The following is a 57,671-nucleotide window of genomic DNA, read 5'->3' as shown; positions in this document are numbered from 1 at the left end:
GACGGGCGATCGACTGAAAATATTCGACGTCGCTTCGCAAGTCGGGTACAAGGACGGAGAATACTTCGCCAAAATATTCCGCAAGTTTACCGGATTGACGCCTTCCGCATATAGGGAGCGATTCCGTCTATGATCCAATCCGTCGCTCGTTTTTTTAACAAATGGCTGTATAACATCAAACTCCGGGACAAGATCCTTTTTACATACTTGGTACTGATTATTTTCCCGTTAGGCATCTATCAATTCGCGGCTTCGGACAAAATCTCGACGATCATCATCAATCAAATGAAATATTCGGCGGAACAGGGATTCGATCAGACTTTTTCCTATCTCAGCTACCGAATTCAACGCATTGCCAAGACGACGGACATTCTCGTTGCCAATCCTACCGTTATCGAGGTTATGAAACCGCACAACACGGACGATATCAACCGACAACTCGAAGACTACGCCCAACTCAAGAAGCTATTGCAGTCCATGCAGGATAGTCTCGATATTTCCAAAATGATCCTATACGTCCCGGAATCCTTTATTTTCGCGAACGAGTTGGAGAACTTCCTCCCCCTTGGCCTAACCGTCGGAAGCCCTTGTTATGACCGCTTGTTCAAGGAACAGGATTCTTATGCTTGGTGCACCCCGAATACTTTGGAGAGGGAGCCCCTGCCCAATAACGACTTTATTTCCGTCGTTAGAAGCATTCTGAATCCCAACGATTATCGCAACCCGATAGGTCAGCTTAGGGTGGACGTTCGGAAAGATGTTCTGCAAGGGATATTAACGAAAGCCAACGTCGTGAAGAACAGCGTTTCCTATCTATCCGGACCGGATAACGAAGTCATCGTATCGTCCGGCTCTATTGAATTTCCGTTGATCGATCAGATGCCCGAAAGGCAAATCATCCCGGCGACGCAAACGAAAATACAGAACAACGTCTATTACTTGTATAGTGCCGTTCCCTCTTCCCAATGGAGCATGGTTACGGCGATCCCGCTTGACGAGGTCATGAAGCAAAGCAATCAATTGCGCAATCAACTGCTGCTGTTACTGATCGGAATCGCCGTTGCCGCCTATATCGTCGCTTACGTTCTTGCCATATCGGTCACTCGGCGAATTACGAAGCTGACGACCCAGATTCGGGAAGTACAGAGCGGGGACCTCCTTGTTCTGACGCCGATTCAAGGAAAGGACGAGATCGGGGAATTGATTCGGACTTACAACTATATGATCAAAAAAATAACGGCCATGAACGAGCAGCAGTATCAGTTGGGAAAAGATATTAAAGGCGCGGAGCTGAAAGCGCTGCAGTCGCAAATCAATCCCCATTTTCTATACAACACGTTGGACTTGATTAATTGGATGGCGAGCAGGCGGATGAACGAGGAAATCCGGAACGTCGTCAAGACGTTGGCCCGCTTCTATAAGGTCAGCTTGAGCAGGGGACAGGATATCATTACGATCGCGGAAGAGTTAAAACACGTTTCGTTTTATGTCCAAATCCAGAACATCCGTTACGACAACAAAATCGCTTTCGTAATTGACGTCGCCGACGATATTCAAGCTTACGCCATTCCGAAGATCACGTTGCAGCCTATCGTCGAGAATGCCATCCATCACGGGATATTGGGGCGAGAGAGCAGAGAAGGAACCATTGCCATCACGGCCGACCGAACCGCGGACGGCATAACGATCGTCGTTGAAGATAATGGAATCGGAATGAACGAGGATAGTCTTAGAAAAGCGATTTCCGGCATACGGGGTAATCCGGCCGAAGATAATCTCTCCTATGGAACGAAAAACGTGGACATGCGGATTCGGCATTATTTCGGAGACGGCTACGGCTTAACCTTGCATAGCGTTCTTGGAGCCGGCACACGAGTCGAAATCCATATTCCCGCAACGGAGGAGCAACAGTAGGGATGGGATTAAAGCGAGCTTAACGATAAGAAAACACTTCGTAATGATAACGTAACATTACCTTCATCTTCCTTTCATGTTCAAAGGTTAAGATACATACATGACCCCCTTTGAAATATAAAACTTGAGGCTTGCGGCCCGTTGCCGCAAGCCTCCTTTTTTTGTGTTGCACCGCTTGGTGTGGAGATAGAGGGACTTAGTGCGGCCGAGTTCGGCAGGTGTTGCCTCGCCTAGCTCCTCGCCGGGCGGGCTGCACGTGGCCTAGTTAGGCGGGTTTTCCGCCTAGCTCACTATCGGGCGGGCTGCATGTGGCCTAGTTAGGCGGGTTTTCCGCCTATCTTACAGCCGTGCGGGCTACCCGCGACTTAGTTAGGCTGATTTTCCGCCTATCTCTCCGCCGGGCGGGCTATCCGCTGCCGACTTAGGCGGCTTTTCCGCCTATCTCCCCGCCGGGCGGGCTATCCGCGACCGACTTAGGCGGCTTTTCCGCCTATCTCACCTCCGGGTGGGCTACGCGAGACCAGTTAGGCGGATTTTCCGCCTATCTCACCTCCGGGTGGGCTACGCGAGACCAAGTTAGGCGGTTTTTCCGCCTATCTCAACACCGAGCGGGCTACAGGCGACCGAGTTAGGCGGCTTTTCCGCCTATCTCACCACCGTGCGGGCTATCCGCGACCGACTTAGGCGGATTTTCCGCCTATCTCACCTCCGGGTGGGCTACGCGAGACCAAGTTAGGCGGTTTTTCCGCCTATCTCAACACCGAGCGGGCTACATGCTACCGAGTTAGGCGGTTTTTCCGCCTATCTTACCACCGTGCGGGCTACAGGCGACCCAGTTAGGCGGTTTTTCCGCCTATCTTCTCGCCATAGTCGGAATTTCCGATTATGAGAGGGTGGTTGGGTTGGTTTGCCTCGCCATAGTCGGAATTTCCGACTATGAGAGGGTGATTGGGTTGGTTTGCCTCACCATAGTCGGAATTTCCGACTATGAGAGGGTGATTGGGTTGGTTAGCCTCACCATAGTCGGAATTTTCGACTATGAGAGGTTGGTTGCGTTGGTTTGCCTCGCCATAGTCGGAATTTCCGACTATGAGAGGGTGGTTGGGTTGGTTAGCCTCGCCATAGTCGGAATTTCCGACTATGAGAGGGTAATTGGGTTGGTTAGCCTCACCATAGTCGGAATTTTCGACTATGAGAGGTTGGTTGGGTTGGTCCAATCCGTCACCGAGCTAGGTGGTTTTTCCGCCTATCTCCTCGCCCTCCCCTTCAACTTAAACTCGGCCAAGGACGCCGCGGCAGCGCCGCAGCCCCAGTCGAAAATCGTGAACTCGCCGAGACCGTCGACCGGAGTGCCGTCGTGATGATTGAAATTTTCCATATGGAATCCGTAGTCCGTCTCGTCGAAATGCGGATGCACGCGTTCGTAGATTTCCTTCACGCCCTCGTTCTCCGGACAGTACATCATGTAGAACGACGCCTTCATCGCCCAGATCGCCCGGGCGCGATAGCTTTCATTGCCCGTCAGGCTGTAATAGTCCCAGTAGGTAAGCGCGAACAGACTTTGCCGTGCATCGTTCCATTCGTCGTCGCTGTTCATGACGCCGAACCCGCCGATCGTCGGAACGGGGAAGAACGACGGCTGCCAGATTTGCTGATACAGCGAAGCCTCGGCTAGCACTTGTTCTCCGAGATCAAGCCATTCCCTATCCTCGGTAACCGCATATAAATCTTTATACGCTTCCGCCGTCCAATAGATGCCGAAGTTGCATTGGTTGTATAATCCGCTGCGAGCGTCCTTCTCTCCAAACTGTTTGCCGTCCCATTGCCGGGAACAGGACCAATACGTCTCGAAATCCTCCCAGCGTCCTTCCGGCACGATCCGTTCCGCCACGAAACTAGCCGCTCTAATCGCAGCCGTCACATATCTCGCGTCCGGCACTATCCGGTGCAGCAGACATAGCAGCATGACATGCATCGCCGATTCGGGGCTCTGCGTCAGGAACGGGGAAATCCCCGATCCGTCCAGCCGAATCCAAGCCGGGAACGCCCCGTCTTCCCGCTGAAGCGTTAGCAGCCTCTCCGCGTATCGCTTGACAAATGGGACGATTCTCTCGTCCTGCTTGACGTCCCGATACCATTTCAACAACCACCAGCAAGTCCACGAGGAATCCAGCAGATGAACGTGGGCTTCATGTCCCGCCGGACGGCGAGGTCCGGACATGAACCACTTGCCCGTCTCCCATGCATTCCCCTCTCCCGCTTGGTAATAACCCGGAAACAAGCCGTCGGTCTGAGGTGCCGCCAAAGCGAAATTAAGCGCCAGCTCCGCTTTCTCTATCCAATCCGTCCGTCCTTGCTCGCGTCCCCACCAGCCGTACCCGTATGCGGTTCTTAATCCGCAGAACCACGCTTGGTTCCATAGGCTTTTCGGCTCGCGCCATTCTTCCTCGCGTCCGAATCCCGGCTTCTGCCAAGCGCATACGATGAAGACGACTCCGCCGACTTCCGTACCGTCTTCCAGCTTGAATTGCTGCCACGTCACGTCTTTCCATCGATTCAATGCCCATTCATAAGCGTGATTGGCATACGGCTCTAGCCCAGCGAGAATGTCCGCAACTCCTTCATTTCCTGCATCTCCAGCATCTCCAGCATCTCTTGCATCTCTCGCATTTCCCGTTTCTCCCCCATTACCCGCACTACCCGCATCCGGTACCGGCATTCTTCGCGCCGCGAATCGTTCCCACAGAAACTTTTCCACGAGCCGATAATCCTTGCTCCTCTGACCGCTCTCCTTCTCCCACTCGACCAAATAAAACCGGAAGCTCAGTTGCCCGCTAAACACGATCGCGGACGGTTTGAGTTCATGATACACGTGCCCAGTCTCGGCGTAATCGCATAACCCATACATCAATTTACGATCATAAACGGTGTAATCCATCATGTGAGGAAGTGCGCGATCCCTTTGAATCGAATCCAGATCCGGAATCAATGCCGTCATCTTCGTCTCACCTTCGAATACGATTGCCGGGGAACGGAACATTTTATCTCCGACGACCATCCCCTCCAGAGGGGCCAGATGAGGTTTCCACACGCATTCCAGCTCGGAATCGTTGGTAAACATAACCTGCAACCCGGACAACTTCGCCGTCCCCGTCGAACCGGGACTTACGGACACCTCGACGGAAGCAACCTTCCGCGAATCCCTACCGGCCTCATCCTCGCTCTTCTCCCAATCGAGTTTGACTTCGATATGAACTTCGCCTACGTTAGCCGTCCATACCGCTCCGTTCGAGCCGTATAAGGCTCCGTTTAACCCGATTTCATTCCATTGTCCGTTCTCATTCCGTTGCCCGATTTCATTCCATTGTCCGTTCTCATTCCGTTGCCCGATTTCATTCCATTGTCCATACTCATGCCAGAGCAGGCCCAGTTTTTCGTTTAACCATGTAGGAAGCATTGCATTCACCCTTTCACCCCGGACATCGTAATACCTTGAACGTAATAACGCTGCAGGAACAGAAACACGATCAAGATCGGCACGGAGCTGATCGACGTCGCGGCAAGGATTTTACCCCATGAAATATTCCGCAACGACTGATAGGACGAGATCGCTACCTGAATGACCTGTTTCTTCTCTTCATTAATGACGACCAACGGCCAGAGGAAGGAATCCCATTGGTTCAGGAACGTCATGATCCCTAGCGTAATGATGGCCGGAACCGCCGTAGGAAGCACGATCTTGCCGAAGATGCGCAGCCATCCGGCGCCATCCATTCTTGCCGCGTCCAGAATGTCCCGCGGGACATCCGAGAAAAACTGCACGAGCATGAAAATTCCGAACACCCATACGACCTGCGGAACGATCAACGCCATATAGGAGTTAATCCAATCGAAGTCGCGCATGAGCAAATATTGGGGAATCATGATGACCTCGTACGGAATGACCAGAGACGACATAAACACGGTAAGCAACAACTTCTTGAACGGAAATCTCATCTTCGCGAAAGCGAACGCGGCCATGGCGTTAACGATCAACCCGAGAGCCGTAACGATCGTCGCGACGAACAACGTATTCAACATAAATCTGCCGAAAGGCTTGCTCGGGTCAAGGAAAATATCCCTATAGTTTTGTAAAGTCCAATCCACCGGCAAGAACAATTCGGGGCTTAGCGTCGTATATTTGAAAATTTCCTCGTGGGTTCGGAACGAGCTCATAACCATCCAATAGATCGGGAATAACGCGACTCCCGCCATTACGATCATGACCGCCAAACGCACAATGACGATTACAGTCCGATTCATAAGTGCTCCTCCTTGCTTCTAGGCACTTCCGTGCATTATTTTCATTTCAACTCGATTAATACTCGACATCGGTACGGAAAACCCTCAACTGCACGATGGAGATGATCAGCACGAGGAAGAAGAACAGAAACGCGGCAGCCGCGGCATACCCCATATTCATCTGCTTAAACGCCGTTTCGTATATGAAATGAACGACGGTACTCGTAGAACCCGCCGGTCCCCCGCTTGTCGTAATGTAAATCGGAATAAATATTTTCAGCGCATCCATCGTCGTAATGATGACTACGAACGCCATCGTGCGTTTGAGAAGCGGCAGCGTGATCAGAAAGAACCTTTGCATCGGATTCGCCCCATCGACGTGGGCCGCCTCGTATAACGATTCGGGGATATTATTCAGTCCCGCCAGGAAAATAACCATCACGAATCCCATCGCCCGCCAGATGCATAACGCGATTATGCCCAGCATCGAGATATCCGGATTGGAGAGGAAGTCGAGCACCGGCAAGCCGATCCCCTTGAGCACGACGTTAAGCATTCCGTAGTCTTTGTTGTAGATCAGCCTGAACACCGTCGAAGCGATCGCGAAGGACACGACGACCGGAATAAAATAAACGGTTCGGAAAAACCCGACACCCCGAAACTTCTTCTGCACGAGCAAAGCCAGCCCCAGCGAGACAGCCGTCTGCACGGGCAGAACGACGAGGGTGAAATAGAACGAATGCCAGAGGCTTGCGCCGAAATCCTCATCGGAGAACAGCTTGACGTAATTGTCGAAGCCCGCGAAGGAAGAACGGGCCGAGATCAAGTTAAAGTTCTCGAAGCTGATCAACAGCGCGCGGAACATCGGATAGAAAATGAACACGGCCAACAAGATGAACGCGGGGACGATAAACAAGTAAGCGGCCCTGGACTCTTGCTTGTCATAGGCGGCGAATCGTAACTTTTTCAACTGAATTCCCTCCTTTAACCCTTTCGAATACCGGTTTATGAAATCGCAAAGGGGAGTAAGGATAATTGGCATTCCCTACTCCCCCTGCCATTGCCTTGCTTCTTTTATTTCTTCTGTAACGCCAAACCGTCTTCGATTTTCTTGACGGCTTTGGCTAACGATTCATCCACGTCGGCGTTGCCCAGGCCGACGTCCTCGAACAATAGGCGAATCGCTTCGCTGATGGCGGGATATGCCGGCGTCACCGGACGGGGATGACCGTATTTGGAAAGCTGTTCGGCGTAAATGTTCATTGGATATTCCTTCAGTTCCGCGAAAGAATCGAAGGTCGATTGGCGCGCCGGAAGGTTTTTCGTTTCCGCGTACCATACTTTGGATCCCTCGACGCCCGTTACCCAATTCACGAACGCCCAAGCTTCGTCCGGGTGCTCGGACTTGGACGTGATCGCCATTCCCCAGCTTCCCGTCGTCCCGATCATGTTCTTGTCCTTCCAGAGCGGAGCCACGTCGTAATCTACGCCCAGCTTGAAGTTCGGGAAGCTTTGCGCCTGATAGGAGAAGGCGAACGGACCGTCTACGTGAATCGCCACTTTGCCGTTCCAGAACGCATCCTGCGGCAGTTCCTTCGGAGATACTTTCTCCGTATTGAAGAGCGACTTCCAGAACGTCATCGCTTTTTTCGCTTCGGGGGAATCCAGATACCCTTTGGCCGTCGTGCCGTCAGGACTTAAGATCTCGGCACCGGCTTGCCACAAGAACGCCATCTCGGAATAAGGAGCTCCTTCATGACCCGCGAAGCCCCATGGAGTCGGGTTCCAGCCATAGATTCCTTTGGCGGGATCGTTCAATTTTTTGGCCGCGTCCAGCACTTGATCCCATGTCCAAGCTTCGTCCACGTTCTTGGAAGGAAGCGGGATTCCTTTCTCCTCGAACATCTTCTTGTTATAGAACATTACGATCGTGCCTTCGTTATTCGGAGCCGCATACATCTTGCCGTTGAAGGTCAAGCCTTCGATAACCGGTTTAAGCAGATCTTCTTTGTTGCCGTCCTTGGCGAAATAATCGTCGAGCGGAATGATCGCTCCCGAATTCGCGTAAGAGGCTAAGGTCGGAGCATCCAGCGCCATGATGTCGGGAGGATTGCCGCCCGCCAAAGCGGTACGGATCTTCGTTTCGTACTGGTCGTTCGGAATCATCTGGAAATCGACTTTGATGTTAGGGTGCTTCTCTTCGAAAGAAGCGATCAACTTCTTGAACGCTTCGGCTTCCGGGGCGTAGTCATGTCTCCAGAAAGTCAGCGTAACGGGTTCGGCCTCCGATTCGGAAGATGCTGCGACGGATTCCGACGGCTCGCTCGATGCGCCCGAAGAGCTAGCTTTCGGACTTGACCCCGAATCGGAATTCGAATTGTTGGAACAAGCGGCCAAACTAACGGCCAATGCCGTGATGAGCAGAAGCGACAAACTCTTTTTCATAAGACCCTCACCCTTCGGTTAATGTGTTTGCTTCTATAGGCTAGCACCCGGGGGAACGCCTTTGAATTCGCTCGCTTTGGATGTTGGCATATAAAATTCTCAGGAGGGAGCTACGGGATGATTGCGGTAATCGTTCGGGCTCACGCCGTAATGCTTCTTGAATACGCTGCTTAAATAGCTCGCGTTCGCGAACCCGACGAGCTCCGCGATATCGGACAGCCGCATCTGCGGATCCCGAAGCAATTCCGCGGCCTTGCCGATCCGAACCTGCGTCAGATAATCGCTGAACGTAGTCCCGGTCTGCTTCTTGAACAATTCCGATAAGTAAGTCGCGTTCAGATGGAACCGGTCCGCAAGCAGCGTCAAACTCAACTCGTTCATATAAGACTGCTCGATATAACGCCGAATCGCTTCGACCGCGGATACGCCTCCCGATACTCTCGTGCTCCTGATCCCCTCGATAACCTGCGAGGCGATTCCCGTTAAGTAGGGAAGCGCGGACGCTCCGTTCCGATGCTGATGCCATGCCGTATCCGGGAACATCCATTCCTGAGTTTCGGGGATAACCAGTCGATGGCGGCGCGCGGCTTGATCCAAGAGCAGAATGACGCGGAGCACGAAGGACGCGACGCCTTGAAGCGGATATCGGCCCGCCAGAACGACAGCCTCGACCGTGCCCGAGAACGATTCGAGATCGGCGTTCTCCAGGGCAAGCGAGAGCCTTTTCTCCACATCGGGGAATATTTCCGCGAACGTTTCCGGGGACGGCTCGGACGATACGATCTGGGAGACGACCCCGGATTGGCTCTGGCTCCACGCGAGCATCGCCGACAGGAAACCTTGACGGATGGAAGAAGCTCCTAGGAAAGGTTCGCCTATCCCGACTACGGCTTCGACTCGGAGATAACGATGGATATGCGATTGAATTTGTTTACCGAGCGCTTCCTTCCTCAGCTCTCCTTCCCCGAGATCGGGGGCGGACACGAGAAAATGCATCATCTGAGGATAACCGCGATAGTAGAAAGCAAACACCGAATCCTTCCATTCGAATTGCTGCGCCGTCTCTCTGCACAACAATTGAAAAGCGAGCCGGAACAAGCCGCCCCCTTCGGGATGTTGTTCGAATCTCCCTTCCGGTACGCGATATTCCACGTTAATGAACTGCATATTCAAGTCGTCTTCCATCCACGGATCCATCGCTAGCCTACCCGCTTCTCTCTTAAGCTCCGGTACTCGCTCCTCTTCGTCGTTGCCGATCCATTCCATCAAGAGCTGTTCCCTTAGAATCGTCCGACTCTCGGATAATTGATGTTGAACCGTATCGTGCCGGGATTCCGCTTCTCTCTCCGAATCCAGTTCCTCCCTTAGCTTAGCGAGAATACTCGTCAATTCGCTTCGAACGACCGGCTTCAATAAATAATCCCGCGCTCCGCATTGCAATGCGGCTTTCACGAAATGAAAATCGTCGTAACCGGATAGAACGATGACCTTCACGCGAGGATAATTTTCCGCGCATTGCTTCAAGAGCTCCAAGCCGCTCATGATCGGCATTCGAATATCCGTCAGGACAAGATCGTAACGATGTTGCTCCAGCAGCGCCAACGCTTCCCTGCCGTCTTGCGCTTCTCCGCTTACTTCGAAGCGATGCCCGGCCCAATCGATCTTCAGCTTGAGACCGCTGCGAATTTCTATCTCGTCATCCACCAATAACACGCGATACATCGGTTAGACCTCCTTCAGGGGCAATCGAAAAATGATATGGGTGCCCGCGTTCGGCGCGGAATCTATGCGGAAACTAAAGCTAGGTCCGTAATGCAGACAGCATCTGGCGAGAACGTTCCTTAAGCCGATCCTTCGGCCATGCGCGCTTAGAACGTCCGTTATTTGATCCCGGGACATCTCTTCCCGCAGCTCTTCTATTAACTCCGTCGACATCCCCGTGCCGTTGTCGGACACTCGGATTTCGAGAGTATCGTTCACCCGACGGGTCGATAGCTCCACATGGGCGCCCGACGGATTCTCTTGGCTGAATTTAATCGCGTTCTCGACGAGCGGCTGCAAAATAAACTTCACAATCGGCACGTCTCCCAATTCGGGACTATCCTGTATATCGATGCTGAACCGGTCTCCGAAACGAATCTTCATGATGGACACGTAATAACGGATATATTGCATCTCTTCCCTTAATTTCACGAGATCGCTATCCACGCGCAAGGAATACCTCAGCATCTGACCGAGCCATTCGGTGACGTCGATCACTTCTTCGCTTCGTTGCTGCACGGATAAGCTGCCGATCGCCTCGAGCGTGTTATATAGAAAATGGGGATTAATCTGCATAAGCAGCGCCTTATATTCCGCGTCCTTGCGTCTCATGTTGGCTTGGAACTCGGTTTCGATCAGAAATCGCAGCCTCGTGACCATATTGCGGAATACTTTAACGACGTAACCGACCTCGTTCCGGGGGAGCGGCATCCGCGCGAGCGACTCGTCTTCTTCGCGGCTGAAATCCCCTCGTTCCACGAGTCGCATCGAACTCGCCAGCCGCGTAAGGGGTCTCGCGATTCCGGACGAGAACCAGAACGCAGCCGCTATCGTGAGTAACAACAGCAGCGCCCCAACGACCATCATCGTCTGCTGAACCCGCTTCATTTTCTCGAACAGCTCGTATTCCTTGACTTCTCCTACGAGCATCCAGTTCGCGCTCTTGATTTTCCGATACAGAACCCGATGATTTTCTCCTTCGTGCGCGATCGTTAGCTTCCCTCCGGAGTGTTTGTCCGTTCTGATTTGCGGCATCTCGGCGCGGAAACCCGCCATTCCGTTCTCGATCTGTTGCTGCAGCACCGGGTTTCCGTCCATATCCACCAAGTAAACGCGGCCCGTTTCGCCGAATTTGATCTTGTCCAAGGAGGTTTGGATTTGCGACGTTCTCACGTTCAGCTTCAATACGCCGATCTTGCGAAAGGAGCTTAATTGCACGAGATTGTAGATGAGGCTGTTCATGCTTTCCTTCTTCAGATAGTTTGGCTGGTATAGGTCGATATGCGCGGGAACCCAGCGGACTTCCTCTCGTTCGAAGGTTTTGTACCAATCGCTATTTAGAAAAGAAGGATCGTTAAACACTTGATCGCGGATGCCGACGGCGGTCCCGTTCTCGTTAAACAAAGTAATGGAGGATATCGAAGAGTGGTTTAGCGCGATAGAGGACAAAAACTTGCGAATCTCGTTGTCCGCCGCGATCCTTTTTTCCTGGGGAAGACTCTTGTCCAGTTGCATGCCGATCCACTGCTGGGTCACTTCGTTGCTTAGCACCTGATTCGCGACGTCTTCGACAGAGGTCGTTAGCGTGTTAACGAACGCGGCGTACTGATCCATCGTCTGCGAGGTGGATTCTTCGATGGACGTCCCGATCACCGAGTTGGACACTTGCGTAAAGACGGCGACCATCGTAATAAAAGGAACGATAAAAACGACGATAAAAGTGGCGGACAATCGGGTTCTAAGCGAGTAGATCATAAGGAGCCCCTTCCCAAGATTCGATGTCGAACCCGCTTCTTGCTTCACTTCGTGATCAAAAAATGACTTTTTGAACAACCTCTATAAGGAAGAAAAGCCTCTTGCGGACGAAGTCCGAAGGAGGCGAATCTCTGGAATCGGCGCGAACGCTTTCGAAGGCAGGCGCACCTCCACTTTATCAGCAAACGAGGAAGGAGGGAATTCATTTTTTTCGGGGCGGAACATGCGATATTTTCTGGTCGGCGAATCGCGCTGTCCCGCCTTTATTTATTGCTTCGCGCGGATTTCCTCCACGATACGGTCGGCGATCTCCCGAACGCTTATTTGACCGAGATCTCCTTCCCCCGCTTACGGACGGATGCCGTATTCGCGTTTTTCTCGTTCTCGCCGATCACGAGCATATAAGGAATCTTCTCCAGTTGCGCCACGCGAATCTTATAGCCGAGCTTCTCGTTGCGAATATCGACTTCCGCCCGGATTCCCGCCTCGGCCAGAATTCGCTTCGCTTCCAGCGCATAGGACAAATAGTTGTCCGAGACGGGGAGCAGCTTCGCCTGAACCGGCGCCAGCCAGAGCGGGAAGGCGCCGCTGTAATGTTCGGTCAAAATTCCCATGAAACGATCGATCGAACCGAATATCGCGCGATGAATGACGACCGGACGGTGCTTCTGGTTGTCCTCGCCGATATAGACAAGATCGAATTTTTCCGGCATCTGGAAATCCAACTGAACCGTTCCGCACTGCCAACTGCGCTTAAGCGCGTCGAGAATATGGAAATCGATCTTCGGACCGTAGAACGCCCCGTCGCCCGGATTGATCCGATACTCGATTCCCATCGTATCCAACACGTTCTGCAATGCCTTCTCCGCCCGGTCCCATAACTCCTCGGAGCCCATGAAATCATCCGGTCGCGTAGACAATTCGATCCGGTATTCGAAACCGAACACCTGGTACATGCGATCGATCAGGGCGATGGCGCGTCCGACTTCCTCTTCGATCTGATCCGGTCTGGCGAAAATATGCGCGTCGTCCTGGCAGAACGTCCGAACCCGCATCATGCCGCTCAACGCTCCGGAGTATTCGTGACGGTGCACCTGGCCGAACTCCGACAAGCGGATAGGCAGCTCCCGATAGGAGCGTAAGCTGTTTTTATATATAATCATGTGACCCGGACAGTTCATCGGCTTTAGCGCGAACGTCGTGTCGTCCACTTTCGTAAAATACATATTTTCTTTGTAATGATCCCAATGCCCGGACTGTTCCCAGATCCGGTTGTTCATCATGAGCGGCGTGCGAACCTCGTCATAGCCGTGGTAACCTTGCATCTCGCGCGAGAAGTTCTCCAACTCCGTGCGAATGGTCATCCCCTTCGGAAGATAGAACGGCATGCCGGGCGCTTCTTCGGAGAACATGAACAGCTCCAATTCCTTGCCGAGCTTGCGATGATCGCGTTTCTTCGCTTCCTCGAGGAGGTGCAGATGCTCTTCCAATTGGGCCTGCTTAGGAAAAGCCGTACCGTAAATCCGTTGCAGCATCTTGTTGTCCGAGTCCCCGCGCCAATAGGCACCGGCTACGCTAAGCAGCTTAAATGCCTTGATCCGGCCCGTGGAAGGAAGATGCGGTCCCCGGCACAGATCGAAAAACTCCCCTTGATCGTAGATCGTGATGGCCGCTTCTTCCGGCAAATCCCGAATCAACTCTAACTTATACGGATCTTCGAGCTCTCCGAAAATCGCCAGAGCTTCCGCCCGGCTTACGACGCGACGAACGATCGGCAAATCTTCTTTCGCGATTTTCCCCATCTCGTTCTCGATGGCCGCCAGATCGTCGATCGACAGAGGTTTCTCGATATCGATGTCATAATAGAATCCATCCTCGATGACCGGACCTATCCCGAGCTTAACCGCTTGATTGCCGTAAATCCGCTTGATCGCCTGAGCCATTAAGTGAGCGGCGCTATGCCGGTATACCTCTAGTCCGTCTTTGCCGTCCAACGTAATGATCTCGACTTGGCCATCCTCTTCGATCGGTCTGTTCAAGTCCGCGGCGATCCCGTTAATTCTACCCGCGACCGCGTTTTTCCGCAGTCCCGGACTTATAGCCTCCGCCACTTGCGCGATCGTCGTCCCTTGACGAAACTCCCTTACTTTGCCGTCCGCTAACTTCACCTGGATATCCACGATGCAAATCCTCCCTTGATTTTTCTGAACGCAAAAAAACGCCTCTCCCCACAAAGGGACGAGTGCGTTCAGCTCGTGGTTCCACCCTCATTCGATTTGCCGTCCGGCCCACATGCGCCGTCTCGACAAATCCTTATTCGGTATCCGGTAACGGGGATAAAACGGCGACGATTACCGCCGGGAGAGATCGCATTCCCGGGTTCAACGTCGCGGCTGCAAAGGGGTAACCGCCTTCCGGTCGCTGTAGAGGCTCTCAGCTTGCGCCCCTTTCTCTGTACAGCCCTAGAAGGCAATCGTGTCTTTGGTCACGGCCTGAAGGATTAAATTGTTTTTTATTATATGCCCCGAATAGCGAGGGGTCAAGTGTTCCCTCACCGCGCGCTAGGAACTATCGCAGCTGGAAACCGACTCCGAGAGCGAAATAGCGGTGTTCAGCACCGTTACTGGGCCGAAAGCCGACTCCCCGAGCGGAATAGCGGTGCTCAGCACCGTTATTGAGTCGAAAATCGACTCCACGAGCGAAATAGCGGCGTTCAGCACCGTTATTGAGTCGAAAATCGACACACCAAGCGAAATAACGGTGCTCAGCACCGCTATTGGGCCGATAACCGACTCACCAAGCGAAATAACGGTGCTCAGCACCGTTACTGGGCCGAAAGCCGACTCCCCGAGCGGAATAGCGGTGCTCAGCACCGTTATTGAGTCGAAAATCGACTCCCCGAGCGAAATAGCGGCGTTCAGCACCGTTACTGGGCCGAATTAGCTGTCTGCAATTGTCCTAATCGCGCCGCTATTTCGCGTTGCTTGCCTCACCGGGCGAAGCCGGAAGGCGGTAACCGAGATGCGCGGAAATTCTGAGCGCGATGCGTCTTACTTTATCCCCGATGACCGGAATTTCCTGAACGGGCAATTCGCTTCTAAGCGCGGTAATGCTGATGGCGGCCTTCTGCTTGCCGTCATGGCCGAAGACCGACGAACCGATGCAACGGATGCCGACTTCCCCTTCTTCGTCTTCGATCGCGTAACCTTGCTTGCGAGCGGCGCTTAACACCGCCTTGAATTCCTTCAAAGACGTCACGGTATTATCCGTCTTCGCCGACAAGCCGACCCGTTCGACGATCTGCTCCAGCTCTTCGTCGGTCAATTGACTGGCAAGGGCTTTGCCTACGCCGGAAACATGAAGCGGCCACCGTTGGCCGATATAGGTGGAAAACTTGACGAATGCCTGGTTCTCCACCTTCTCGATATAGACGGCTTCTCCTTGATCCAATATCGCCAAATGAACGGTAAAACCCGTCTCGCGGCATAATTCTTCCATGAACGGCTTGGCGTGCTGGCGAATATCGATGCGGTTCAGGATGCTCTGTCCCAAGTTAACGAAACGATTGCCTAGCAAATACTTGCCGTCCTCGCTCTTGGTAATGTATTGATTCTGCTCCAACGTGTTCAAAATAAAGAAGGCGCTGGTCTTAGGGACGTTTACTTTCTTGCACAATTCCGACACGCCCATCGGCACTTCTTGATCGGCGAGCGTCTCGATAATGGCAAGAGCCTTCTCTAGTGCAGGTACGGTATATTTTTTGGATGTATCCAAAAGGTAATCCCCCATTGTTAAACGACGTTTATAAAAAGTACACAAAGAAATGAACAGTCAATTGTTAGATAATTTCATTATAAAGGAATCCACTATAGGAGGCAATACACGATATAGATGACAGAAAACCTAACTCAATAGTCGCAGAATAATCTATTGCAAGCGTTTTACTCGAAATTGAAAACGAATACACTCATTTTCATACGTTAGGTTATCTAGTTTTTTCTTGACATCGTAAATCGATCACTTTACACTCGAGTTTAACAGGGTAAACACTGTTTAATAAATGGCAGTAACCGAATTCTTATAACGCAACGCTATGCGAATTCGGTCGCAATAAAGGATATGAAAATAAAGGGGTGAACGGGCGGTCAACGCGCCACATAAGCAAACCTAGCTAAAAGAGCAGAACAAACCGAGGACCGACTAGGGAGGATCTACTATGAAAACTAAGAAATGGTCAGTGCTTATTATCGTAATGGCGATGTTAACGGCAATGTTGTCCGCCTGCGGAGGCGACAAGAACAAGGAAAATAACGCTTCCCAGACCCCTGCCCCATCCAGTTCGAACGCCAAGCCTTCGGGAGAGAAGGTCGAACTGAACATGCTGATCGCGGAATCGATTCTCGGCGGCATCCAAGACCAGTTGATCGAGCAATTCGAATCCAGTCATCCTAATATTAAAGTAAAAGTCGAAAGCATTCCCGACGGCAGCATCTTCGATACGTTGCGCATTCGCATCTCGTCCGGCGAAGTTCCGGATCTGTATCAAGTCAACATCGGTCACGTAACGACGCAGATGGCCGATCAAGCGGGCTACCTCGCCGACCTTACGGACATGGAAGCCATGAAGGGCTATGCGGAATCCGTGAAGAACGCATCTACGGTTAATGGCAAAATCGCTAACTTCTCTATGGGCGTAGGCGTACTGGGCCTTCCGTATGATAAAGCCGCATTGGCGGCCGCCGGTTACTCCGAGCCTCCGAAAACATGGGAAGAGCTGATGGCGCTCGGCAAGAAAATGAAAGATTCCGGCAAAGATTTGCTCGTCTATTCCTCCAAATGGGAAACCGGAATCGGCAACGTTTTCCACTGGGCATTCGGCGCTCAGGCGATCAAGGATCCCGCCTTTAAGGAAGCCTACCTCGCGAACAAGGTCGACTGGTCGATTCCCGAGAATCGCGCCGTTCTGCAACAAGGCTTCGAGCGTTTCAAGGAACTGAACCAGTATGTACGTACCGGCAGCTTCACCAACGAATATTCGATCGCTCAACAAGCTTTCACTTCCGGCGAATCCGCAATGGTACTCGGCGGAACTTGGGAAGCAGGAACTTACCGCGGCTTGAACGCGGATCTCGATCTCGGATTCATGAATCTTCCTTATATGGACGAAGCCGCTAACCCTTACATCTTCGTACCGGAAGACGGACTTGCGCTTAACGCTCAATCCAAACACATCGAAGAAGCGAAGACGTTCCTGAACTGGCTGTTCGGCGAGGCGGGCAACTACGTGCAAGTACAGAAAGCCAAAGGCAACATGTCGGCGATTACCGGCGTAGGCGAGCTCGACGCTTCTTACAGCGACGTGCCGAACTGGTTGAACACGGACCGCGTCGTCTCGTTCGCGAACACCGGCCCGATCCCAAGCCCGACTTGGATCGCGCTCGGCCAAGCCGCCCAACAGTATACGTTCGACGGTAAGCTTGACTCCGCCATTAACAAATTCATCAAAGCGTACGACGGCACAAAATCCAAATAAGCGATTGCCGGCAAGATAATGCGAGGGCAATCAAAAGCCGGGCTCCGAGCCCTGGTTTTTGATTGTCCCTCTCCACCCTTACCCGAAATTAGCCGGAGGTGAAGGCCTTTGCAGAAAAAAATGTTTTGGACCGGCGTAGCCTTCATGCTTCCGATCACGGTCGTCTTGTTCGCGTTTCTCTTTCTTCCGGTATTGCAATCCTTCTACTATAGTCTCACCGATTGGAAAGGGATTGGCGCTTACCACTGGATCGGATTCGAAAACTACCGAAACATCTTCGACGACCCTTCGTTCGTGGAATCCGTCAAACGTACGTTGATGATCGGAATATCAGCCGCCATTCTAACGAATCTGTGCGGTTTGGCATTCGCTATGCTTCTCGATCGCCAAATGAAGTCCAAAAGTCTGCTTCGCTCGCTGTTCTATCTACCTAATATCATTCCCGTTGTCGTAGCCGCCTTCATCTGGCGCTACATACTCGACGCCAATAGCGGGATGCTCAACGAAACGCTTGGCCAACTGACCGGAGGACGAGTGACCATTCCGTGGATCGATTCCCCGGATCACGTCGTGTGGTCGATCATCGTCATTTCCGTCTGGCAGATGATGGGGCCGGTTATCATTATCTATCTGGCCGCGCTTCAAGGCGTGTCGCCCGAGATGAAAGAAGCGGCCATGATCGACGGAGCTTCCAAACCCAGCATTTTCTATCACGTTACGCTTCCGTTGATTACGCCGGGCATTACGGTAAACGTCTTGATCGGACTCGCTAACGGTATCCGCATCTTCGACTTGCCGTTCGCACTCACGGGCGGAGGTCCCGCGAACGCGAGCGAGACGCTCGCCATCCGGATTTATCGGTTCGCCTTCCAGTCGTCCGAGTTGTCGTACGGCATGGCCGCTTCATTCGTGCTGACCCTTCTGGCGCTGGTCATTACTTTCTTCTTCGTCGGCGTATCCAGAAAAATCGAGAAGGGGGCGCATGGAGAATGAACAATCGGCGCGAAAAATGGATGAATGCCGGGATCGGACTCCTCACTTGGGTGCTCGCGCTCATCGTCTCGATACCGCTCTATCTAGTCGTCATCAACACGTTCAAGACCAATAAGGAAATCATCACGGATCCGCTCGGCTTCCCGACTTTCAAAGTCGGATTCGACAACATCGTTCATGCTTGGGAGAAAATGAATGTTCTGAAGGCATACGGAACGACGCTTTCCATCGAAGCGATCGCCGTTATCGGCGGCGTATTGCTCTCCTCATTCGCGGCATATGCCGTGGCCAGGTTCGAATCTAAGATTTTCGGAGCGATGTATTGGGTTTTCTTGTCGGGAATACTCATTCCGATGCAAGCCGCGTTCATCCCGATCATTCACAATATGAAAGCACTCGGGCTTAACAACACGCTGCTCGGAATTTCATTGGTTTATATGGCGGTCATCTCGCCTTTCGCGATTTTCGTATACGCCGGGTTTATGCGGTCCGTGCCGCGCGAGTTGGAAGAAGCGGCATATATCGACGGATGTTCTCCCGCGCGCACGTTCTTGCAAATTATTTTTCCGATGCTTCAACCCATCACGGCCAGCCTATTCATTCTGCAATTCATCTACGTATGGAACGATCTGTTGTTGCCTTTAGTCATGGTCAATTCGCGGGACATCCCGACGATCAGCGTATCGTTGTACAAGTTTTTTGCCGGAAGAGGCATGGCCGACATGAGCCTGCTGTTCGGGGGCATTACGATCGTGCTGGCTCCCGTCCTGATCCTATTCGTCAGCTTCCAACGGTTTTTCGTCAAAGGATTGTCGGCCGGCGCGGTCAAAGGATAACAACAACTCACAATTAAAGGGAGAGATTTACTATGAACGCACAACAACTGACCGAACAGCAGAAATTCGAAGAAATGAAAAAGACCTTATACGCAGCCGTTATTTGCGATACATTGGACGAACTCGGATACCGCAATCAAGCCATGCGCGAAAATATCAATCCGATCAACAACGATTGGGTTCTCGTGGGCCGGGCAAAGACGGTTCTGGCGGTTGACGTCTATCACGTGACGGACAATCCTTATTCGAAGGAAATCGAAGCGATCGACAGCGTTAAACCGGGCGAAGTGCTGATCGGCTGCACGAACGAATCGATCCGCAACGGACTGTGGGGCGAGCTTCTTTCCACCGCTTCCAAGATGCGCGGAGCTCACGGCGCCGTCGTCGACGGACTGATCCGCGACACGAAGAAGATTCTCGAGCTCGACTTCCCCGTCTTCGCAACCGGTACGAAACCCGTTGATTCCCGCGGCCGCGGAATGGTAATCGACTATGACTGCCAAGTCCAATGCGGCGGCGTAAACGTGATGCCGGGCGACATTATTTTCGGAGACCGGGACGGCGTCGTCGTCATTCCTCAACAATTGTTCGATGAAGTTTACGACATGGCGATGAACAAAGCGACCCGCGAAAACGCAAGCCGCATGGAATTGCTGGACGGCAAGTTCCTGCGCGATGTTTACGACAAATACGGCGTACTATAAGCCGAATGAAGCCATCTTCAAGAAACGGAGTGACGGAAAGATGAGATTGTCCGGCAAAAGAGCAGTCGTGACCGGCGGTGCGAGAGGCATCGGTAAAGGTATCGTCCAACGCTTTCTTAACGAAGGCGCTCTCGTCTCGGTCATGGACCGCAACGAGGAAGATCTAAAGGAACTCCAAGCCGAGCTGGTCGCGGCCGGTCAAGGCGAGTCTGCGCAATTTCTCGTATGCGACGTCGGCCTACCGGAACAATTAGAGAAGCAGGCCATCGCAGCCATGGACCGCTGGAACGGCATCGACGTTCTCGTGAACAATGCGGGCATAGCCTTCAGGGAACCTTTTCTGGACATCGCGCCCGATCGCTGGAATCAAGTGATCAACGTGAACCTGAACGCCACGTTCCAGTTATGTCAGCTTGTCGCCCAGAGAATGATGCAGCAAGGAACCGGCGGCAGCATCGTTAACATGAGTTCGAAGAACGGCCTGTCTTCGAGCGCTATGTTGGCGCATTACAACGCCTCCAAAGCGGGCGTCGTGCTGCTGACCCAATCCATGGCCGTCGAACTGGCCCCGCACGGCATCCGAGTCAACTCGGTAGCGCCGGGTCTGATCGATACGCCGCTGGACCGCGCTTTAAGGATCAAGGACAACTTGCCTCCGTATTCGGACCGCACGCCGATGAAACGACTCGGCACGATCGAGGAAGTGGCGAACTGCTTCCTGTTCCTTGCTTCCGACGAATCTTCCTTCGTCACCGGCTCGACGCTGGTCGTCGACGGCGGCCATCTGGCGAGCGCTAGCGAAAATTAAGAGGACGGAGAAGGGACCGCGCCGCGGTGTCCTTCTCCGTCCTCTTTCCTTTGCGATCGTTACTTGAACGTCAGGCGTGACTTAGATTCCCAATCGAGTAATCCGGAACGCGAACGCTCCCTGCGCAGAGTAGTCGGACGGCAACGTAATCGTCAAGCCGTCCTCCCCGCGGGACCAGTCCACGGAGCCTCGGTAGCCCAGCATCTCTACGGATTCGATTGCTTGCGGATATAAGCGAAGCGAGTCGGACAACGATTGAATGACGACTTTTCCGTCATCCGGGGGCGCCATGACGATCGCATATAGGCGATCCTTATTGACCGTGAACCGGATATCGCGGGACGTGAACGCCGAACGTTTGGTGTCGTTGAACGAACCGCTCTCCACGCGCGTCGGGCCTTCCCCGAATACTTTCCAAGGACGCGTGCTGTAGATGGCTTCCCCGTTAACGGCGAGCCACTGTCCGATTCGGAGAAGAATGTCCTGTTCTTGCTCCGGGATCGTACCGTCGGCGCGCGGACCGACGTTCAGCAACAGCGCCCCGTTCTTGCTCACGATGTCGATCAAATCCCCGATCAAGCTTTCCGCCGTTTTATATTTATGATGGCTGATATGAGACCAGGAATTTTCGGAAACGGAAGTGTCCGTTTGCCAGAACAATGGCCGGATGTCCGACAGTTGCCCGCGCTCAACGTCGAAGACCGCCGTCCCCTCGGCGAAAGCGTCGTCCTTGTAATTGATTGCGACTCCCCGCTTCCATTCCAGACCCAGGTTGTAATAATAGGCGGCCAGCCGCTTCAGATATGGCTTGAAGGCAGGCTGGCTGATCCACCAATCGAACCACAGCAGCTGCGGTTCATAACGTTCGATGAGATCGCAAGTCCGCGCCAGCCAATCGTCGAGGAACGGTTCGTTCGGTTGGGTCGCCGGAACCCATCGGTTCGGATCGCAAGGCTGAGCCGGACCGTATAAGCCCGCGTTCCGGGGATCTTGAACGTCGGAATCGAACGTCGTTCCTCCGTTAAAGAACCACCAATTTTCCGCCCGATGGCTCGATACCCCGAACACGAGGTGCTGGCGGCGCGCGGCATCGGCCAATTCTCGTATGACGTCGCGTTGCGGTCCCATGCGCGCCGAATTCCATTCCGTGAACGGACAATCGTACATCGGGAATCCGTCGTGGTGCTCCGCTACCGGCACGAAGAACTTCGCGCCCGATTGCTTGAAGAGAGACACCCATTCGTCCGCATTGAATTTTTCCGCTTTGAACAGAGGGATGAAATCCTTATAACCGAACTTGTCCTGCGTTCCGTAAGTATTGACGTGGTGCTCGTAAGCCGGCATTCCCTCTTGATACATCTGCCTCGCGTACCACTCGCTACCGAAAGCGGGAACGGAGTACACGCCCCAATGGACGAAAATGCCGAACTTCGCGTCCTCGTACCAGGAAGGAATGGAATACTTGCCTAGGGAATACCATTCCGCTTCGTAACTTCCCTCATGGATGACCTTGTCTATTTTCCGCAACCTTTCCTTTTGCAATGGACCCACATTCTTATCGTTCATAGGCTTCAATCCCCCCGCTTGCCATCGTCAATGACTATCGTATACTCGGCTTCAGCGGAGAGAGCCAAGATCTCAGATCGGCAATCCTCCGGCGGTTTGGATGGCATGTAAATGTCTCTCTTTTTTAGTAAAGGAGAAATTTTCAGAACGATCGGCTCGCTTGCCAATGCCTCGCGAAATCTCTTCAAGCCTATTCTCCAAGGGACGCCGTTATAGAACTGGTCCGCGATGCATTGTCCCCCGATGTAAGCTTGGGCCACGTCTCCTATAAAGTCGATAATCAACGTCACATCGTTCGCTTCGTCAAAAGCCTTCGCGTCTATGCGAATCTCCCATTCGGGAGCCGCTCCTTCTTGCCCCTTATCTTCGAACAAATATTTGAAAAAGTCTCCGTTTAACGAAGGATCGCGGGTCGGCTTCCATGAGAATTCGACTTCGCGAGTTTGCGCGGACGGCTTGAACGTTTGGAAAATGTCCATCTTGTCTTGAAATGGGGTCAGAGTGACGCCCCCGCAAGCAATGCTATGCTCGACAGGCGGATAAACCGCAAAAGCCAAAGTATCCGCTCCGGTCCCGCTAATACGCAGATCGTCCTCCCCGAACGCGACGTTCCCTTCGCAGACAATTAGCCGTTCGTCCCCGAATGCCTGCCCTTTCCACAGATGCAGCGACTGCTCTTCGGTGATCGTCAGCACCTTAACGACATGTCCCGCAACGGATCGAACGACGAATTCGCAAGCCAATCCCGACAACAGATCGCGCACGACGAGCGCTCCGTCCTGCGGGAGAACGGTTCCCTCTTTCGCCTGAACATCGGCTACGGTTGCCGGATCGAACGTGAATTCCGGCTTAACGCCCGGAACCTCGAAGAAAACGTACGTCGTTTCTCCGTCCCCTCGAAGCAAGCACAGCGGTTGCGCCGTCGCATATTTCAACCGCGCGCCATCCAAGTCCATATGGAACGGCCAGAAGAAATAAGCATCTTTCTTTAGCGTAAATCCGTTCGCCGGAACGTTCAGATCCCCTCCCGGCAGCCGCAATTCGACCTGCACGCCATCCTTGTCCGCCATCTCCGTCAATCGTTGGTAATTGTTAAAGAAAAGAAAGCCGCTATCCCCGTTCGTTCTCGCCGCTACGCGCACCGTATCGGTGTCTTCGAGCGAAGAGGGACGAGCCTGCGGATACGCCGCGGTCATGGGAGCCAACCGTTCGCCGAAATCATGCACGAAAAGATGAAGCCTCTTGAGCTTGCGATAGGAATCCCGGATTCCGCCGAACTCCCCGATCGGCGCTTGGAAATCGTAGCTGCGAACGGGCAACTGATTGCCTTGGGGATTCGATTCTTGCATCGTCGCGAGCTGTCCGATCGGTTGGGTTCCTCCATGATACATATAATAGCCCAACAAATTGCACCCGTTGGCGATCTTGATCATCGCCATCGCGGCGACGTCGTCCGCCTGAATGACGGGACGCCGGTGATAGGTAATCTGCACTCCGCCTCCAAGCTCGCAGCAACCGTCGGGGTATCGTTCGATATCTTCCAAATCTTTGATCTCCGCGGCCTTCTCGCCGAATAGATCGCTTCCGATGCTCGGATCGTTACGCACGGAATGGAAGAAATAATGCGGCCCGGGCGGCAGTGGATTCGTATGCTTGTCCCAAGGATGATCCGGGTATCCCCCGAATAAAGGCAACACTTCGTCCTTAGGAATTCGCGCCCCGCCGGGACCTCCCCACCCGGTTACCGTATACAAGGGAGCTTGCATGCCTATTCCCCGCGCCATACTCTTTAACGTTCGCAAATGCTCGGCGTTATCCGTCAACTCGTTATCGAATTGAATGCCTACGATCGGACCGCCGTCTTGAAAGGATAACCCTTCGATTTGCTTGTCGATTTCCTCGTACAGCTTTCTGACGTAGCGCAAATAATCTTCGTCGTTCGTCCGAAGCGCGCATCTTCCGTAGATCCAATCCGGAAATCCCCCGTTGCGGCATTCGCCATGCGCCCACGGCCCGATTCGGACCAGAACCTCCAGACCGTTCTTCCGGCAAAGCTTCACGAACTTCCGAAGATCCTTGTCGCCCGACCACTCGAAGCTTCCCTCGATCTCTTCATGATGAATCCAGAACACGTACGTGGCGACGATCTGGATGCCGCCGGCTTTCATCTTCAGCAGCTCTTCCTCCCATTGCCCGTGCGGAAATCTAGTAAAATGAAATTCCCCCATGACCGGCAGCCAGGGCTTTCCTCCGCGCGTGAGATATAAGCTGTTCGCGTTAATGACTTCGCCCGCCGGATTGCTGCCTCCCATTCTGAGATGGCCCTCGATCAATACCGGCTTCCGTCGACTGCCGGCGTCCACTACATATTTCATTGTTTCACTCCTCGAGTAAACAAACTTCGAACCTTCAAAACCCTTCAAGCTACGACGCGGAGTCGGATTCAACCGCTCAATAAGCGACCACTTTATAGCCTTGCTGTTCCTCCACGGGAAAAACATACAAGTAATCGCCCTCGCCGCCGGGACCTACCTTCGGCTCGCACACGACCGTTCCTTGCCCCGACAATACTCGGGCCGCCGTCCGCGTTCGAAGGGTGCATACTCCGCTTCGGCTGGCGCGAATGCCCGCTTGCGTTAATTTTCCCGATTCCCAACGAATGCTGATTTCATATCCGCCGCGAGCACGCAAGCCGCGCACGTTGCCGCAATCCCATGCTCGAGGCAATGCCGGCAGCAGCGACACTTCGCCTGCATGGCTCTGAAGCAGCATCTCGGCGATGCCGGCCGTGTATCCGAAATTCCCGTCGATCTGGAAAGGCGGATGAGCCCCGAATAAGTTCGGATACGAAGAATTCGAAAGCGCCGTTCGGACGAAGCGATAGGCCTGCTCCCCGTCCTCCAATCTAGCCCACAAATTGATCAGCCATGCGCAGCTCCATCCCGTATGCCCTCCGCCGTACCGCATCCGGCGCTCCAACGATCGGCGGCAAGCCTCGGCCAGTTCCGAAGACGATCTCGGCGTGATTTCGTTGCCGGGATATAAGGGATACAAGTGAGAGACGTGCCTATGCCCGGGTTCGACCTCTTCGAAATCCTCGAACCATTCCTGAAGCTGCCCATGGGACCCGATCCGATAAGGCGGCAGCTTGGCAAGCGCGGCCGTCAAACGCCCCAGGAACGCTTCGTCGAAAGGCCCCGTCTCGCCGGCCACGCACCGGTTCGCCTCCAGGCAATTCCGAAACAGGTCCCGCGCGATCGCCAGATCCATCGTCGTGGAGTGGCTGACGCCGGATATGCCCCCTTCGGCCGTCACGAATCTGTTCTCCGGCGTCGTAGACGGATTCGTAACAAGATGGCCTGTCTCGTCTTCGATTAGCCAATCGAGCAGGAACAGTGCCGCCCCCTTCATGAGCGGATACGCTCTTTCCCGCAAATAATCCGCATCTCCGCCGAACTCGTATCGCTCCCACAAATGCCTCGCCAGCCATGCCCCGCCCATCGGCCACATCGCCCAAGAGACGCTGTCGTTTAGTTCTCCCGTTCCCCCGACCGGCGAAGACAGGCGCCAGATGTCCGTATTATGATGCGCCGTCCAACCGTCGCATCCGTAATGTACCCGCGCCGTTTCCGTGCCGGTCACGCTCAATTGCTCGATCAGATCAAGCAAAGGCTCGTGGCATTCCGGCAATCCGCACGTTTCAGCCGGCCAATAATTCATCTGCGCGTTAATGTTAATCGTATAGTTGCTGCTCCACGGAGCGCGGAGATGTTCGTTCCATATCCCTTGCAGATTCAACGGCTGCGTTCCCGGAAGCGAACCCGAGATCATCAAGTAACGTCCGTACTGAAACAGCAAAGCTTCGAGCTGCAGGTCCTGCTCGCCCGCTTTCGCGTTCATGAGCCGGACGTCCGTCGGCAAGCTCGAAATCTCGCCGTTCCCCAATTCGAGATGAACTCGTTTATACTTCAATCCGAAGTCCACGACATGCCGCTGCTTAAGCGATTCCCAGCTTTCCTCAGCGACATTCCGAACCGTCGCGACGCAATCGGCGACCGGATCCTTCCCTTCCGCTGAAGGATCGCGATCGCTTCCCTTGAAGCTGGTCGCCGCATCCAGCAGAAGCGTCACGCTATTCGCTCCCGTTACGCGTAGCTGCCGCTCTCCTGAAGCTTCGACCGATCCGCCCTCGCAGAGAAGCCGGACGCAAGCCGCGAACGCCATCCCTTTGCCTTCCTCGTAGACGATCGGCTCGCGACCTTCCATATTGTAATAGTTCGGATCGACATGACTTGGACTTTGACCGGTCATCAGCAGCACCCCGTCCTCGACGCGGGCTTGATGGCGCAGCAAGCTTTCCAAACCGACAGTCAGATCGATGCTGCCCGGACGATCCGCTTCGAACCTCATCGCCAACGCCTGATCGGGAGCGGAAATGAACGTTTCGCGAGAATAAGTGACTCCCCCGCTCTCGTAACGGACGCGCGCGACGGCCTGCTCCAAATCCAGTTCTCTTCGGTAGGAAGAAATCTCTTCCCCCGCATGGTCGACCGCGATCAGCAAATCGCCTAACGGCATGAACGATTGCGTGAATGGCCCCAACATTGTAGCCTCGATCATTGCTTCGGCCGCCTTATAATCCTTCGCGTAGACGAGCCATCTAACTTGATCGAGGTGATTCAAAGCTTGCGGATTGTTCGTGTCGTAAGGGTAGCCGGACCAAAGCGTATCCTCGTTAAGCTTAACGACTTCGTTCCGCGGGTTGCCGTACACCATCGCCCCCAGCCGTCCGTTGCCGAGCGGAAGAGCCTCCACCCATAAGCGCGCCGGTTCGCCGTACCATAGCTTGTATTGTCCATCGTTTCCCTTATCGCTCTCGGCGGGTTTCATAGCGTTCCTCCATGTTTAGAACTTCGAGAAGTTAAGATCACATCCATCATAATTACGGTGTCTAACCGGAACAATGGGCATTTTTTAAGCACGCTAACCTAATCTATCGAAGCGTCTATTCAATTTTTATGATCGCTTTCATAAATTAACATTCTCCAAGATTTTAAGCTCTTGATAAACGTCGACCTAAGCAAAGGTCACCCTGCTAATTAAAAGCAAGGTGACCTTTTTGTGTTATTAAATCGTTCCCAACCGAATGCTCGTCTAAGAAGCGACGATTCGACAAATCTGGTCTTTCTCGAGCGCAATTGTAATTACCGATCCTGCAGGACATAGGATGTCCGTACGGATTCCATCCGTGTCTAACGTCAATTTCTCGGAGCCGAATAGGTTTTCCAGTTGGAAAGCACCTGCTATTTCCGCATGAAGCTCTGCATATTCTAGCTTTCCGGCGAAAATTTTAGCAGACACTAGAACCCCCATTTCACCGCGAAATCTTTGAAATTCCGCCCCATTCATCTGCCAAGAGCGTGGAATTGCCGGAAAGAGTCGAATAACGCCCAAGTTGGTTTGCAGCAGCATTTCTTGCAAGGCATCGGCGGCAGCCATGTTTCCTTCCAATGTAAACGGACGATAGTGAAATTGCGTTAACCCTGTTTTTCTGTAATCGCCGTTCAAATGGAAGCCGTTCGAAGAACAAGTGTGTTCCCAGAATTGCTGCAAGTGATAGCGGGCTGCGACTCCATTCCCTTGTCTGGTATATAATGCCGCCATCCATGCAAAGGAGTAGCCTACCCAATACGCTTTCCCCAACTTTTCTAAATGGCTAATCGTGTCGTCGATAATTCGTTTTTCCGCATCCGATCTTTCGTAAATGAACGACTTCAGCGGATAGATGGCCATGGCATGAGAGTGATGTCGATGGCTTTCCATTAAACTCTCGTCAGGACAAAGCATTAACCCTGTTTCGTTAATGGCCAATTCATCCAACTGTTCCAGCACGCTAGCCCACTTCTTCCGTTCCGTTCCTTTATCCAACAGCTCGGCCATTTGCTCCAATCGTGTAAATAAATATCTGAGTAAGGATAAATCGTAATTACTATTCGGCGTTAGCCAGGAACTCAAACGATTATCATGAATCTCGGGCGAACTAGAAACCGGTAGACGCAGCTTGCCGTCCTCGCCGGGAAGAAGAAGCGCCAACAGGCAATCTGCCGTCTCTTGCAAAAAAACATAGGCTTTGTTCTCAAGAAAGTCTCGATTGCCTGTATAAAGCCAATAATGGTCGAATGCCTGACATAGCCAGATTTGATTCGTTGGGCTAAGCGAGTACATAGGCCAGCCACCCAACGGCTTTCCGTCAATCGTCATAACGGCTGGCAAGTTAATCCCCGGCGAATCGAAATAAGACTTCGCAAATTCGCGAGCCGCGGGTCTTAGCCCCCATAGAAAATCAAGAAAGCTTTCCCCTTCCTCTAAATGATTCGCTTTCAGATAATGCCAGTAACTTAATTCGGTATTCAGATCGTGATGATAGTCCCCCTTCCAAGGAGGCAACAACCCTTCATCCGCTGTCCATACGCCCTGAAGCGGCATCGGCGGGGCGCCTTTACGCGAGCAAGCTCCGAATAAGTAGTTCGTCCGGTACCATTGTTTTTCAAACTCGAATTCGGATAATGTCATTTCGCTTTTCCGCCAATAGCTTTCCCACCATGAGGCATGCGTTAAAAAGGCTTCCGTAAAGCTCGTGTTTATAGCTTCCTTTACTTTACGTCTAGCTTGTTCAAACCAATCCTGATCTTCTAGGTTAGCTGCTATCGTGTATACCCATTCGATCTCGCGTTCGCTTATCTGCTTTTTCGCAACGACGATCGCATACTCCAACCGATGATTGGTTTTCTGACGAAACCAGACGGTATCTCCCTCGCTCCCATAATCCGCCTTTGGGTACCCAAGTAAAGCAAGTTGCAAATTCGAGTGAGAGTTTTGGTCTGCTCTTGCTTGGAATTCACCGGAATAATCCGGAGAGATGAGCTGTAGATTAACTCTAATTGCCCTACTTCCCGTTAAACGAATATAGCCTAATCCATTCTCCGCATGTAAGAACGTTTCTAATTGATACGTTTCTCCATCTGCCATCCACTCTGCATGAGCTATTGCATCCTTAAGGTTCAGGCTGCTTTTCATACGCTCGGCGGCAGAACCGCAGCTTAATTCAATGCGTCCCGCAGGTAATTTCGTCGGGCTTGGATTATCGAAAAAATCGCTGAATCTCCTGTTGATTTCAGAGTCGTTTTTCTCCCGAATAAGCTCGATCAGTTTGCTGTACGTAAAATCGCGCGCTAGCACCTCAGGTGCTAGTCTCGTATCCCATAAATCCGCGCGATCCAAACTAAGACGGATCGGGTCGCCATTTCCCCAAACCAGACAACCCGTTAAACCATTTCCCAACGGGAGAGCCTCGTCCCAACGATCTATCGGCTCATGGAACGACAGATTATGCTGTTCGGTAGGCATTTTTCGATTATTGTTCGTCATTGTGCACCTCGAATTCTAAATTATGATCTCAATCCTATTGCCCAGTGGTAACATCGTACTTAAATGAGCTGCACTTCTGCAATTGATCGATTTTCTTCTCGTAGTCAGTTATTAATAATAAAAACCCTGAACCCATGATTTTTTCGAATCTTAAATCACGCGTTCAGGGTATCTTTCATAGACCCTATACCTGCTATTAATCTAGTGTAATTTTCAAACAAACGGGATACTTCGTATCGATTTTCCCGTCCGCTTTCACTTTCAGTCCATCTTCGTTTCGCTCGAACGAAACAGGATGAGCGAATCCCAGCAGTTCTACCTTTTCGATATGTCCTTCGAATTGTTTGCTCGCTGCTTTCAACGCTCTAATGAGCACTTCATTGTTCTCAGGCCAGCTCAGCACGTTGGCATAGAGGTAAGGGGCTCTATAGGTGAACCGGATATCTTCGCTTGTAAACGCGGCTCGATTCACATCGGTGAAAGCGCCCTCCGGCACTTCGGTCGACCCTTCGCCATAGATCTTCCAATACGTCGTATCGTAGATCGACTCGCCGTTGACTTCCAGCCATTTCCCGATGCCGCGCAATACTTCCGCTTCCTCCGCGCAAATCGTACCGTCCGATTTAGGTCCGATGTTTAGGAGCAGGCAGCCATTTTTGCTCACGATATCGACCAGATCGCAGACGAGGTCGACCGGATTTTTGAAATCGTTATTGTTCGTGAAGCCCCAGGAATTTTTGGCGATGGCGGTATCGGTTTGCCATAGCTTAGGCCTGATATCGCTTAGTTGGCCCCGCTCGACGTCGAAGATCGCCGTCCCGAAAGCAAAAGCGTCATATTTATAGTTAATCGCCACATCCACGCCCCACTCTTGCGAGCGGTTATAATAGTAGGCGGCAAACTTTTTGAGATACGGTTTGAAGGCTACGTTATGAATCCACCAGTCGAACCAAACGATCTTCGGCTGATATTTGTCGACCAACTCGCACGTGCGGACAAGCCAATCTTCCAAATGCTCCTGATTTGGCGGCGCCGAATAGATGTCATGCGTAGCCGAGATCTCGGCGGAGTCATACATCGAATCCGCAGAGCCGTAAGGCTCCTTTAACGCAATATCCTGAATCCCGGAATCGAATCGTCTGCCGCCCCCGAAGAACCAGAAATTTTCAGCGCGGTGGCTCGATGCCGTAAATACAATACCTTCCTTCTCGGCCGCTTCTTTCAGTTCTCCCACAACATCCCGCTTAGGCCCCATTTTAGCAGCGTTCCATTCCGACACTTCGCTGTCATACATCTGAAAACCGTCATGATGTTCGGCTACCGGCATCATATATTTCGCGCCAGCCGCTTTGAACAGAGCGACCCACTCATCCGCATTGAATTTCTCCGCTTTGAATTGCGGGATAAAATCCGCATAGCCGAAATCTTTGTGCGCTCCGTACGTTTGAATATGGTGCTCGTATTCCTTCGTTCCCTGCAAATACATATTTCGCGGATACCATTCGCTTCCGAAAGCAGGCACGCTGTATATGCCCCAATGAATAAAAATGCCGAATTTCGCATTCCGGTACCAAATCGGCTCCGGATATTCGCTTAAAGAAGCCCAATTATCCTTGTAAACGCCTTTCCGAATCACATCGTCGATCGTCTTTAAGTAGTTCGCATGAATATCTCTCAACTTACGCACCTCCGTAATTAAGCCGTTTTCATGGTTCATTATAGCAACCCTATCAGCTAATTAAAGGGAGTAAATGAATGGAGATGTGGACGATATTAATTCTATATGCTATTTTCCATATATCGCATTCATCTATTTGGGGGCAAGCGAAATGAACTGCTTTGAGCATGTTACCGTCAAAAATTTAATGAGCAGATTTAACGTCTGCGCCCAAGATTGGGGAGAAAACGACTGTATTTATGCATTCCATAAGTTTTATTATTTTATGGAGGGCGAAGCTACGCTCATTATTGAAGGCGATGTATTCACACCTCAGCCCGAGGATCTGTTTCTTATTCCTGCCAATACGAAGCATTCCTATTCCCACAACCCGAATCATCCGGTGTTGAAATACTGGTCGCACTTTAATCTCGTTCTGGATCAGGAACAAAAGCTTATCTATCATCGAGAAACGGTTAAATGCTCAATCTCGCAACAACTTATCGTACCGACTTTCGAGGCTTTGGTGCAAACGGATGTTGCCGCGAATCCTCTGAACGCGCTTACCGAAAAAACGACCTTGCTGCAGATTTTGAAGCTTTTTTTGGAACGCGTGAATCTTGCCCTCCTATTGCCTGCGAATACGAACGAGTTCTCGAACAAAGTCAACTCCTACATTCGTAACCATCTTCAAAGCGAAATTACGCTGGCGGAACTGGCTAACCTTGTCCATCTGCATCCGAATTACTTCATTAAATACTTTAAGAAGTACTTCAATGTAACGCCCATTGAATACGTCAATACAGTCCGGCTGCAAATGGCAGCCAAATCATTAATCCATGATCCCCATAAGAGCATAGAGCGTATCGCCGATGAAGTCGGATTTAACGATTATCGCTATTTCTCCCGGCTGTTCAAGAAGAAATACGGCGTATCTCCTTCACAGTACAAAGGGGTTTGATACTTCGTTTCGCTTACCCCTCATTGACTTCAAGCAATCGTCTCGGAATTGCCCCGGAGTAAACCCGGTCGACTTCTTAAACACCTTGTAAAAATGTCTAGGCTGCTCGTATCCGACGGATTGAGCTACTTTGTCAATTTGCACGCGAGGGTTGTCGCGGAACATCGTCATTGCTCTCTCCATGCGATATTCGCGCAAATAGTGGACGAAGCTCTTGCCGATGTTTCGTTTCATGATGGCGCATAAGTAGTTGGGATGGATTCCCCCATGCGCCGCAACCTCGTCTAACGGCAAATCCCTGCCGTAATGCAAATGGATATATTCTAGAATCGCATGAGTCAAAGCGCTTCCGTTACTATCCGTCCGGTTGGATAGCGCCTCCTTCGATTCACCATGGCGACCCAGCCTATCGATAACGGACTGCAACTCCCCCTCCTGCACCGGCTTGAGCAAATAATCCATAACGCCCAAACGGACGGCTTGCCTCGCGTACTCGAATTCATCGTAGCCGGTCAAGATCACATACTTATCGCAATAGCCTTGTCGCTTCGTCTCCTCGATCAGTTCCAATCCTGTCATCTCCGGCATATTCACGTCGGAGATCAACAAGTCGGGCCTGAACGTCCGAAGCTTCTCCAACGCTTCGAATCCGTCCGATGCCTCCTCGATCCAAGCGTCTTCCCGGCATTCCCGCACCATAGCCACGATCCCGCCGAGAATGATCGGTTCATCGTCCACGATCATGATTTTCATCTTGGCCCCCCTTCCGAATCATCCATCTTAATCGAAACGATCGTCCCTTCGCCGACGAGGCTTTCGATCGTCAAACCCGAATCTCCTCCGTAAAACATGCGGACACGCTCATGCACGTTGCATAATCCGATTCCTCCCGATTGCTCCGCCTCTTGCGAGTTGTCCGCGGTGGATCCCTGGAGCCTTGCTCGAATATCCGCTAGTTTCTGTGCATCTTTCCCGGACCGCTATCGGATATCGTAATGACGGTATATCGGTCTTCCGCGCGATAGCAGCGAATCCGAATCAGTCCTATGCGCCGGATTTTGGAAATCCCGTGCTCGATACTATTTTCCACGAGCGGCTGCAGAATGAACCTGGGACAACGTTGCGAACCGACTCCTTCTTCCGCTTCGATCTCGAACTTCATTCGGTCTCCGAAGCGCGTCTGGTGAACGGACAAATAGCTTCGGATATGTTCCAACTCGTCGGCGATCGTCGCCGTGTCATTTTGCCGCGAAAGGCTGTAACGGACAAATCTGGCCAGATTGTTCGTCAATTCCGAAACGGGAGCGTCCCCGTTCGAGTGCGCCAGCATACGAATCGTTTCCAACGTGTTGTATAAGAAATGCGGCTTGATCTGGGCTTGGAGCATTAAATATTCCGCTTCTTTCCTCATAATCTCCGAACGCTGAACGCTGTTAACCAGTTCGTCTATCCGCCCGATCATTCTATTGAAGGAACCGGTCAAGAACCCGACTTCGTCCTTCTTCTCCGCACCTCCGTCAAACGCGCGCAAGTTACGGGAATCGCTTCTTTTCATATGTTTGGCCAGCTTCGATTCTTCGGGTAAACGAAATAGCGAGCCAATAGTACAAATAGGACAATAGCAGCATAAGGAAAACGATCGTCGCGATGTAAGTGTACTGCTTCTTCCGGATGCCGACCATTACGGCTTCATTCGTCTCGACAACGGCTACCTTCAAACCCAACTCCGCAATGTCCAAGGTATAGATAATCCGTCTTGGAAGCGCCTTAAAGTCATATTCACTGACTTCTATCGCACGTTTAAGAGACTTATCATCCCCCTTAATCGACCCCAGAACGTCGAGGTCGGCGATCACCAAGCTTTTCTCGGACACCAGTATCTTCCCGACGTTCACTCCATCGATCAGTCCCGAGAGGAATTCATTGATCAAAGAACTCTTCGCTCGAATTTCCAACAGGCCGACTTCCTTAGAAAATTCCTTATTGTACAGTTTCTGAAAATATCGCAAGATGTCTTCCTATATCGAATTCATAGTGTTCCGGCCGTCGTTGAAGGAAATCCGGCTTCGGAGCATCCCGCGCTGTACAGGAAGTGCAGAATATACACTTAGATTCCTCTAAACTCAGTAACTTCAACATCTAAGTGGAATATTTACAACTAGTTGGCGGTTCAAAGACTTGATTCGAGCAAACCGTTCAACCTAGTTGCATGTTTTACACTTAGCTTATTGCTCGGGTATACCCCTCTCAATCTAAGTGCCATTTTTACAATTAGTGTCGGTGTAAATGAGTACGAGTTTTACATACTAATAGGTTAAGAAATCCAGTATATCTAGAGGCTTTTCGGAGAGATAGAGTTAGATTTTCAGGTCATTCTCATTTCTTAACATTCGGTCCCATGAGGGAAAATTCGATTGACAATGGCTGTGGATCCGAATAATATATAACTGACTGGTCAGTACAATAAATGGAGGAGATGGTTATCGTGCCGGAAATGTACAAATTGAAAGCGACTCTATCGTCGAATGAAGGAAAACGCGGGGAATGGGCCAAGCTGAGAGTCGAATACGGCAATCTCGGTGCGAACGTCGAAATCGACAAATCGATCGTGAGACTTTCGGATTACGGGATATACGATGTAATGAGACAAGAAGAAGACGGATCGTTCACATGGGCATATCCGATTCCTTACGAAGCTCCAATTCAGACTTACGAAATCGAAGTGTATGCGATAGACAAGATTGGAAATAAAGGGCCTAATCGATTGATCAGCTTCGCGGTCACGGGCTGAAATAACTCCCTTTCGCAAACAACCGACGGCATCTAAGAAATCTGCCGTCGGTTGTTTATGCTTTTAACGAGGATTCCTTATCATCTGCTCGATCTTCTCTCCGGTCCCCAGTCTCAGCCACGTCGTAAACCCGCAGACCCCTTCTTGCAATCGAATGATTCGCGCACCGTGAGGAAAATCTTCTCGGCCATATGTATTCAAGCCTGTAGCCCGACCATAACATAACCGAATGCCATACCATTCGCCCCAATAATCGTTGATGTGATCGTGTCCGCAAAAAGTGCCCATAACATCGCCTTGTTCCACCATCGCTGCGAATAGACCCGAATTAACGTTAGGACAACACACCTTCTCCAGCTTGCTCCCGTAACCTGCCCCCTCCAACCACATTTCCTCGTATTCCGGCAGCGGAATGTGGAAGAAGGCTAGCGCCGGTACGGAAGTACCCGCGTTCTTCGCCGCCAGCTCGCGGGATTGCTCCGCGTACCAGTCGATCTGATCCCGCCGAATCCAGTCGTAACCGTCGATGGAAGGAACGCAGGAGACGTTGCCCGAATCGAGGAAATAAAGCGCGGCTCCGCACTTTCCGTCCGCATGGCCGATCTCGATGACGTAGTTTCCTTCGCCGGTCAAACGTTCCGGGCCGCGCCGTGTAACAGAGTAGGGCTGCGCTATGATAGCTTCAACCAATTCAGCCCGCGTGATATGCGCCTCCGTGTCGTGATTGCCGAATACGAACGCCCAAGGAATACCTCTTCGCACGACCGATTCCACGGCTTGCCGCATCATGTCCACGGCATCGGCCTTGTCGGTCGGTTGGATCAAATCCCCGGTAAACACGACCAGGTCCGGATCCTCGGCATCCATCACCGTTTCCATGACCGCCTGCGTTTGACGATCCAGCTCCAGACCGTCCGTCCAATGGACATCGGTGAACTGGATAATCGTGAAGGTGCCATCTTCCCGATATCTCATCCGATGATTCATCGTTTGAATCCCCCCTGTTCTATCCCCTGTCTTATTCGCTTAATATCTTTTCGATTTCGGCCACAACGTCGTCAGCTAGGGCTATGCCCGAAGCGGATGCGTTTTGCTCGACTTGCTCCGGTCTCGTGGCGCCGATAATGCAGCTCGAGATGTTCGGCAGTCGTAAATTCCAAGCCAAAGCCAGTTGAACCAACGTGATGCCCATCTGCTCTGCCAATTGAATCAACAGCTCTACCTGGTTGAGCCTATTCTCGGACAACAAGCCTTGGTTTTTGATCCAATGATTGTGCTCCGGGTTAGTAGCCCTTGATCCTTCGGGAAGCGCCACCCCTTTACGGTATTTGCCGCTAAGGACGCCATGTGCCAATGGAGAGAACACGACTTGGCCGATACCCTGCTTTTCGCATTGCGCCACGATGTCCGCTTCGATTCGGCGAGTGAACATATTGTATTCCGGCTGATTGACGACAATCGGATCCAGATGAAGACGCTCTGCTAGCCCCGCTGCCTCCGCGATTTGCCATTCCCGCCACTCGCTGATGCCGACATATAACACTTTGCCTTGCGTGACCAAATCGTCCATCGCCCTTAAGGTTTCGTCCAGCGGCGTATTCTCGTCGAATCGATGACAATAGTACAGGTCGATATAATCGACGCCAAGCCTCTTCAGGCTCGCTTCGCATTGCTCCATGATGTGCTTGCGCGACAACCCTCGATCGTTAGGCCCGTCGCCCATGTCGAAATAAACCTTCGTCCCGAGAACGTAAGAGTCTCTCTTATAGCTTACCAACGCCCGGCCCATGACCTTTTCCGCCTCGCCTCGGGCATACATGTTGGCCGTGTCGAAGTAGTTGATCCCCAGTTCATACGCCTTATGAATGACGGCTTCTACGGAAGCGGCCTGTCCCGGATCATCGTACGTTAACCAACTGCCAAGAGCGATTTCGCTCACTTGAAGGCCGCTTCTTCCCAACCTGCGATACTTCATATCAGATGGTTGCTCCTCTCCTAAATGAACTTGTTACTTGGCGCCGATCCATTTTCCGTTCGTAAAATCGGGAATCGCCACCGGTTGCCCGCCCATCGCAATGGAATCCTCGGAAAGAGAGGAGATGCTCATCCACGCGGCCATGTCGTATACGTCGATCGGCGTTTGCGTCCCGCTCTTGACGCTGTCGAAAAAAGCTTTGAACACAAGCCAATCCATCCCGTCATGTCCCTCGCGAACGCCTTCCCGTAAGTAGCTCTGCCAGATGGGGTGATCATACTTTTCGCGATAGCCGTCCGCATTGTCCCATTGCGTTTTCCATTTCGTTTCATATTTGTCGTGTTCACCGTCAATGAACAACGAGCGATTGTCTTCCATGAACAATGCTTTCGTTCCTCTTACCGTAAATCCTCTTGAATAGTATCTAGGCAACGTCGTATCCAACGTGAGCGTTAGCGTTTCCCCGCGGTCGCACTTGATGATCGTAGTCACGATATCCCCTTGCATAAACCGGGTGTTCGCGAGCTCGCTATTCGCGCTTTTGTTCTTCAAGTATTCCTGCATGCCCGCCGCCTTGGACGAGACCGACACCAGGGACATCATTCGGTTTCCTCTATTAATATCGAGAACCTTGGCGATCGGCCCCAACTCGTGGGTCGGATAGTTCTCGCAGTTGCGATGAACGTATTCGTTCAGCCGATAATGCCGGTTTTCCTTGCCATTAGCGATTTCATAGCGCAGGTCATGATGATAACCTCCCGAGGCGTGGACCAGTTCCCCGAATACCCCTAGCTTTACCATGTTTAAAACCATGAGTTCATCCCGGCCATAACAGCAATTTTCCAATAGCATGCAAGGAACCTTCGTTCTCTCGTAAGCTTCTACCAGCTTCCAGCATTCCTGAATGGAGTACGCGCCTCCGACTTCACAAGCGGCGTATTTCCCCTTTTCCATTGCGTCGATCGCGATGTGAATATGGGAGGACCATGACGTGGTAATGACGACGGCATCAACCGATGCCATATCCAGAACCTCGTTGTAATGCGATGTTGCAATCGGTCGGCTGTTGCCCGCCATCTCGATAACGTCGGCTGCCCGGTTACGACGATCCTCGTGCAAGTCGCACACGGCGACGACTTCCACGTCCTTCATTTTCAAAATAATGATTTCCAGCAGCCCCATACCCCGGCCGCCAAGTCCGATGATGCCGATTCTCACATTAGATTTCATCCTCGTAATCCCTCCGTATAATTGCTGCTTGCCCCGTATCGATGGCAAGGTGCTTGGCTCGCATCGAAATCGTCTTTACAATTGCAACTCCGTTGTCTTCGAATGTATTTCCGACAATCTCAACTCCGCTGCACGCCCACAATCGAACGATTTCTTGCGAATCGGCGGATTCTCCATCCATGACGCCGTTTCTCGAGATCTGATTATCCGCAACAATCAAGTCGTGCGTGCTCTTCGCGTCCAATAACGGGGAACCGTCCAGTTCAAACCGGTTACCGCTTATGACGACGTTGCTATGCACGGGAGCATCCGCTGAAACGAGCGTGTTCTCCGGGTGAATCAGAATGACGGGCTGAGTACCGCCGCCGCATGCGATGAATCGGTTACCCCTGATCCGAACATGCCTGACCATTCCCGATTCGAACCAGCTTTCGGCATCATCGGCGATCAGAATGGCGCTCATGTGAAGCTTTTCGAACGAATTATTCTCGATGGTCACTTTACGGCGCGTCGTAACGAGAATTCCTCGGGTCGGGATTCTCTTGAAGACATTTCCGCGAATGGATACTTCGGGCGTCCACGTGACGTTCTCGACGACATCCTCGTCCCCGATCGTCTCCGGCACGAGAGCATCAAGCGTCAACTCGGCTTCGCGCAGACTGAGCTGCTTGATGTCGATAACCTGCCGGGTTGCATAAGAAGTCAGCGCGCGCGCGGAAATAAAGTCGATCTCGTCGCCAGGATGGAACGCGTTAAATCCGTAGGTTTGCGGATGCATGAACCTCACGCGAACGCGCTTGCCGTCCTCGACGCCGACGATTCTAAGATGAGTACCGTGTACATTGATCGCGTCGTCGTGCGCTCCCTCGAATTCGCTGTCGACGATCGATACTTTACCTTTCATTCCGGATAGATGAACGAAATCGGCGAAACCCGCGGCCGTTCGTCCTTCGGAAGGATCCGGCGCCAATCGCAAGCCCTCTAATGTTAGATTTTCGCTGAATTGCCCGACGATCCCCAGTCCGTGCATATATTGCATCCAGACGTTTTGCCAGATGATGTTGCGACAACCTACGATCAGCGAACCGACTTGGTCGCGGATGCCGTCTCGCATTTGAAACACATGACCGACCGTCGTGAACGGAGCGGATGCGAACCGCAATCGAAGCTTGCCGAGTTCCAGTTGCTCGACGTGATTGGCCAACGTTACCGGGTTAGGGACTCTCCATGTCCGATTACTGACCGGGTCATATTCCTGGGCGGGGCCTCCGCGGTAAGACCAGCCTTCGCCGACCCAATGCAGCTTGTCGTCCTTCAACAAATAATAGGAATCCGGATGTACCTCCACGTCCCAATAGCTTTCGCCGATCGCCGCGATCCGAATTTCCGATATCGTCGGTCTTGCGAAATCGATCGTCAAATTCCGTATTTCCGCGTCGACGCAACCGTCCATGACGATCGGCGTCATCTTCCCGTGAAAAAGCAGACGAGAGCCGTTCCCTTCCACGCGAATCCGGCTTGCCCCTTTGAACCAGAGGCCGATCGTCTTCGTCGGATCGGGATGCTCGTCTTCGCTGACCGTATTGGAGACATAATAAGGCGCTTGGGCTGCGTTCACCGGATACAAATCATATCGGCCCAGCGGAAATTCAATCACCGCCGGCTCTTCCATGGCGGAAGCGGCGTCGATTGCGGCTTGTATCGCCCTAGTCGCATCCTCGCCGGAATCCGGTTTCGCTCCGTAATCGGTTACCCGAAACAGTCGGGTAACCGGATCGTTTTCTATCGCATTTGCTTGATCTCGCATGCTTCATCCCTCAGTTCGATCGACTTTTCACAGCATCCTTTTCCTATGACGAATTGGGCTTGAACGACATCGAATCGATTGTTCCGGAATACGACTTCACGCGAATCGTCAATGAGGGCAATCGGCGAACTAGAGATAAACTCGTTCCCCTCGACCCTTACTCCCTGCGCGGATTCGATCCGTAGCGCCATCCCGTTGCGTCCGTGTATGACGTTTCCCGTAAACCGAATGTCCCGATGAACGCCAACAACGGCCCCAGGGCTTTCTACGCTGACAACCATCGCTTCCGCGCCTCCGATCGTCCCGGCGCCGAACCCGCATTCCACGAACCGATTGTTTCGTACCGACACCCGATTGACGGACAAGCTCTCATACCAGTAGATCGAGCAGTTCAAATGAATGGCCGTGCCCGTGCAATGATCGAACGTGCAATTCTCGATTTCTACATCCCGCGTTTGAACGAGGAACGCTCGGGCGCGATTATTCCGCACCGAACAATTGCGAATGGTCAACGAAGCCGCCCTCGTCAGATTCGCAATCAAGTCGGTTTCCGCGAGTCCTTCCGGAATTGGCTGTCGAAGCTGCAGCCTCAACCCGCCATCCGGGCACACCTCAACGCCCGCTATCTCATTCGGAGCATAAGGCTCCAACGTCTGGCCTCGTACGAGCTCGATCCGATCCCCCACGTCCGGATAATCCGGTTTTTCGGATTGTGTGGCAATATCGACGATTACTTCTACCGTATGATCGTCGACAATTTTTCTCACCTTGAAATAAAACCCATGCACGTTAACCGCATCGTCGCCCATACCTTCGAAATGACAATCTTCGAATCGGATATGGCCTTTACAGCTAATAAAATGAGTAGCATCCGTGTTCGTCGACAATATCCTTCCTTCCCCGGCTTCACAGTCAGGCGGTTGAAGGTCAAATGCTCGCTACGATGCCCGATAATGCCCATACCCGGAGTGTACAACAAAGTCACATCGCGCACTAGAACGAATATACATTCGTGGAAAAGAATGCCCATTCGATAGTTTAAGATATGCCTAAGTAACAGTTGCATACCCGGTTGCAACCGTTGCGGATTGGAGTAGTGGATTCGTAATTGATTCGACGAAGGCTGCTCCGTTCGATCGATCTGATTAAAAGATTCTATGGAACCTATAAGCGGATACGACGATGTCGGATCGACATTCATTAGCGCCGCGACGGGGACGGGCCCATCTACCGCATGACCTTCCCGAAGTTCGATTAGAGCGCTCACGTCATCGGCAGTTCGAACGACTCCCATGGAAAACAGCGGCTGGTGCCAATCGATCGAGAACCGATGAAGCTTCAGATTCCGACATCTTATGAACGCGAACGGCTGAACCAATCCGTGGAACACGAATTGCGAGAATCCGCCGTCCCATTCGAAATCGTCCATCTCTTCCACGTGAAACGCGATGGCTTTCTGTTCTGACGATTGGCCCAGATCCAGAAGCGCCCCGTGTTTCATCAACATTTCGTATTGCTCTATGAAAGACGGATGCTTAAAGTCATATCTTCCCTGTTCGAATACGAGCTTGCGGATCCCGTTTTCCTTGCAATGCCGAATCGCTTTCCGAACGGCTTCCGTGCTATCTTTGCCCGTGTCGGGAAATGCGCCGAAATCGGACGCCTTCGCGAACTGAACCGATATCAATGATAAGACCCCCTATGCATCGGAGCGAGACGGCAACCCCCGTCACGCTCGCGCTTCTTTATGATCTTGAGTACGGAAGAATAGAGACTGCGGCTCCAGAAGCTAACGATAGCTCCAATTGCCCGCCGATTACCTGTTGACCGAGTTGTACTTCCGCTAACCCGGCGGCCGTGATCCGGTAGATATCGACGGCTGCTACTTCGTTCCAGTCGGGCGGCAGAGACCAGCTTTTTTTCGAATAACCCTCTTTACTGAATGCGATCAACTCGGGTCGTTCTTGCCATAGTGCAGGGAAAAGTACGTCGTCACCAATTCGAAGCGGCTTACCTTCTCGACGAACGGAACGATCGGCGAGATGGACGGAATGACCGCCGGAGTAATGAACGATTCTGTTATCGCCCTCGCCCTCCATCCGAATGCGTTCAATGGAATTCAAATACTGATATTGAAGCATTCTCGTGCATATCTGCTCGATGAAGATGTCATGCCATTCCTCGCGCGGAATCCCCTTGTCCGAATCCCAGAATACGTCCTCACCATGCACGCCCGCGCCGAACAGGAATTCCAGGTCGTCTCTGCGCGGAATCCCCGGTATAGAGTAATCTCGAATAGCAGCTCCGCTGAGCAGCTTGGCGGGTCTTTCCAGAAAATGTTTCTCCTGATTCTGATCGAACCACCAGCACCATGGTTGCAATCCGATGAACGGATCGTTGCGATGATGAGCGAAGTTTTCGCTCGTCACGTCGATCCCGCGTTCTCGAAAATAGCGAATCGTACGGCGCATGTAAGAGGACTCCTCCTCTTGAGAGACGCCCCGGAATACATTCGCTCTAGGAAAATAGGCGTCCAGATGTACGGTTCCGGCCTTATCGAGCCCCAACAGCGAGATCAGCTTCTCGATTCGCTGAACGATAATCCCGCTCTCCCATTCGTTCTTGTAGAAAATTTGATAGGCAGCCCTATCGTTATAGTTACCGATTTGCAGCAAAGAGCCGTCCTCGTTGCGCGAAATCAGATCATGCTCCATATAAAGGTCCCAATGCGGGCTATTATCGTAAGCATCCGTCATATTGACATGAACGCTGACGGTCGTGTTATACCGCTTGGCTTCTTCCACCAACCACAAGTAGCTGTCCCTCGCGGTCGGATCCTGCGGCCTCTTCAGATGGACATTCACTTCATCCCAAGCGGGATAACGGTCATCGTGACCGTTGTACTGCCATCCGACCAAATATACGATTTTCGGAATACCTCTAGCGAGAATATCCGCCTCCCGTATATATTGAAGTGCCCGTTCGAAAGTACATAGAACGTTCGAGCCGCCCTTTCCATCCGGGAACGCCATGCCTATCTTCATCGTCAGCATCTGACTGTAATCGAAATTGTAAGGGCTCTCCGGTTGCATCGTCGCTTGCCAATCGTAATAATCCCCGGAAATGGAGCGCCATGCTTCATTAATATTAATAGCGTTCGTCATCCTAACCTCTTCCTTCCTGCAATGAAGAAACCTGGCAGCGCCGCACATCGACGCTGTCAGGCTTCGGATTTCTTCTTACTTGGATACTTGAGCGTTCATCATGTCCACGATCGATTGATAATCGCCGATATCCGAAAGCTCCTTCTTGAATGCATCCCATTCGGAGAGATCTCTTTCGCCGAGCAGGAATTTATAAATATTTTCGTCCAAATACGTTTGTACCGCGGTCATGATTTGCGCTTTCTTTGCTTCGTCTTCTTTGCTCAAACGGATGACCGGAGCTTGCTCATACGGAGCAATGGCCGTTTCCGAACTTGTAAATTTACCCATCCCCTCCTGTGGACGCATCTCCTCAAATTGGCCCTTAGCGAAAAACTGTACTTTTTTGTATTTAATATAGTCCGTCGAATAGTTTTGCGGCGCATATACGAATCCTTGACGCGTCCATGGAGTTCCGAGACCGAAGTCGGAGTTTTCTTTCCAATCTCCGTTTTTGTTGATGAATTCCCTTTTACCGTCGATCATTTCATAAGTTTTGCCTTCTACGCCCCAATGCATCAAATCGATCATTTCAGGCGAATACTGATAATCGAGCAATTTGATGATAAGCTCAGGATTTTTCGTGTTTTTGGAAATCATGATGCCGTAGTTCGGATAGATCGTTTTACCTAAGAGAGCCGGCCCCAACACCCACTGATCGCCGTACTTTTCGTTTTTCGGATTGACCGCTGCGCCCCATACGACGCCTTGGTCCGGAACGGAATATTTCTCCCACCAACCGCCCCACGCGAGCGGAAGCATGAAGGACTTGCCGGTCGTTACTTTCGCTTGCAACTGATCTTGCGACTGGCTCAAGAACTCGGGATCGAGCAGCTTCTCGTCGTACAATTTGCGAATATACATTAAACCTTCTTTGAAAGACTCCTCGGTCGGTCCGTAGACGTATTTCTCACCGTTCCAGTAAATATCGCTTTTCGTATGGTTCGACAGTGCTAACGCGTCCGTGAATTTTGGCCATTCCTGCGAATTGACCGGATAAGAATCCGGATACAGTTCTTTTAACTTAACGGCCGCGTCATAGAATTCGTCCCAGTTTTCCGGAACTTTAATATTATGTTTCTGGAAAACGTCGAACCGGTATAACGCCGGGTAAGCCGACCCCGCTAACCCCGTATCGTTCTGGAATCCATCCCCGAAGAAAAACATTTTGCCTTCAGGCGTATACATACTCTTGTCCGCGAACTTGGTAGACTCTAAATAGGATTTATAGTTTGGAGCGTATTCGTCCAAGTAAGGCGCAATGTCCAAGAGGGACCCTTGGTTGCCGAATTGGAACATGACCTCTGCATCCTTCACGCCCGACATAATGTCCGGCGTATCGCCGCTGGCAAGGGTCAACTTTATTTTCTCCGGATAGTCGTCGCTATTCACGTAATTCCATTTAATATCGAGCTTCTTGCCGATATACGCTTCCATCTTTCCCTTCCAGAGCTTATAAAGCTCGGTATCCTTCGGATCATCCCCGAAGCTGGACATGTAAGCGTTAATCTTGATCGTTTCCTCTGCCGGTTCGGACGCCTTAGACGTCTCTCCGGAATTGCTGCTGCTTGCTTGCTCTGACGGCTTGTTGTTGTTCTTGCTGCAACCCGCGAACACAAGCGTCGCAACAAGCAGAAGACTCAGTACAAGAACCATTTTTTTCTTCAAAGCGTAACCCCTCCATGGATAGTATTTGTTAATCTATGTTTAATTTTAGATCAACCGCTGTTAACCTTTCACCGAACCGATCATCATTCCGGACACAAAATGTTTCTGCAATACCGGATAGACGAACAAAATCGGCAAAATCGTGACTATGATCGACGCCATCCTGATGTTCTTGGGATTCAAATTGTAAGTGTCGATAAATCGCTGAAGGCCGCCCACATCCGTGTAATCCTTCAGTTCGATTGTCATCCTTCGCAAGAGTAACTGGATGGGGTGGGCACTCTCATCATTGAGAAAAATCATCGGTTCGAACCACATGTTCCAGAACATGACGGCGCCGAATAGCGCGAATGTCGCCAGAAGCGGCTTGGATAACGGTACGTATATGCGAAACAGAATTCCGAAATCGTTCGCTCCGTCCAAATAAGCGGACTCTCGCAGTTCCTTCGGGACATCTTGGAAGAAAGTACGGAAGATGATGATATTGAACGCGGTCATCGCGACCGGCAACACGACCGCCCAAATCGTGTTGAACATATGCAAATCCCTGATGAGCAGGAATTGCGGTATCAACCCGCCTTGAAAGACCATCATGATGACTACGAAAATAGCCAACGGTTTACGGAATACGAACTCGCTGATCGCTAACGGATAGGAGAACAAGGAGGTCAGCAGCAGTTGTAAAAAAGTGCCGATGACTAAAAAAACAAGCGTGTTCTTATAAGCATTCAAAATGTTTTTATCTTGAAAAATGTATTGATAACTGTGGAAGTCGAAGCCTCGCGGGTAAAACGTAATCTTTCCCTGACTAACCAAAGTAGAATCGCTGATTGAAACGGCAAACGTATTTAACAGCGGATATAGCATAACGATACATAGCACGACCATGATCGTATAATTCACGATATCGAAAGCTTTGGACCCGAGCCCTTCATTATATACCTTCAACTTTAATCAACTCCTTACCATAAGCTGTTGTCGGATACTTTCTTGGAAAAGTAATTCGCGAAAATAATCAAAAAGAAACTGATTACGGAAAGCATCAAACCGACAGCGGCGCCATATTCGAATTGTCCGCCTTGAACGCCTACCCGATAGACGTAAGTTTCGATAACGTCCGCCGTTTCGTAAATTTTCGGATTGTACATGAGAAGCACCTTTTGATAATCCGTGCTGAGAATAGTCCCGAGTTTCAAGATGAGCATCACCGCCGTCGCCGGTATGATCGCTGGCCAAGTGACGTATCTCAGCCTCTGCCAACGATTCGCGCCGTCTATGACCGCCGCTTCGTGTTGCGCCGGATCCACGCCGGTAAGCGCTGCCAAATAAATGATGGCTCCGTAGCCCAATTCCTGCCATATACTCGCGCTGATGTAAATCGGCCGGAAAGCCTCCGATACATAGAGCAGCGTTCTTGGCGTCGCCCCAAACCAAGACATGATTGTATTGATGATCCCCTCTACCGATGTGAATTCATGAACAAAACCGACAACGATTACAGCCGATAGAAAATGCGGGAAATAAGTAATCGTTTGCACGGCCCTTTTAAAAAATCTGTTACGAAGTTCATTCAATAATAAAGCGAAAATAATGGGAGCCGGAAAACCGAAAATCAAGGAATAAAAAGCAAGCAATAACGAGTTTTTAGTAATCCTCCAACTCATCGGACTATCGAAAAAAGCCTTGAAATGATCGAATCCGATCCAAGGACTTCTTAAGAAGCCCAACGATGCGTCATAGCTTTTGAAAGCGATTGTAATTCCATACATGGGTAAATACTTAAAAACCAGAATAACCAAAAATCCAGGCAGCACCATCAAGATCAAGTACCGCTGCTTCACGCATTTTCGCAGAAAGCTTTCTTTTTTTCTAAATTTCAGATTGTGCGCAAGTTGTTGATTCTGCAATTTCACCCCTCCTGTACGCTTATAACACAATAAAATGTAAGCCCTTTCCAAACGCCTCTGACCGTCTCACCAAGTCCACATCGTTCTTGGTGACCTCAGCATACGGGAGAGGATGATTTATAGGCAATTATCAACAATTCATATCGTTTGAATAATTTCGCTTCGATCGAAAATCGATTGCATGTGAACGAACGAGAATCGCCCGGTCACTCGAAAATCGGGAATGTCATTAATTAATGTACTGTTCAATATTTCAGCAGCGCATGACAGCCGGGAAGTATCCTACTATAATGGTGGAAGCAAAGGCGGGCACGACCCGCTTTATGCAAGCGGTTACAATTTTAAAAATAGAAAAACGATCTATCGTCGTACCGCATGAAAAAGGGGGGCTCCGACTTGAACGGATTATTCCGATCTGTTTCCACTCGGTATCACAGAAGCAGCGTTCTATTTAAGCTGCTTATCGTCAACATGATTTTTATCATTCTGCTTACGGGCCTGCTCGGGTTCAACTACTCGTATTTAAAAGCAAACGTAAAGGAACAAGTTGTGCGGACGAATGAAGGTTTCCTGAAGCAATTGTCCGGGGATTTATCAGGAGAATGGTTGGAGATTCGCAACATGATTTACAATTTCAGCGTTAGCCTGGATACGAAACTGCTGTCCAACAATCCCAAAAATTCGCGTTCTTATTATCCTACGTTACTGGCTTACAAAAACAAAATCACGCAAACCAATCTGCAGCTTCCGTTCCGTGCGCAGCTCTCCACTTACTTTCCGAATCAGGATTTGGTCATCAGCAGCGACGGAACCCGCAGCTTGAGCGTGTTCTATAAGAATTTGGATGTTAAAAACGGCGGTGAAGTCTGCCGTTGCCTGCTGCAAGACGAATTGGAACGCCTGCATAATTTCCGCAATACGATCGTGTTCTCGTATCGGCTATTTCCGGAAGGCTATATCTTCGTGCAAATCGCCAAAGCCGAGCTGTTGGCGTATCTGAGCAATCAGACGATGCTGCTTGATAACGTCATCGTGGTAAGCGATAGGGAGAATCAGCTTTATGTAAGTACGGCCGCGCTTGATCCCGCCGTCTCCGGACAACCGCTTTCGGAGTTATCAGGTCCGATCATGATCGAAGGAAATAAATATACGCCTATCTCTCAAACAGATCCTTTGTTCACTTATACGGTTTTGTTCTCGCAAAGCCAGATGCAGGAAAAGCTTCAAAAGGCCAACGCATATACTTTTGTCTTATTTGCCCTTTTCCTCGCCGTTAATTTGGGATTTCTGTTCGTTAACTGGTCCATGTTCAAGCCGCTTAGGCTCATGGCGAGAACGTTTAATCAATGGACGACGGGACCCGCTACGAAAAATGAATTCGCGATTCTCTCGGATACGTTCAAGGAACTCAATTCCGCCACGGTCTCCATGAAACAAGAAATCAACGAACAAGCCGACATCTTGGAGCATAACGCGCTGCTTCGGCTGTCCACTGACGAGAATTATACGATGAAGCCCAACATAAGCCGGATGCTGTCCGCAAAGTATCATTCGTATGCCATACTCACCGTTATCGAAGAGAATAACCAAGGCCAATCCGTTGCCGCGTATGCTCCATTACTAGAAGCCGCTTTAGGCCAAAATGGACCGTTTATTCGTCTGCATGCCCATAGCGATAAATCTATATTTATCACAAGCTGCTCTGACGCGAAAGCGCTGGAAGCTCTTGTTTCCCGCGTAGTTGAAAGCCATCCCGATCCGGAAGGCAATGAGCTTGTTTTCTGCGGCATCAGTTCCGTTCATACGCGACTTGAAGACATCGGCAAAGCGCTCCACGAATCGACCGATGCGATCGACAAACATGTCCCCGACCTAAACCATTTGAAGAGCGTCGTTCTTTATCAAGATCGGAACAGCGACCAAGCGGCGGTCATCCACTTGTCCATCGATAAGGAGCAAGAGCTTGTCAACTATACACTCAAAGGAAGTACGGAATCGCTTCAGCAATTTTTCGATAAAACGATCCAGAAGACGTTCAAGAACTTAACGTTCGAACAGTTCCGGAACATGCTTCGTTATTTCCACGATCTGTTGCTTGTCATCATGAATAGCAAGAAGATCAGCGTCGAAGAGGTATGGGCAGTTCCGCCGGCATTCTCTCATACGTATCATCTCCAGTATTTATTCCGGCAAATCCAAGAGGGCTATTTTCTCGTGTCCAAGCGATCCGCACTGCCGATCACGCCTTTGCTGGAGCAGATTAAAAAATACATCGACGAAAACTATGCGGACCCGGATCTATCGTTGACGCTGATTGCCGACCATTTGGCGATCACGCACGTGTATTTATCAACTTACTTTAAGAAACACTCCGGCTACAACTTGAATTACTACATGCACCTGGTCCGCATCCAAGCCGCTATTCGTCTTATCCAATCCCACCCGAATATGACCATGAAGGACATTGCGGAACAGGTAGGTTATTCGAACGCCGGAACGTTCATCCGCCACTTCAAGAAAGTTTCCGGGACGACGCCCACGCAACATGTCAGGTTACAGCAGGAATAGGAGAATAGCGGTAAAATATAGAAAGGAGGCCGTTGCTGTGAACGGCCTCCTAAATGTCCCTTATGCTTCGAATTTAATTATCCTGTCTTCCCCCGCTCCGAACCGGGTAAGGCGCAATTCGCCCTTCGAGTAGTCGATGCTTATGAGATCGAACGCCGTCTCGGACGCCGTACCGACCGTCCGTTCCGGACTTTCGTCGTAATTTCTGTAGCTGACCGCGTTAAGCGTAGATATCATCGGAATACCATCATGATACAGCATCTGGTCGATATGGACGTGTCCGAACAAACAGGTAACGACGTGTTTGCGGTTTGTTTTTATGATTTTCCAAATCTTCTCGCCGTTCTCGACCTCTCCGTCGACATACCCTTTAACCCCGCGTTGAATAATGGGCAAATGCGAGAAAATGACGACTTTCCAGCTTTCGCTTTCCGGCAAGCCGGTAAAATCGAACACCTTATGTTCGAACCAATCGACCTGCCTCTCCGAGAAGGCATATTCCCATTGCCCGTTTTGCTGCAGCATCCCGTCCGCTTTTATTTTGTAGACAATATCGACGCTGTTCAACATTGCGACTCTCGTCTTTTTGCCTGGGATATCGTAGCAATAATAAAGTCCTGTTTCGTTTCCTTTGTCGAAGGAAACCGTTCCGTTCAGACATTGGTAAATGTCCGCATAGGCCTCGACCGGGAAAATGACATGATTAGCCCCTCTTAATTTCCGGTGAAAATCATGAATCGAATTGTCGTCATGGTTTCCCCTCGTCGGTAAGGCGGGGCATCCCGGCATCCTGATCGCTTCCATGAACTCCGACTGGGCCAATACGACAATATCCTTCGGCCCATTCTCAACGATATCGCCCCCGACGACAATACAGTCCGAAGAGAGCGCTTTAGCAGCATGCTTGACCGCGGCCGCAGCCAGAAGCTGATTCCCTCCCGGCTTATGATGGGGGTCGGTGTAGAATACGAGGTCGACGGTCCCTTTCGACTGCGCTTGTTTTGCTCTATCGATCGCTTGGCTTAAAGGCGCGTGATAATACTCCGGCAAATCAGGATATCGATCATCGGTCAACCAAGAGTCCATTCCGTTCTCGGACGTATTCAGTCCCATACGCTCATTCCTCTCCTTCATTGATTTTAGATGCTTACGGTTCGATCTTCGCCTGCTCCGAACCGCGTTGCAGTCAGTTCGCCTTTCGCGTAATCGATGCGGACGATATCGAATGCCGTTTCCGAGAGCGTTCCTTTTATTTTATCCGGGCAATCGTCGAAGTCCTTATAGGAAACCGCATTCAGCGTAGAGATCATAGGAATGTCATCCTTGAACAGAACTTGGTCGTAATGCACGTGACCGAAAAAGCAAGTCGCGACGTGGCGACGGTTCTCTCGAATGATTTTCCACATCGCTTCGCCGCCCGATACTTCATGATCGGCTCCGGTCACGCCGCTTTGAACGATAGGGACGTGAGAGAAGATCACGACCTTCCACTCGTCCCCGTTCGCTTTGCCGCCGAAATCGAATGCTTTGCGCCGAACCCAATCCAGCTGTCTTTCGGAGAATGCGTATTCCCACTGTCCGTTCTGACGAAGCATCCCGTTATCCGCGGTAACATAAGGGATATCGGTACTATTCAAGATGACGATCCTCGTATTTTTGTCCTCAATGTCATAGAAGTAATAGAGTCCGCATTCGTTTCCTTTGTCGAAGGTTACCGTACCTTCTAATGGCTTTAGCCACTCCTCGTAGGATTCAATCGGGAATATCACGTGATCCGTACTCCCCGTTTTTCGGTGGAAGTCGTGTATGGAATTATCGTCATGATTGCCTTTCACCGGAAACAGGGGGCATTCCGGTACCCGAAGCGCGTTAAGAATTTCCCTTTGCGATTGTCGGACTTCCTCTTTCGGCCCGTTCTCGCTGAAATCTCCGCCGCACACGATCGCATCCAACGGAATCGAGCGTGCCAATCGTCGGATAGCCGTAGCTGCGTGAAGCTGATTACCTCCCGGCATATGATGCGGATCCGTGTAGAAGAGCACGCGGACGATCCCGTCATTTTGTTCTTTCAGCGCCTTATCGGCGATTAACGATAGCTCGGCACGAAAATAGTCGGGGATATCGGTATCTTGATCATATTGGTTCATTCGACTGTCTCCTTGAACAAACCTGCGGGAACTTTACCCGACCAAGCGTCCGGTGCCTCTAAACCTAGCGCTTTCGCGACGACTGCGGCGGTATCCTCTATGAGTACCGGTTCCGCCACGGCAGCGTCCGAGACATTCGGACCTGCGCAGCCCCAGAAGATCGTCGCGTCCTTCGGATGATCGCTGCCGTGGTTTCGCGGATCCTCGCCGCCCCCGCCGTGATCCGCGAGTAAGATAATCAGGCTTTCCTCCAATAAGTCCTTTGCCCGAAGAGTATCGAGAATACTGCCCACGAATCCATCCGTCTCTTCGATGACTTCCAAATATAGAGGAGAGCCATAGCCGAAATTATGCCCGGCCCCGTCGATTCCGTCGAATTGGATGAACATGGCCTTAAAATCCGAATGCTTATCGGCGAACTCGGCGACTTCTGTTACCAAATGCTTATCCGCGTATACGTTGGAGACATACGTCGCGACTCCCTCTTCGATAATGCCGTCATTGATCGGCTTCCACGCGCTGAACGAAGCGATGACGGCCGTCGGGTCGGCTTCCTTCACGATCCTCAGGAAGGAGGGATAAGGCGAATCGACTGGATATTTGTTTGTCTCGGCCTTCTCGTTGTTCAGCCCGTGCAGCTCCGGCTTAACGCCATGGAACATCGATCCCCAACACTCTCCGCTAATGGTTGGAAGCACGGTCTGAGCCGAGTAAGTAATAAATCCGCCCGACAATGCTGCCTCGATATTCGGTGTCCGTGCTTGATCGATCATATTCCCAGCTCCGTCCAATCCGATGACAATGACTCTTTTCGCTAATTGTTTCATTTCGATCGTCTCCTTAGGATAAATAATCTGATTCCGTGCTGAATCGAATAGCAGCCTCGCCCCGTTCCTGATCGAAACGAACGCTCAGCTTCAATAAGTTACCGTCATCCGTGCTTTCACAATTAGCTATCGCGATCTCGAGTCCGGTCGCCCAATGCTCCTCGTGCTTATACGAGGATGGAACCGCGATCCAATAATGTTCGGTCGTACCTAGTACCCCGCGTAATTCTAGCAACAAGCTATGGTTCTCCCATCGTTCATCCTGAACGCTAACCGCGTCCATGCTAACATGCCTGGACGATCCGATCAGTTGCGGGCGATCTTCGGCCTTGTACAAGCCGACGATCTGACAATGCCCGAGCTCCAGCGCTTCGAGTCGGATCGATTTCGTTATTTTTCCTATATAACGTTGCTTCCAGAAATCGAACGCATGATACTCGTCGTTCGGTGCCAATGCCAACGCTTGAAGCTCCAGTTTGGCCTCTTCAAGCGGAACGACGGCGAATCGTCCCGCCACGCACCACCGGCGGGAAGGAGTATCGAAATGGATACTCCATAACGAAGCCGTCGGATGGGGATCCCGCGAATCGGGATCTAAACCTAGCAATGCGCGCGCGAATGCTTCGTCGATTGTCCCTTGGGGCGCTTGGGGCAACGACAGATCTAGCGGATATGTCGCATCCAGCGGCCCGGTTTCCCCCGTCACGGTAGATAGGGAAGGGAAGCAACGCTGAATGGCGTGAATTCTGCTTTGGTCGTACAGTTCGGTTTTGTCGCTGAGCATCAGCAGCCCGCCCGAGAGCGACACAAGAGATAACAACGATCGGCCCCAAGCCTCGTCCGTCCGGACGCATACGTAATCCGGATCGTTTAAGTACAAGATGCGTTGCGTGTGGAACCACCGGGCCGATTCGACCATTTGCTTGCAGACCGCCGTCCAGCTCGCGTTCGAATCCCCGGCGATTCTGCAGGCATCCACTAGACCGACCGCTTCGGTCAACACGCCCCAGCAAACGAGAAAATAACTGTCGTCGCCGATCGCCTCCCTCGCGCATCTCAGGTATTCGCGCAATTGATTGGATGCTTCCTCGCTTGTAATCAGCCCGTCGTTAACCGCATTATGCAAGCCGTCGAATAAGTAGTGGCGAATTTGATCCGTCTTGAAATACTCGTATCCTTGCTCTCTAAGCGCTTGATAGAACGGAGCAACATGCTCCGCCAAGGCTTCCGGATTACCCTTGAGCACGTAGAATATCCACGGTCCGTACAGCGGATCCCCATTCGAATCCTTCTCGAAATGGTCGCGGTGAAGTTCCGCGAACTCCCTGTTCGTCACCATCGCGCTTGTCCAAATTCCTGCCTTGAACCCCCGATTCCGAAATTCTCCGGCGATTTCTTCGTGCCCGTTCGGGAACCGCTCGTTCGTATAAAGCCATGCGTCGGCGATCTTACCTTCCCCATCGGGCGGAATGACTTCCGATTGGTATCCGTCGTCGATTTGAACGTACTCCATGCCGTAATCTTTGAAATGGGCTTCCAGGAAAGCCGTCGTGCGTTCGATATCCTCGGCGGAGACCCCTTGAGCGAACGCTTCCCAAGAGCTCCAACCCGATATCGGTTGCAGATTCGGACGCCACTCCCATGGCTGATGGTGGCGGTAATGAAGATGGGTTCGATAATAGTGCATTCTTAAGTTCACGATCCAAGGCGTTAACCCGCCTTGGACTTCCAGTTCCGCATGCCATCTCCCCGCATCGTCGGACTTCAGGGAGGAGTTCGTCCATTTCCACTCCGTACCGTGCCAGTCGATCAACAAGTCCTGAAGTAGATCGTACAGTCCGTTCACGCCTTCGAGCAGCGGCCTGCCTACCTGCCCGAGAATCGCTTGTCCCTTCGAAGCCCTATGAGGACGCATATTAAGCGCGTCCTCGCTCAAATGAAACGAGATCTTGACCGACGCGGGTTTATCCAAAGCCAAATACAATTGCTGGATGAACGGATGGCTTTGCAGATTTCCGTTAGAATATTGCCGGTAATACGGCACGACTCCTTCGGGAATGTACATACTCATCAACGGAAACCCGCCGTAATCGTAGTGCAGCGTTCGGGTTTCCGCTTCCCACCTGTGTAATGCGTGCGCGACTGGTGGCTCTTTCGCGGTTGTCGGGTTCATTCGATTGCCTCCATGCTCCGGTTTGAATTCAGACGGCTGAGGTCGCCGAATCGCGCTTATCGCCGTATTCACTGCCATTGTATTCCGGGGTATATCCGGGAACAACAAGCAGCTTTTAATGCGGCATGCGAAAATGCATCGGAGCCTTGTTCAATTTTTCATATGAGTTCCATATATTCATCCCGCTCTCGTCGAAAGGCGTTTTTTTCGCAACGATATTAAAAACGGATAATAGTTGACTCGGTTATCGAGTGTTAAGTTGTAGGGGACGCGAAGATTAACGACGGAAGGATGAAAAAAATGAGCATTCACGAACAGGATCACGTATTCATGCTGGAACGCGCCGGCATCAAAGTATCAATTGATAAGTCGAGTTTAACCGTAAAAGTGGAGGCTGGAGACGCGACATGGGAAACCGTTCCCGGCGCGGCAAGCCTCTCGTGGGGATTGACGCCGACCGACCGAATCGGGATACCCCTATCCTCGGCGACGAAAAAAGCGTTCTCTACGATCGTGTCGGGAACCTTCAAGGGCGTGCACGTTAAAGTTGGACCCTTTTCCGCCAATGGCATCGAGTACGGAGTTTATCTCAATCTTTCCTTGCTGCTGAACTCGCATAACGGCGAGCTCGTCTTTGAAGTCCATGAACCGGACGGAGAGATCGAGAGCATCTCCGAAATCGTCTGGCCTGGCGGCTTCCGCTTCTTCGGTGGAGGCGAAGCCGACTATACGGCGGTACCTGCCATGCAAGGCTACTTGATTCCGGGAAATTGGCGGGAACCCGTGCGACGGTACCATCAAGGAATGATGTACGGACGAGATGCCTACATGCCGTGGTGGGGGCAATACCAAGATGGGCACGGCTATCTTGCGATCATCGATACTCCGAATGACTCCCGCCTTTCCGTCGAACACCTTCCAAGCGTCCATACGCACTTAGAAGCCGTCTGGCTCCATTCGCTAGGACGTTTCGAAGGCATCCGAAGACTGCGCGTTCGATTCAAGAAAGGCTTGGATTACGTCGCGATGGCGAAAATGTACCGAAGTTACGTGCACAGCCTCGGCAAGCTTCGCACGTTGGCTCAAAAGCAAGCCCTCAATCCGAAGCTGGAAGGTTTGAGCGGGGCAGCGGTCGTACATACCGGCGTTCATACCCGCATTGCCCCCGAGTCTTATTATTACGACAAGACGGATCCGGAGAAAAACGACTTTGCCGTTCCTTTCGAGGAGAGAGCGGCGCAATTGAAGGAGCTTGGCCGCCGATACGGAGACAAGCTGTATGTTCACGTAGACGGATGGGGACTGAACGGGTACGACAATCTTCATCCCGACGTTCTCCCGCCAAGTCCCACAGGAGGCGGGTACGAGGGGATGCGGAAGCTTCAGGAAACGTGCAACGAAGAAGGGATATTGTTCGCTATCCATGACAATTACCGGGATTTCTATCACGATGCCGCTTCGTACCACCCGGACCTAACTATCAAGGATGGCGAGGGGAAGGAGGAATTTTCCGATTACTGGGCCGGCGGTGCCCACAGTTGGTTATGCACGAGCTTATCCAAAGGTTACGTCGAACGGAATTACGATACGCTTAAAGCAAATGGCATTGAACCGGACGGCGTTTACATCGACGTGTTCGCTGTCATTCCGGGCGACGAATGTTACGATCCGAGCCATCGGATGAGCCGAACGGAATGCCTCGCCTATCGGGCTTCCTGCTTCGAAGAGATTCGTTCCAGAGGGATGCTGATCAGTTCGGAGGAGCCCGCGGATTGGGCCGTTCCCCATCTGGATCTCGTCCATCATGCCCCTTACGCGCTCGATCCCGGTCCCGGAGGAGGGCCTGCCATCTGCGTCCCCGCTCCCTTGTTCTCTCTCGTATACCATGATGCTATCGTGGTCCCTTGGTCGCTGGAGAGAGGAGCATGGGGAATTCCGGAGCGCGACCTAGGGTGGCTGCACGGCTTGTTAAACGGCGGCGTTCCTTACTTATCGATCCAGCCGACGGATGGGGAGCTAGAGATCGTCCGAACGGTGGCCCGCCTGCATGGGCTTGTCGGTTTTGCGGAGATGACCGGTCACGAGTACGTTGACGGCAATTGGCGCCGACAGCGCAGCATGTTCGCGGACGGCACGGTCGTCGAGATCGATCTGGACGAGGACGGTTATCGTATCATGATGGCAGACGGGGAAGTTTGGACGAATCGATAGATTGGGGCCATTTTTAGCGTTCAATTGTTCCCCGACTCCTCGAATCCATGTCATTTGCTGGAAGAGCCTTTAAGGAAATATAAGCCGCGTCAGGTGTATAAAGCGATACCGTATGTCTAAGAGCTTTTTAGGCCGTCACATACCCGAAGCTTGTGACTCGTTTGCAGAAATTAAGTGTATGTAGCGGTACTGTTTGCTCCTGAGTGACTCTTCTGCAGGAATTAAGTGCGTGGCGGTACTATTTGCTTCTGAGTGGCTCTTTTGCAGGAATTAAGTGTATGAGGCGGTACTGTTTGCTCCTGAGTGACTCTTTTGCAGGAATTAGGTGTATGCGGCGGTACTGTTTGCTCCTGAGTGACTCAATTGGCGCTTTACTGCAGAGTAGAAAAAAAGCCCAGCCGAATATCGTCGATTCTGCTGGGCTACTCGATTTCAGCCTGAAACTTGATATCGCACCGACTGGATTGGCCCCTTATTTCCTTGCGCATCCAGTACGTAAACCTCGATCTCGTACGTTCTTAG

At 51.6% G+C, this 57,671-nt stretch carries 42 protein-coding genes and 1 pseudogene (2 of these 43 running past the window's edge); 11 read left to right on the top strand and 32 right to left on the bottom strand.

Going from position 1 to position 57,671, the window contains the following annotated elements; translation table 11 throughout:
- Positions 1 to 133: the final stretch of a response regulator gene (locus HH215_RS30805; RefSeq protein WP_254450277.1), read on the top strand. The gene continues 1,445 nt to the left of window position 1, outside the view; the window shows 133 of its 1,578 coding nt (coding positions 1,446-1,578); the start codon falls outside the window, past its left edge; the stop codon is at positions 131 to 133.
- Positions 130 to 1,914: a cache domain-containing sensor histidine kinase gene (locus HH215_RS30800; RefSeq protein WP_169283381.1), complete on the top strand. Its 1,785-nt coding sequence runs from the start codon at positions 130 to 132 to the stop codon at positions 1,912 to 1,914. Before HH215_RS30805 ends, HH215_RS30800 begins: the two co-directional genes overlap by 4 nt.
- Positions 1,915 to 3,160: 1,246 nt before the next feature.
- Here HH215_RS30800 and HH215_RS30795 read toward each other — a convergent pair.
- From HH215_RS30795 to HH215_RS30755, 9 genes and pseudogenes are all read right to left on the bottom strand, one after another.
- The gene (locus HH215_RS30795; RefSeq protein WP_169283380.1) at positions 3,161 to 5,371 is read right to left on the bottom strand and encodes a YyaL domain-containing protein; all 2,211 of its coding nucleotides are present in this window, start codon (positions 5,369 to 5,371) and stop codon (positions 3,161 to 3,163) included.
- A 5-nt stretch (positions 5,372 to 5,376) separates the two neighbouring features.
- Positions 5,377 to 6,216, bottom strand: coding sequence for a carbohydrate ABC transporter permease (locus HH215_RS30790; RefSeq protein WP_169283379.1), 840 nt, complete (start codon positions 6,214 to 6,216; stop codon positions 5,377 to 5,379).
- 55 nt (positions 6,217 to 6,271) lie between these two features.
- Positions 6,272 to 7,165, bottom strand: coding sequence for a carbohydrate ABC transporter permease (locus HH215_RS30785; RefSeq protein ID WP_254450276.1), 894 nt, complete (start codon positions 7,163 to 7,165; stop codon positions 6,272 to 6,274).
- Positions 7,166 to 7,269: 104 nt separating this feature from the next.
- Positions 7,270 to 8,640: an ABC transporter substrate-binding protein gene (locus HH215_RS30780; RefSeq protein ID WP_169283377.1), complete on the bottom strand. Its 1,371-nt coding sequence runs from the start codon at positions 8,638 to 8,640 to the stop codon at positions 7,270 to 7,272.
- Between the two features lie 99 nt (positions 8,641 to 8,739).
- Positions 8,740 to 10,362, bottom strand: coding sequence for a response regulator transcription factor (locus HH215_RS30775; RefSeq protein WP_169283376.1), 1,623 nt, complete (start codon positions 10,360 to 10,362; stop codon positions 8,740 to 8,742).
- A 3-nt stretch (positions 10,363 to 10,365) separates the two neighbouring features.
- Positions 10,366 to 12,156, bottom strand: a complete 1,791-nt coding sequence (locus HH215_RS30770; RefSeq protein WP_169283375.1) for a sensor histidine kinase — start codon at positions 12,154 to 12,156, stop codon at positions 10,366 to 10,368.
- 267 nt (positions 12,157 to 12,423) lie between these two features.
- Positions 12,424 to 14,336 (bottom strand): annotated as a pseudogene (thrS, locus tag HH215_RS30765) (threonine--tRNA ligase).
- A gap of 381 nt (positions 14,337 to 14,717) precedes the next feature.
- Positions 14,718 to 15,080 carry a hypothetical protein gene (locus HH215_RS30760; RefSeq protein ID WP_169283374.1) on the bottom strand — a complete coding sequence of 121 codons (363 nt, stop codon included), beginning with the start codon at positions 15,078 to 15,080 and terminating at the stop codon, positions 14,718 to 14,720.
- Positions 15,081 to 15,126: 46 nt separating this feature from the next.
- The gene (locus tag HH215_RS30755) at positions 15,127 to 15,930 is read right to left on the bottom strand and encodes an IclR family transcriptional regulator (protein WP_169283373.1); all 804 of its coding nucleotides are present in this window, start codon (positions 15,928 to 15,930) and stop codon (positions 15,127 to 15,129) included.
- A 442-nt stretch (positions 15,931 to 16,372) separates the two neighbouring features.
- On the opposite strand from HH215_RS30755, the gene HH215_RS30750 reads away from it, so the two are divergent.
- The 5 genes from HH215_RS30750 to HH215_RS30730 all read left to right on the top strand — a co-directional run bounded on the left by HH215_RS30750 (position 16,373) and on the right by HH215_RS30730 (position 21,030).
- Positions 16,373 to 17,689 (top strand): ABC transporter substrate-binding protein, encoded by a 1,317-nt coding sequence (locus HH215_RS30750; protein WP_169283372.1) that lies wholly within the window; start codon positions 16,373 to 16,375, stop codon positions 17,687 to 17,689.
- Positions 17,690 to 17,797: 108 nt separating this feature from the next.
- Positions 17,798 to 18,682, top strand: coding sequence for a carbohydrate ABC transporter permease (locus HH215_RS30745; RefSeq protein WP_169283371.1), 885 nt, complete (start codon positions 17,798 to 17,800; stop codon positions 18,680 to 18,682).
- On the top strand, positions 18,679 to 19,518 hold the full coding sequence (locus tag HH215_RS30740; RefSeq protein ID WP_169283370.1) for a carbohydrate ABC transporter permease: 840 nt from the start codon (positions 18,679 to 18,681) through the stop codon (positions 19,516 to 19,518). The genes HH215_RS30745 and HH215_RS30740 overlap by 4 nt, the downstream gene beginning before the upstream one ends.
- Before the next feature lie 32 nt (positions 19,519 to 19,550).
- The gene (locus HH215_RS30735) at positions 19,551 to 20,222 is read left to right on the top strand and encodes an RraA family protein (protein ID WP_169283369.1); all 672 of its coding nucleotides are present in this window, start codon (positions 19,551 to 19,553) and stop codon (positions 20,220 to 20,222) included.
- Positions 20,194 to 21,030 carry an SDR family NAD(P)-dependent oxidoreductase gene (locus HH215_RS30730; RefSeq protein ID WP_169283368.1) on the top strand — a complete coding sequence of 279 codons (837 nt, stop codon included), beginning with the start codon at positions 20,194 to 20,196 and terminating at the stop codon, positions 21,028 to 21,030. Before HH215_RS30735 ends, HH215_RS30730 begins: the two co-directional genes overlap by 29 nt.
- Before the next feature lie 81 nt (positions 21,031 to 21,111).
- On the opposite strand, the gene HH215_RS30725 is transcribed toward HH215_RS30730, so the two are convergent.
- From HH215_RS30725 to HH215_RS30705, 5 genes are all read right to left on the bottom strand, one after another.
- Positions 21,112 to 22,596, bottom strand: a complete 1,485-nt coding sequence (locus HH215_RS30725) for an alpha-L-fucosidase (protein ID WP_169283367.1) — start codon at positions 22,594 to 22,596, stop codon at positions 21,112 to 21,114.
- A 5-nt stretch (positions 22,597 to 22,601) separates the two neighbouring features.
- Entirely contained in the window at positions 22,602 to 24,971 is a 2,370-nt protein-coding gene (locus tag HH215_RS30720; protein ID WP_169283366.1) for a beta-galactosidase, read from the bottom strand.
- 76 nt (positions 24,972 to 25,047) lie between these two features.
- Positions 25,048 to 27,486 (bottom strand): glycoside hydrolase family 95 protein, encoded by a 2,439-nt coding sequence (locus HH215_RS30715; protein ID WP_169283365.1) that lies wholly within the window; start codon positions 27,484 to 27,486, stop codon positions 25,048 to 25,050.
- A 264-nt stretch (positions 27,487 to 27,750) separates the two neighbouring features.
- Positions 27,751 to 30,024 carry a glycosyl hydrolase family 95 catalytic domain-containing protein gene (locus HH215_RS30710; RefSeq protein WP_169283364.1) on the bottom strand — a complete coding sequence of 758 codons (2,274 nt, stop codon included), beginning with the start codon at positions 30,022 to 30,024 and terminating at the stop codon, positions 27,751 to 27,753.
- Positions 30,025 to 30,220: 196 nt separating this feature from the next.
- Entirely contained in the window at positions 30,221 to 31,711 is a 1,491-nt protein-coding gene (locus tag HH215_RS30705; protein WP_254450624.1) for an alpha-L-fucosidase, read from the bottom strand.
- Between the two features lie 142 nt (positions 31,712 to 31,853).
- On the opposite strand from HH215_RS30705, the gene HH215_RS30700 reads away from it, so the two are divergent.
- Positions 31,854 to 32,642 (top strand): helix-turn-helix transcriptional regulator, encoded by a 789-nt coding sequence (locus HH215_RS30700; protein ID WP_169283362.1) that lies wholly within the window; start codon positions 31,854 to 31,856, stop codon positions 32,640 to 32,642.
- On the opposite strand, the gene HH215_RS30695 is transcribed toward HH215_RS30700, so the two are convergent.
- The 3 genes from HH215_RS30695 to HH215_RS30685 form a co-directional block, all read right to left on the bottom strand.
- Positions 32,622 to 33,395 carry a response regulator transcription factor gene (locus HH215_RS30695; RefSeq protein ID WP_169283361.1) on the bottom strand — a complete coding sequence of 258 codons (774 nt, stop codon included), beginning with the start codon at positions 33,393 to 33,395 and terminating at the stop codon, positions 32,622 to 32,624. The two genes, HH215_RS30700 and HH215_RS30695, sit on opposite strands and share 21 nt — an antisense overlap.
- Positions 33,396 to 33,594: 199 nt before the next feature.
- On the bottom strand, positions 33,595 to 34,197 hold the full coding sequence (locus tag HH215_RS30690) for a sensor histidine kinase (RefSeq protein ID WP_169283360.1): 603 nt from the start codon (positions 34,195 to 34,197) through the stop codon (positions 33,595 to 33,597).
- A complete protein-coding gene (locus HH215_RS30685) occupies positions 34,175 to 34,651 on the bottom strand; it encodes a hypothetical protein (protein ID WP_169283359.1) in 477 nt (158 codons plus the stop codon). Before HH215_RS30685 ends, HH215_RS30690 begins: the two co-directional genes overlap by 23 nt.
- 476 nt (positions 34,652 to 35,127) lie before the next feature.
- Between HH215_RS30685 and HH215_RS30680 the strand changes: the two genes are divergently transcribed.
- Complete coding sequence (locus tag HH215_RS30680) at positions 35,128 to 35,433, top strand: hypothetical protein (RefSeq protein ID WP_169283358.1); 306 nt, start codon at positions 35,128 to 35,130, stop codon at positions 35,431 to 35,433.
- Positions 35,434 to 35,496: 63 nt separating this feature from the next.
- Here HH215_RS30680 and HH215_RS30675 read toward each other — a convergent pair whose 3' ends face one another.
- From HH215_RS30675 to HH215_RS30630, 10 genes are all read right to left on the bottom strand, one after another.
- Positions 35,497 to 36,420: a metallophosphoesterase family protein gene (locus HH215_RS30675; RefSeq protein ID WP_169283357.1), complete on the bottom strand. Its 924-nt coding sequence runs from the start codon at positions 36,418 to 36,420 to the stop codon at positions 35,497 to 35,499.
- A 31-nt stretch (positions 36,421 to 36,451) separates the two neighbouring features.
- Positions 36,452 to 37,408 carry an aldo/keto reductase family protein gene (locus HH215_RS30670; RefSeq protein WP_169283356.1) on the bottom strand — a complete coding sequence of 319 codons (957 nt, stop codon included), beginning with the start codon at positions 37,406 to 37,408 and terminating at the stop codon, positions 36,452 to 36,454.
- A 33-nt stretch (positions 37,409 to 37,441) separates the two neighbouring features.
- Entirely contained in the window at positions 37,442 to 38,638 is a 1,197-nt protein-coding gene (locus tag HH215_RS30665; RefSeq protein ID WP_169283355.1) for a Gfo/Idh/MocA family protein, read from the bottom strand.
- Positions 38,628 to 40,445 (bottom strand): right-handed parallel beta-helix repeat-containing protein, encoded by a 1,818-nt coding sequence (locus tag HH215_RS30660; protein WP_169283354.1) that lies wholly within the window; start codon positions 40,443 to 40,445, stop codon positions 38,628 to 38,630. Before HH215_RS30660 ends, HH215_RS30665 begins: the two co-directional genes overlap by 11 nt.
- Complete coding sequence (locus HH215_RS30655; protein ID WP_169283353.1) at positions 40,421 to 41,212, bottom strand: right-handed parallel beta-helix repeat-containing protein; 792 nt, start codon at positions 41,210 to 41,212, stop codon at positions 40,421 to 40,423. Before HH215_RS30655 ends, HH215_RS30660 begins: the two co-directional genes overlap by 25 nt.
- Entirely contained in the window at positions 41,209 to 42,132 is a 924-nt protein-coding gene (locus HH215_RS30650; RefSeq protein WP_169283352.1) for a hypothetical protein, read from the bottom strand. Before HH215_RS30650 ends, HH215_RS30655 begins: the two co-directional genes overlap by 4 nt.
- 58 nt (positions 42,133 to 42,190) lie before the next feature.
- The gene (locus HH215_RS30645; protein ID WP_169283351.1) at positions 42,191 to 43,609 is read right to left on the bottom strand and encodes an endo-alpha-N-acetylgalactosaminidase family protein; all 1,419 of its coding nucleotides are present in this window, start codon (positions 43,607 to 43,609) and stop codon (positions 42,191 to 42,193) included.
- A 75-nt stretch (positions 43,610 to 43,684) separates the two neighbouring features.
- A complete protein-coding gene (locus tag HH215_RS30640; protein WP_169283350.1) occupies positions 43,685 to 45,316 on the bottom strand; it encodes an extracellular solute-binding protein in 1,632 nt (543 codons plus the stop codon).
- Positions 45,317 to 45,376: 60 nt separating this feature from the next.
- Complete coding sequence (locus HH215_RS30635) at positions 45,377 to 46,264, bottom strand: carbohydrate ABC transporter permease (protein ID WP_169283349.1); 888 nt, start codon at positions 46,262 to 46,264, stop codon at positions 45,377 to 45,379.
- 14 nt (positions 46,265 to 46,278) lie between these two features.
- Entirely contained in the window at positions 46,279 to 47,223 is a 945-nt protein-coding gene (locus tag HH215_RS30630) for an ABC transporter permease (RefSeq protein WP_254450275.1), read from the bottom strand.
- 396 nt (positions 47,224 to 47,619) lie between these two features.
- Here HH215_RS30630 and HH215_RS30625 point away from each other — a divergent pair, with 396 nt between their 5' ends.
- The gene (locus tag HH215_RS30625; RefSeq protein ID WP_169283348.1) at positions 47,620 to 49,791 is read left to right on the top strand and encodes a helix-turn-helix domain-containing protein; all 2,172 of its coding nucleotides are present in this window, start codon (positions 47,620 to 47,622) and stop codon (positions 49,789 to 49,791) included.
- A 60-nt stretch (positions 49,792 to 49,851) separates the two neighbouring features.
- Here HH215_RS30625 and HH215_RS30620 read toward each other — a convergent pair whose 3' ends face one another.
- Genes HH215_RS30620 through HH215_RS30605 form a run of 4 tightly spaced genes read right to left on the bottom strand, consistent with a single transcriptional unit; the run spans position 49,852 to position 54,938 of the window.
- A complete protein-coding gene (locus HH215_RS30620) occupies positions 49,852 to 50,904 on the bottom strand; it encodes a metallophosphoesterase family protein (protein ID WP_169283347.1) in 1,053 nt (350 codons plus the stop codon).
- A 26-nt stretch (positions 50,905 to 50,930) separates the two neighbouring features.
- Complete coding sequence (locus tag HH215_RS30615; RefSeq protein WP_169283346.1) at positions 50,931 to 51,938, bottom strand: metallophosphoesterase family protein; 1,008 nt, start codon at positions 51,936 to 51,938, stop codon at positions 50,931 to 50,933.
- Positions 51,935 to 52,765 (bottom strand): alkaline phosphatase family protein, encoded by an 831-nt coding sequence (locus HH215_RS30610; protein ID WP_169283345.1) that lies wholly within the window; start codon positions 52,763 to 52,765, stop codon positions 51,935 to 51,937. The genes HH215_RS30615 and HH215_RS30610 overlap by 4 nt, the downstream gene beginning before the upstream one ends.
- 13 nt (positions 52,766 to 52,778) lie before the next feature.
- Entirely contained in the window at positions 52,779 to 54,938 is a 2,160-nt protein-coding gene (locus tag HH215_RS30605) for an alpha-amylase family protein (protein ID WP_169283344.1), read from the bottom strand.
- Between the two features lie 300 nt (positions 54,939 to 55,238).
- Between HH215_RS30605 and HH215_RS30600 the strand changes: the two genes are divergently transcribed.
- Positions 55,239 to 57,149, top strand: a complete 1,911-nt coding sequence (locus tag HH215_RS30600) for a DUF6259 domain-containing protein (RefSeq protein WP_169283343.1) — start codon at positions 55,239 to 55,241, stop codon at positions 57,147 to 57,149.
- Between the two features lie 432 nt (positions 57,150 to 57,581).
- Here the strand turns inward: HH215_RS30600 and HH215_RS30595 are convergent, their stop codons facing one another.
- Positions 57,582 to 57,671 carry the 3' end of a hypothetical protein gene (locus HH215_RS30595; RefSeq protein ID WP_169283342.1) on the bottom strand. Its footprint extends 213 nt past the window's final position, so only the last 90 of its 303 coding nucleotides appear in the window; the start codon falls outside the window, past its right edge; its stop codon occupies positions 57,582 to 57,584.

Source organism: Cohnella herbarum, from assembly GCF_012849095.1.
Lineage (GTDB): Bacteria > Bacillota > Bacilli > Paenibacillales > Paenibacillaceae > Cohnella > Cohnella herbarum.
This window is presented reverse-complemented; position numbering and strand designations above follow the sequence as displayed.

Excerpts from the sequence above, each read along its gene's own strand:
- HH215_RS30790 (WP_169283379.1), bottom strand. The coding sequence starts at position 6,216 with ATGAATCGGACTGTAATCGTCATTGTGCGTTTGGCGGTCATGATCGTA.
- HH215_RS30665 (WP_169283355.1), bottom strand. The coding sequence starts at position 38,638 with ATGAAATCTAATGTGAGAATCGGCATCATCGGACTTGGCGGCCGGGGT.
- HH215_RS30695 (WP_169283361.1), bottom strand. The coding sequence starts at position 33,395 with ATGAAAATCATGATCGTGGACGATGAACCGATCATTCTCGGCGGGATC.
- HH215_RS30700 (WP_169283362.1), top strand. The coding sequence starts at position 31,854 with ATGAACTGCTTTGAGCATGTTACCGTCAAAAATTTAATGAGCAGATTT.
- HH215_RS30645 (WP_169283351.1), bottom strand. The coding sequence starts at position 43,609 with ATGACGAACGCTATTAATATTAATGAAGCATGGCGCTCCATTTCCGGG.
- HH215_RS30795 (WP_169283380.1), bottom strand. The coding sequence starts at position 5,371 with ATGCTTCCTACATGGTTAAACGAAAAACTGGGCCTGCTCTGGCATGAG.
- HH215_RS30620 (WP_169283347.1), bottom strand. The coding sequence starts at position 50,904 with ATGGGACTGAATACGTCCGAGAACGGAATGGACTCTTGGTTGACCGAT.
- HH215_RS30735 (WP_169283369.1), top strand. The coding sequence starts at position 19,551 with ATGAACGCACAACAACTGACCGAACAGCAGAAATTCGAAGAAATGAAA.
- HH215_RS30725 (WP_169283367.1), bottom strand. The coding sequence starts at position 22,596 with ATGAACGATAAGAATGTGGGTCCATTGCAAAAGGAAAGGTTGCGGAAA.
- HH215_RS30750 (WP_169283372.1), top strand. The coding sequence starts at position 16,373 with ATGAAAACTAAGAAATGGTCAGTGCTTATTATCGTAATGGCGATGTTA.
- HH215_RS30615 (WP_169283346.1), bottom strand. The coding sequence starts at position 51,938 with ATGAACCAATATGATCAAGATACCGATATCCCCGACTATTTTCGTGCC.
- HH215_RS30610 (WP_169283345.1), bottom strand. The coding sequence starts at position 52,765 with ATGAAACAATTAGCGAAAAGAGTCATTGTCATCGGATTGGACGGAGCT.
- HH215_RS30715 (WP_169283365.1), bottom strand. The coding sequence starts at position 27,486 with ATGAAACCCGCCGAGAGCGATAAGGGAAACGATGGACAATACAAGCTA.
- HH215_RS30720 (WP_169283366.1), bottom strand. The coding sequence starts at position 24,971 with ATGAAATATGTAGTGGACGCCGGCAGTCGACGGAAGCCGGTATTGATC.
- HH215_RS30710 (WP_169283364.1), bottom strand. The coding sequence starts at position 30,024 with ATGACGAACAATAATCGAAAAATGCCTACCGAACAGCATAATCTGTCG.
- HH215_RS30605 (WP_169283344.1), bottom strand. The coding sequence starts at position 54,938 with ATGAACCCGACAACCGCGAAAGAGCCACCAGTCGCGCACGCATTACAC.
- HH215_RS30770 (WP_169283375.1), bottom strand. The coding sequence starts at position 12,156 with ATGATCTACTCGCTTAGAACCCGATTGTCCGCCACTTTTATCGTCGTT.
- HH215_RS30800 (WP_169283381.1), top strand. The coding sequence starts at position 130 with ATGATCCAATCCGTCGCTCGTTTTTTTAACAAATGGCTGTATAACATC.
- HH215_RS30740 (WP_169283370.1), top strand. The coding sequence starts at position 18,679 with ATGAACAATCGGCGCGAAAAATGGATGAATGCCGGGATCGGACTCCTC.
- HH215_RS30670 (WP_169283356.1), bottom strand. The coding sequence starts at position 37,408 with ATGAAGTATCGCAGGTTGGGAAGAAGCGGCCTTCAAGTGAGCGAAATC.
- HH215_RS30730 (WP_169283368.1), top strand. The coding sequence starts at position 20,194 with ATGTTTACGACAAATACGGCGTACTATAAGCCGAATGAAGCCATCTTC.
- HH215_RS30690 (WP_169283360.1), bottom strand. The coding sequence starts at position 34,197 with ATGAAAAGAAGCGATTCCCGTAACTTGCGCGCGTTTGACGGAGGTGCG.
- HH215_RS30660 (WP_169283354.1), bottom strand. The coding sequence starts at position 40,445 with ATGCGAGATCAAGCAAATGCGATAGAAAACGATCCGGTTACCCGACTG.
- HH215_RS30600 (WP_169283343.1), top strand. The coding sequence starts at position 55,239 with ATGAGCATTCACGAACAGGATCACGTATTCATGCTGGAACGCGCCGGC.
- HH215_RS30675 (WP_169283357.1), bottom strand. The coding sequence starts at position 36,420 with ATGAATCATCGGATGAGATATCGGGAAGATGGCACCTTCACGATTATC.
- HH215_RS30775 (WP_169283376.1), bottom strand. The coding sequence starts at position 10,362 with ATGTATCGCGTGTTATTGGTGGATGACGAGATAGAAATTCGCAGCGGT.
- HH215_RS30780 (WP_169283377.1), bottom strand. The coding sequence starts at position 8,640 with ATGAAAAAGAGTTTGTCGCTTCTGCTCATCACGGCATTGGCCGTTAGT.